The sequence below is a fragment of the Devosia sp. Leaf64 genome (assembly GCF_001421945.1).
Classification (GTDB): domain Bacteria; phylum Pseudomonadota; class Alphaproteobacteria; order Rhizobiales; family Devosiaceae; genus Devosia.
In genome coordinates this window covers 222747-273840 of record NZ_LMLO01000019.1, presented here as the reverse complement: position 1 = coordinate 273840, position 51094 = coordinate 222747, and the positions used below count along the sequence as shown (strand labels likewise).

52 protein-coding genes and 1 tRNA gene (1 of these 53 running past the window's edge) are annotated in these 51094 nt (G+C 61.3%); 29 read left to right on the top strand and 24 right to left on the bottom strand.

Features of this window, described 5'->3' with window-relative positions; all coding sequences use genetic code 11:
- Positions 1–9: 9 nt before the first annotated feature.
- Positions 10–1701 (bottom strand): hypothetical protein, encoded by a 1692-nt coding sequence (locus ASE94_RS12550; protein WP_062630666.1) that lies wholly within the window; start codon positions 1699–1701, stop codon positions 10–12.
- A 244-nt stretch (positions 1702–1945) separates the two neighbouring features.
- Here ASE94_RS12550 and ASE94_RS12545 point away from each other — a divergent pair, with 244 nt between their 5' ends.
- The gene (locus ASE94_RS12545) at positions 1946–3310 is read left to right on the top strand and encodes an exopolysaccharide biosynthesis polyprenyl glycosylphosphotransferase (RefSeq protein ID WP_162236090.1); all 1365 of its coding nucleotides are present in this window, start codon (positions 1946–1948) and stop codon (positions 3308–3310) included.
- Positions 3311–3469: 159 nt separating this feature from the next.
- Entirely contained in the window at positions 3470–5230 is a 1761-nt protein-coding gene (locus ASE94_RS12540; protein WP_156352130.1) for a hypothetical protein, read from the top strand.
- 3 nt (positions 5231–5233) lie between these two features.
- On the opposite strand, the gene mnhG is transcribed toward ASE94_RS12540, so the two are convergent.
- From mnhG to ASE94_RS21280, 7 genes are all read right to left on the bottom strand, one after another.
- Positions 5234–5608 (bottom strand): monovalent cation/H(+) antiporter subunit G, encoded by a 375-nt coding sequence (gene mnhG / locus ASE94_RS12535; protein WP_062630663.1) that lies wholly within the window; start codon positions 5606–5608, stop codon positions 5234–5236.
- Positions 5605–5886 carry a K+/H+ antiporter subunit F gene (locus ASE94_RS12530; RefSeq protein ID WP_061908283.1) on the bottom strand — a complete coding sequence of 94 codons (282 nt, stop codon included), beginning with the start codon at positions 5884–5886 and terminating at the stop codon, positions 5605–5607. Before ASE94_RS12530 ends, mnhG begins: the two co-directional genes overlap by 4 nt.
- Complete coding sequence (locus ASE94_RS12525; protein ID WP_062630662.1) at positions 5883–6368, bottom strand: Na+/H+ antiporter subunit E; 486 nt, start codon at positions 6366–6368, stop codon at positions 5883–5885. The genes ASE94_RS12530 and ASE94_RS12525 overlap by 4 nt, the downstream gene beginning before the upstream one ends.
- Entirely contained in the window at positions 6365–7963 is a 1599-nt protein-coding gene (locus tag ASE94_RS12520; RefSeq protein WP_244484033.1) for a monovalent cation/H+ antiporter subunit D, read from the bottom strand. Before ASE94_RS12520 ends, ASE94_RS12525 begins: the two co-directional genes overlap by 4 nt.
- Positions 7964–7965: 2 nt before the next feature.
- The gene (locus ASE94_RS12515; protein WP_061908285.1) at positions 7966–8301 is read right to left on the bottom strand and encodes a Na+/H+ antiporter subunit C; all 336 of its coding nucleotides are present in this window, start codon (positions 8299–8301) and stop codon (positions 7966–7968) included.
- Positions 8292–11195, bottom strand: coding sequence for a monovalent cation/H+ antiporter subunit A (locus ASE94_RS12510; protein ID WP_062630661.1), 2904 nt, complete (start codon positions 11193–11195; stop codon positions 8292–8294). The genes ASE94_RS12515 and ASE94_RS12510 overlap by 10 nt, the downstream gene beginning before the upstream one ends.
- Positions 11196–11461: 266 nt before the next feature.
- Positions 11462–11956, bottom strand: a complete 495-nt coding sequence (locus tag ASE94_RS21280; protein ID WP_210166237.1) for a hypothetical protein — start codon at positions 11954–11956, stop codon at positions 11462–11464.
- Positions 11957–12188: 232 nt separating this feature from the next.
- Between ASE94_RS21280 and ASE94_RS12500 the strand changes: the two genes are divergently transcribed.
- Positions 12189–14210, top strand: a complete 2022-nt coding sequence (locus ASE94_RS12500; RefSeq protein WP_062630660.1) for a methyl-accepting chemotaxis protein — start codon at positions 12189–12191, stop codon at positions 14208–14210.
- Positions 14210–14710 (top strand): chemotaxis protein CheW, encoded by a 501-nt coding sequence (locus tag ASE94_RS12495; RefSeq protein WP_061908288.1) that lies wholly within the window; start codon positions 14210–14212, stop codon positions 14708–14710. Before ASE94_RS12500 ends, ASE94_RS12495 begins: the two co-directional genes overlap by 1 nt.
- A gap of 79 nt (positions 14711–14789) precedes the next feature.
- Here the strand turns inward: ASE94_RS12495 and dmeF are convergent, their stop codons facing one another.
- The 3 genes from dmeF to ASE94_RS12480 form a co-directional block, all read right to left on the bottom strand.
- Positions 14790–15752, bottom strand: a complete 963-nt coding sequence (dmeF, locus tag ASE94_RS12490) for a CDF family Co(II)/Ni(II) efflux transporter DmeF (protein WP_062630659.1) — start codon at positions 15750–15752, stop codon at positions 14790–14792.
- Entirely contained in the window at positions 15749–16021 is a 273-nt protein-coding gene (locus ASE94_RS12485) for a metal/formaldehyde-sensitive transcriptional repressor (RefSeq protein ID WP_062630715.1), read from the bottom strand. The genes dmeF and ASE94_RS12485 overlap by 4 nt, the downstream gene beginning before the upstream one ends.
- Positions 16022–16241: 220 nt before the next feature.
- Positions 16242–17420 (bottom strand): MFS transporter, encoded by a 1179-nt coding sequence (locus tag ASE94_RS12480; protein ID WP_062630714.1) that lies wholly within the window; start codon positions 17418–17420, stop codon positions 16242–16244.
- A gap of 120 nt (positions 17421–17540) precedes the next feature.
- Here ASE94_RS12480 and ASE94_RS12475 point away from each other — a divergent pair, with 120 nt between their 5' ends.
- Positions 17541–17918: a helix-turn-helix transcriptional regulator gene (locus ASE94_RS12475; RefSeq protein ID WP_082461196.1), complete on the top strand. Its 378-nt coding sequence runs from the start codon at positions 17541–17543 to the stop codon at positions 17916–17918.
- A gap of 49 nt (positions 17919–17967) precedes the next feature.
- Here the strand turns inward: ASE94_RS12475 and ASE94_RS12470 are convergent.
- Positions 17968–18057: transfer RNA gene (locus ASE94_RS12470), tRNA-Ser, on the bottom strand.
- Between the two features lie 209 nt (positions 18058–18266).
- On the opposite strand from ASE94_RS12470, the gene ASE94_RS12465 reads away from it, so the two are divergent.
- From ASE94_RS12465 to ASE94_RS12380, 19 genes are all read left to right on the top strand, one after another.
- Positions 18267–19046 (top strand): MBL fold metallo-hydrolase, encoded by a 780-nt coding sequence (locus ASE94_RS12465; RefSeq protein WP_062630658.1) that lies wholly within the window; start codon positions 18267–18269, stop codon positions 19044–19046.
- 244 nt (positions 19047–19290) lie between these two features.
- Positions 19291–19827: a 50S ribosomal protein L21 gene (rplU, locus tag ASE94_RS12460; protein WP_062630657.1), complete on the top strand. Its 537-nt coding sequence runs from the start codon at positions 19291–19293 to the stop codon at positions 19825–19827.
- A gap of 14 nt (positions 19828–19841) precedes the next feature.
- Positions 19842–20108: a 50S ribosomal protein L27 gene (rpmA, locus tag ASE94_RS12455; RefSeq protein WP_061908351.1), complete on the top strand. Its 267-nt coding sequence runs from the start codon at positions 19842–19844 to the stop codon at positions 20106–20108.
- A 117-nt stretch (positions 20109–20225) separates the two neighbouring features.
- Entirely contained in the window at positions 20226–20369 is a 144-nt protein-coding gene (locus ASE94_RS21155) for a hypothetical protein (protein ID WP_162236089.1), read from the top strand.
- Positions 20366–20896, top strand: a complete 531-nt coding sequence (locus ASE94_RS12450; RefSeq protein WP_062630656.1) for a GNAT family N-acetyltransferase — start codon at positions 20366–20368, stop codon at positions 20894–20896. The genes ASE94_RS21155 and ASE94_RS12450 overlap by 4 nt, the downstream gene beginning before the upstream one ends.
- Positions 20893–21420, top strand: a complete 528-nt coding sequence (locus ASE94_RS12445; RefSeq protein ID WP_062630655.1) for a GNAT family N-acetyltransferase — start codon at positions 20893–20895, stop codon at positions 21418–21420. The genes ASE94_RS12450 and ASE94_RS12445 overlap by 4 nt, the downstream gene beginning before the upstream one ends.
- Positions 21411–21935: a GNAT family N-acetyltransferase gene (locus tag ASE94_RS12440; RefSeq protein ID WP_062630654.1), complete on the top strand. Its 525-nt coding sequence runs from the start codon at positions 21411–21413 to the stop codon at positions 21933–21935. The genes ASE94_RS12445 and ASE94_RS12440 overlap by 10 nt, the downstream gene beginning before the upstream one ends.
- The gene (locus ASE94_RS12435; RefSeq protein ID WP_062630653.1) at positions 21932–22471 is read left to right on the top strand and encodes a GNAT family N-acetyltransferase; all 540 of its coding nucleotides are present in this window, start codon (positions 21932–21934) and stop codon (positions 22469–22471) included. Before ASE94_RS12440 ends, ASE94_RS12435 begins: the two co-directional genes overlap by 4 nt.
- Positions 22468–23511 (top strand): GTPase ObgE, encoded by a 1044-nt coding sequence (obgE, locus tag ASE94_RS12430; RefSeq protein ID WP_062630652.1) that lies wholly within the window; start codon positions 22468–22470, stop codon positions 23509–23511. Before ASE94_RS12435 ends, obgE begins: the two co-directional genes overlap by 4 nt.
- A 305-nt stretch (positions 23512–23816) precedes the next feature.
- Positions 23817–24953, top strand: a complete 1137-nt coding sequence (gene proB / locus ASE94_RS12425) for a glutamate 5-kinase (RefSeq protein WP_062630651.1) — start codon at positions 23817–23819, stop codon at positions 24951–24953.
- Entirely contained in the window at positions 24950–26233 is a 1284-nt protein-coding gene (locus tag ASE94_RS12420) for a glutamate-5-semialdehyde dehydrogenase (protein WP_062630650.1), read from the top strand. The genes proB and ASE94_RS12420 overlap by 4 nt, the downstream gene beginning before the upstream one ends.
- A 4-nt stretch (positions 26234–26237) precedes the next feature.
- Positions 26238–26852, top strand: a complete 615-nt coding sequence (locus ASE94_RS12415; RefSeq protein WP_244484032.1) for a nicotinate-nucleotide adenylyltransferase — start codon at positions 26238–26240, stop codon at positions 26850–26852.
- Between the two features lie 232 nt (positions 26853–27084).
- Complete coding sequence (gene rsfS / locus ASE94_RS12410; protein WP_061908862.1) at positions 27085–27429, top strand: ribosome silencing factor; 345 nt, start codon at positions 27085–27087, stop codon at positions 27427–27429.
- Between the two features lie 27 nt (positions 27430–27456).
- Positions 27457–27939 (top strand): 23S rRNA (pseudouridine(1915)-N(3))-methyltransferase RlmH, encoded by a 483-nt coding sequence (gene rlmH, locus ASE94_RS12405; protein ID WP_062630648.1) that lies wholly within the window; start codon positions 27457–27459, stop codon positions 27937–27939.
- Between the two features lie 160 nt (positions 27940–28099).
- Entirely contained in the window at positions 28100–29545 is a 1446-nt protein-coding gene (locus tag ASE94_RS12400) for a peptidoglycan DD-metalloendopeptidase family protein (protein ID WP_062630647.1), read from the top strand.
- Positions 29546–29551: 6 nt separating this feature from the next.
- Entirely contained in the window at positions 29552–30952 is a 1401-nt protein-coding gene (locus ASE94_RS12395) for a S41 family peptidase (RefSeq protein ID WP_062630646.1), read from the top strand.
- Positions 30953–31065: 113 nt separating this feature from the next.
- On the top strand, positions 31066–32175 hold the full coding sequence (locus ASE94_RS12390; RefSeq protein ID WP_210166236.1) for a divergent polysaccharide deacetylase family protein: 1110 nt from the start codon (positions 31066–31068) through the stop codon (positions 32173–32175).
- Positions 32176–32223: 48 nt separating this feature from the next.
- Entirely contained in the window at positions 32224–32760 is a 537-nt protein-coding gene (locus tag ASE94_RS12385; protein ID WP_200913639.1) for an RNA pyrophosphohydrolase, read from the top strand.
- A gap of 3 nt (positions 32761–32763) precedes the next feature.
- Complete coding sequence (locus tag ASE94_RS12380; RefSeq protein WP_062630643.1) at positions 32764–33450, top strand: aspartate/glutamate racemase family protein; 687 nt, start codon at positions 32764–32766, stop codon at positions 33448–33450.
- A 50-nt stretch (positions 33451–33500) separates the two neighbouring features.
- Here ASE94_RS12380 and ASE94_RS12375 read toward each other — a convergent pair whose 3' ends face one another.
- From ASE94_RS12375 to ASE94_RS12350, 6 genes are all read right to left on the bottom strand, one after another.
- Positions 33501–33923 carry a F0F1 ATP synthase subunit epsilon gene (locus tag ASE94_RS12375; protein WP_061908365.1) on the bottom strand — a complete coding sequence of 141 codons (423 nt, stop codon included), beginning with the start codon at positions 33921–33923 and terminating at the stop codon, positions 33501–33503.
- Between the two features lie 84 nt (positions 33924–34007).
- Positions 34008–35447, bottom strand: a complete 1440-nt coding sequence (gene atpD, locus ASE94_RS12370; protein WP_061908366.1) for a F0F1 ATP synthase subunit beta — start codon at positions 35445–35447, stop codon at positions 34008–34010.
- 21 nt (positions 35448–35468) lie between these two features.
- Entirely contained in the window at positions 35469–36359 is an 891-nt protein-coding gene (locus ASE94_RS12365) for a F0F1 ATP synthase subunit gamma (RefSeq protein WP_062630642.1), read from the bottom strand.
- Positions 36360–36381: 22 nt separating this feature from the next.
- Positions 36382–37917 (bottom strand): F0F1 ATP synthase subunit alpha, encoded by a 1536-nt coding sequence (gene atpA, locus ASE94_RS12360; protein ID WP_061908368.1) that lies wholly within the window; start codon positions 37915–37917, stop codon positions 36382–36384.
- Entirely contained in the window at positions 37917–38504 is a 588-nt protein-coding gene (locus ASE94_RS12355) for a F0F1 ATP synthase subunit delta (RefSeq protein WP_061908369.1), read from the bottom strand. The genes atpA and ASE94_RS12355 overlap by 1 nt, the downstream gene beginning before the upstream one ends.
- Before the next feature lie 209 nt (positions 38505–38713).
- Positions 38714–40882, bottom strand: a complete 2169-nt coding sequence (locus tag ASE94_RS12350; protein WP_062630641.1) for a primosomal protein N' — start codon at positions 40880–40882, stop codon at positions 38714–38716.
- Positions 40883–41011: 129 nt separating this feature from the next.
- Here ASE94_RS12350 and ASE94_RS12345 point away from each other — a divergent pair, with 129 nt between their 5' ends.
- From ASE94_RS12345 to ASE94_RS12335, 3 genes are all read left to right on the top strand, one after another.
- Complete coding sequence (locus ASE94_RS12345; protein ID WP_062630640.1) at positions 41012–41941, top strand: tyrosine recombinase XerC; 930 nt, start codon at positions 41012–41014, stop codon at positions 41939–41941.
- 222 nt (positions 41942–42163) lie between these two features.
- Positions 42164–43135, top strand: coding sequence for a DMT family transporter (locus tag ASE94_RS12340; protein WP_156352129.1), 972 nt, complete (start codon positions 42164–42166; stop codon positions 43133–43135).
- A gap of 79 nt (positions 43136–43214) precedes the next feature.
- Positions 43215–44744, top strand: coding sequence for a hypothetical protein (locus tag ASE94_RS12335; RefSeq protein WP_062630638.1), 1530 nt, complete (start codon positions 43215–43217; stop codon positions 44742–44744).
- A gap of 259 nt (positions 44745–45003) precedes the next feature.
- On the opposite strand, the gene ASE94_RS12330 is transcribed toward ASE94_RS12335, so the two are convergent.
- The 6 genes from ASE94_RS12330 to sdhC all read right to left on the bottom strand — a co-directional run bounded on the left by ASE94_RS12330 (position 45004) and on the right by sdhC (position 48927).
- Positions 45004–45786: a succinate dehydrogenase iron-sulfur subunit gene (locus ASE94_RS12330; RefSeq protein WP_062630637.1), complete on the bottom strand. Its 783-nt coding sequence runs from the start codon at positions 45784–45786 to the stop codon at positions 45004–45006.
- Between the two features lie 88 nt (positions 45787–45874).
- Entirely contained in the window at positions 45875–46165 is a 291-nt protein-coding gene (locus ASE94_RS12325; RefSeq protein ID WP_062630636.1) for a hypothetical protein, read from the bottom strand.
- Positions 46158–46319, bottom strand: a complete 162-nt coding sequence (locus ASE94_RS20995) for a hypothetical protein (protein WP_156352128.1) — start codon at positions 46317–46319, stop codon at positions 46158–46160. Before ASE94_RS20995 ends, ASE94_RS12325 begins: the two co-directional genes overlap by 8 nt.
- Positions 46320–46330: 11 nt before the next feature.
- A complete protein-coding gene (gene sdhA / locus ASE94_RS12320; protein WP_062630713.1) occupies positions 46331–48142 on the bottom strand; it encodes a succinate dehydrogenase flavoprotein subunit in 1812 nt (603 codons plus the stop codon).
- Positions 48143–48147: 5 nt separating this feature from the next.
- Complete coding sequence (gene sdhD / locus ASE94_RS12315) at positions 48148–48537, bottom strand: succinate dehydrogenase, hydrophobic membrane anchor protein (RefSeq protein ID WP_062630635.1); 390 nt, start codon at positions 48535–48537, stop codon at positions 48148–48150.
- 3 nt (positions 48538–48540) lie between these two features.
- A complete protein-coding gene (gene sdhC / locus ASE94_RS12310) occupies positions 48541–48927 on the bottom strand; it encodes a succinate dehydrogenase, cytochrome b556 subunit (RefSeq protein WP_062630634.1) in 387 nt (128 codons plus the stop codon).
- A gap of 264 nt (positions 48928–49191) precedes the next feature.
- Here sdhC and ASE94_RS12305 point away from each other — a divergent pair, with 264 nt between their 5' ends.
- A complete protein-coding gene (locus ASE94_RS12305) occupies positions 49192–50382 on the top strand; it encodes an MFS transporter (RefSeq protein ID WP_200913638.1) in 1191 nt (396 codons plus the stop codon).
- 59 nt (positions 50383–50441) lie between these two features.
- Positions 50442–51094: the 5' portion of an iron-siderophore ABC transporter substrate-binding protein gene (locus tag ASE94_RS12300; protein WP_062630712.1), read on the top strand. The gene runs 265 nt beyond the window's last position; only the first 653 of its 918 coding nucleotides appear in the window; the start codon lies at positions 50442–50444; the stop codon falls past the right edge of the window.

Below are 51094 nucleotides of genomic sequence, written 5' to 3'. Positions count from 1 at the left end.
CCCCCCCCCCTAAGACGGCAAAATCCCCGGCCGCACCAACAAATCCCAGCACGCATCGATCGGCACGACCACCCGATCCGTCAGCGCCGCCTTGTAGATCGTCTCGATATCGGTCCGCGCCGGCATGCTCGGGCATTTGGCCCGCAACACACCATCCGTCGCCTCGATCGCCGCCTTGGTCTCTTCGGACATCTCTGGAATGGTCCGCATCGGATCGGCCCCGATCTGAATATGCTTGGTCGGCACGCGATTGAGAATCCACGGCATCGGGCTCGTAAAATCGAGCGCCATCAGCGAGTCGAGATGCACATTGTTCTCTTTTTCGAAGGCCAGCACGGCCTCGGCCCCGCGCGCCACCGTCAGCACCCAGAACAGCTGGAAGTCGAGCTCGGAAAAGTACTGCCAGCTCGGCAGATGACCCTTGGCCGCCAGCGCCGCATAGGGCTCGGGATATTCGATGTAATGATCGACGAGGAGCTTCGCCATATCGACGATTTCCGGCCGCGAAGCCACCCGTTCCATATTGCGCACGATCGGCAGGTCGAGGCTTTCATAGGTCGGCATCACGACGACCGAGCGGATGGTTTTATAAAGCACGACCGAAACCGAGGGCACGCAGGCAAAGGCGGCCAGCGCCAGGAACAATTGCCGGCTCCGCTGCGGCGCGCCCATCAACCGCCCCCAGATCACGAGCAGCACAGGCCAGACGAAGATATATTCCTGGCTGCCGGTATTTTGCGTTTCGTAAAAGGTACCTGCAACGATCGCGACTGCCAGCCACCAAAAACTGCGGTCGAAGAATTTGACATGCTGTTCGCTCCCCGACAGCAGCGACCAGCCGAGCGTGACCGCAATGATCCCGAGAGGGAGTACGACATCGAGCTTGCTAGAGCCTGCCCCGAGGAAGCGGCCGAGAATGCCGCCTTCATTGATCCCGATCAGTTCGGCAATGCTGCCGAGATAGGCGGAAACGAAACCGGTGGTGATCTCTATGGCAATGAGCGGCACGGCAAAGATGACGGCTGCAAGCAGCACATCGGTCCATTTGAGCCGTCCGGCAAGGATGGCCACGAGCCCGATCATGCCCCCCGCGATAAAGGCGGTGATCTTGACCAGAAACAGCGCGAGCATGGCCAGCGCGCAAAACCAGGCAAGCTTGCGGCCCTGCTTGAGAAACAGCAACCCTGAGGTCAGCACATAGAGCAGTTCGATGCCGTGCCGGTTATAGATGCCGAAGCCATCAAGGCCCGGAAAGGCGTGGTAGAATTTCACATTGGCCGGGCAGATCGTGAAGATCAGGAACGGGATCAGCAGCGCAAAGGCCAGTGACACGTTGCGCTTTGCCACATCGGCAACCACCAGCGCCATCAGCGGCGCCGTCACGGCCAGCAGGCACCATTGCGCCAATAACAGCAATTGCGCATTGGGAAAGAGCGACAGGCCCCACTTGAAGAGATAATAGGCCAGCGGACCCACCGGGGCGATGAAGTCAACCGAAGGGATCTGCCCATTGGCGATCCGCTGCGCCGCGTCGATATAGAGATAGGTGTCCCAATACATCGGCCCTATCGCGATGGTCAGCGGCAGGCTTAGCAGCACCACGAGTATAATCAGCGCCAGCCCTAACCACACCAGCGGCTGACGCACTATCCCAATCAGCCCGCCTGTCCGCGCACGCTGTCCCATATCGATCGATGACATTGCTTTGCCCCTTTGTCCCCGGCAGGCAAAATACGGGTCCGGCGCTTAGCAAACCTTAATTTGCCCGGCAAAAGTGATGCCGTCGTCAAATACTGACAATTTTAACTCAAGTCTAAGTCTACGCTGCATTTCTATCTTAGGGAATGCTAGGCAAATTCAACAGCCACAGGCCTGTCGACGAGTAATCCCGGGTATGACCATCTTGCTCCAAGAACGTGAAGCAAGGCGCCGTCGGCGCTTTCGCTTGCCCAGTCGCGATGTGACGGCGGCCTTTCTCGGGCTTGGCGAAGGCCTCGTCGCAGGCTTTTTGAGCCTCGTTCTCATTCTCGACCACACAATGCCCGTGGCGCTCAGCATGGCTGCGGCCGCCGCCATCGTCTATGGCCTCCTCGCCGTCCGTGCCGCGCGCAAATTCCTCGCCTATGCGGATCTCCGCCAACCCTATGCCTTCCACGCGCTTTTCAGCTGGATCGCGGCATCAGCCATTGCCGGGCTCGTTGGCGGCGCCGTTGCGGATTGGGATTTTAGCCCCGGCCTCCTGTTCTGGGCCTGGTTCGCCCTCGCCGCCGCGCTGATCCTCACCCTGCGTATCGTGCTCTATCGCCGCCTTGCCCATATGATGTCGCTGGGCCAATTGCAGGTCGAACGCTTCGGCATCATTGGCGACGCGACCTCGGTCGAGCATCTTCGCGCCGATCCCCGCGTCTGGCAGCAGGGTGGTCAGGTCGTCACGAGCTTCGTGCTCCCCGAAGGTCTCGGCGGCGCTTTGCCACCGGCCAAGACCATTGCCGATTTTGCCCGCGACTGCGTCGACAAGAACTGCCAGCACGTCCTCCTCATCGGCGATCTCGACGATCTCGACGGGATCGGCAATCTTCTCGCCCCCTGCCGCCCCTTTGCGCTCAACTTTTTGCTCTATCCCAAGGCAAGTCTTGCGAGCCACAAGATCAGCCTCATCGACATCGTGCCATTGGGCTCGGGCAACTCGCTCCGCCTCCTCAGCGCCCCGATGAACGAGACCGGCCGCTTCCTCAAGCGCGCTTTCGATATCGTCGCCTCCGGCGCCGGCCTCATCCTGCTTTCGCCGATCCTTCTCGTGGTCGCCGCCGCCGTGCGCCTCACCAGCCCCGGCCCCGCGCTCTTCCTACAGGAGCGTCGTGGCTTCAACGGCCGCAATTTCCGCATCTATAAATTCCGCTCCATGCGCGTCATGGAAAGCGGCCACGCCATGCGGCAGGCCCAAAAGGACGATCCCCGCGTCACCAAAGTTGGCGCCTTCATCCGCCGCACCAGCATCGATGAACTCCCACAGCTCATCAATGTTCTCAAAGGCAATATGAGCCTTGTCGGTCCCCGCCCCCACGCCATCTCCCATGACGACGAACTCTCGGGCAAATTCGAACTCTATGCCCAGCGACAGCGCATCAAGCCCGGCATCACCGGCTGGGCCCAGGTCAACGGTTTCCGCGGCGATACGTCCACCCAAGACAAGATCGAAGCCCGCACCCTTCACGATCTCTACTACGCCGAAAACTGGTCACTGCTCCTCGATATCTGGATCGTGTTCTTGACCGTTTTCTCATCGCGCACCCGCCAGAACGCGCACTAATACCCAATTGGGCTTAAGCAGCGCTCGCCGTTAACGGAATGCTAACAAAACCACTGCTTAACGCCCGACTGATAAGCGCTTTTTCCAATCCCATTCTGCAATCCCGGTTTGGGGAATATTAACCACGTTGGGTCATGCTCGGATCGAATGGAATCCGCGATGACCCACACAGATCTATCCCCCCTGCCCGAGCATGCTGACGACCGGCGGTTCATCGCCAGCCTCGCCCCGCGCCTCCCGCGCATGGCGGCGGTCACGGCAGTCGTCGTCTTCGGCACTTTTGCCGCTATCCAGTTCATTCCGCAGACCTTTGAGGCCCGGCTCGCCGTCGGCCTGCCTGCCGGATCGAGCATGGACGAGGCCGCGAGCCAATTGCTCGACCAGCAGCACCTCGCCGAAGTCGTCTCCCGTCTATCCCCGGATATCATCGCCGAAATGCGCCGCAATGGCGGCGGCATCACCGATACGACCACGCTCCTCCGCCAGCGACTTATCCTCACCCCCGACGCCAAGACCGCTGCCCTCAAACTCGCCGCCCTCGCCGGCACCCCGGCTCGCGCCCGCGCCATCGTCGAAGCGACGGCAGCCAGCTATATGGCCAAAGCCGAACTGCCGCCGGCCCTTGCGCCCGAGCCCAAAATTGCCGAGGCTGCAGAGGCAGTTAAGCCCGCTCCCGGCGCGGAGAACACCGTCGAAACCCTGCAGCAGCGCCTCAGCCTAGCCTGGGAGGACCGGGTCAAACTCGAGAGCCGCGCCCGCCGCATCGAGGGCCTGATTGCCGAAGGCAATTACACCATGCTGGCGATGGACGCGGAAAATCTCCCCGGTCTCGGCCGTCAACTCGACGATCTCGCCCAGCTCGAAACAGAGCGCGACAAGCTCGCGATCACCTACCTCCCCAATCATCCGACCATGCGGACCTTGGCCGAGGAAATCGATAGCCTCAATTCCGAAATTTCCAAGGGCGTGCAACAGCTTGCCGCCCTCGTCACCGCCGACCGCGACGCCGCCCGGCGCCTTGAAGACGGCCTCCGCGATCAACTCGCCGCCGCCGCCAATGTCCCGGCGATCGATACCAGCGTCACCACCGGCTCCATCACCGGTCCAACGGAGCCGCAGGTCACCGCCCTGCCGCGCCCGGTCCGCACCGATCTTGCTCTCGGTCTCGCCGGCGGCCTCGCCTTCTTTGGCCAGATCGGTCTTTTCGCCCTCTTCCGCCCACGTCCGCTGGTCGAAGAGCAGTTCGAAGATCTTGAATTCATTGAGCCTCTCGCCGAAGACGCCCCAACCGAGGACCTCGTCGAGGAAGCCGAAGAGGCTGAGCCGGTTGAACAAATCCCACCCGCGGCCCCCCTGCATAATTGGCTGACCGCCGTTCCGGTCGCCGCAATTCCCGTCTCCGCCAATTGGCTCGGCGAGGCGGAAGCCGAAAAACCATCTCAGCCCGAACCCATCCGCCCCGCCGCCAAAGCTGCCCCCCAGCGCCAGGAGCAGCCCATCGATGGCGCCGAGGTCATCGCGCTCACCGGTCGCGCCGGCGAGGCAAGCATTGCTGCACGCCGGCTGTTGTCCAAACTCGATGACGAAGGCAAGCGCGTCTGCGTCGTCGATGCATCAAGCCGCCGCCGCGGCCGCGTCCCCGGCATTTCCGATCTCTCGCTCGGTCTCGCCTCGTTTGCCGATATCGTCCATGGCAGCGGCGCCGATGAAGCCGCGCTCGTGCCCTGGGGCCGTCAGCACGACCTCGACGCCCGTGCCCGCCCGGTCCGCATCCTGATCCAGGCCCTGGCCGAACTCTACGACGTGGTAATCATCACCCTCGACGCCGACGACACCAAGGTCGCCAGTGCTCTGGCCGCAATGGCCGATACCAGCCTTGATGCAGAAGCCGTTCTGCCCAAGCGCCGCCGGGCCGCGTAAAAATCAGACCACGGGGCCGGGACTGTCCGGCTCTTGCTTTGCCGGCCGGCGCGGCACGCCGTCATTGCCCTCGACGCGATCGCGGAACAGGGTTGCGCGCGCCAGGAGCATCAGCGTCACCGGCGTCGTCAGCGTCACGAAGAGAAAAATCACCAGCTCATGCAGCACCAGCCGCTCGCGCGTGATGGTGAAATAGATCGCCGAAGCCAAGAGGATCAGCCCCCCGCCCATGCTCGTCCCCATGGTCGGGCTATGGATGCGGAGGTAAAAGCTCTTGAGCCGTACCAACCCAAAACAACCGGCCATGGTCAGAAGCGCGCCAAGCACCACCATGGTGGACACTAGGATCGAGAGCCAGAGCGGCAGGTCGTCGATCATTCGATCACCTCGCCGCGCATCAGGAATTTGGCCAGCGCCACCGTGCCGACAAAGCCCAAGAGGCCGATCAGCATGGCGAGCTCAAAATAGATCTGCGAATTGTTGCGGATCCCAAGGGTGATGAGCAGCAGCAGCGCTACGACATAAAGCGCATCGAGCGCCAGGATCCGGTCCTGCGCGCGCGGCCCGATGACCATGCGATAAACCGTGGCCAACATGCCGATGCCGAGCAGCACCTGCGCAACGAAAAGGCTCCAGCCTAAAATGGTGACGCTCATGGGAAAATCTCCAGGAGTAGAACCTCGTAGCGTTGCTTCACCATCTTCACCCATTCGTCGGCATCGACGAGATCGAAGACATGGATCAGGACCGTGCTGCGCGCGCGGTCATATTCGAGCCAGGCGCTGCCCGGCGTCGCGGTCAGCAACACGGCGAGAATGGCGAGCCCCGTCTCGTTCTTGAGTTCGAGCTGCATCTCGATGAAACCCGCCTTGGGCGCAGGCCGCGGATGAAACAGCACCATCATGACCGCCAGGTTGGAGCGGATGATGTCGAGCCCAGCGACGGCGAGAAGCTGAATGAATTTGTGCGCCTTGCCGATCTCAACGCGTTCGGGCAGCACGGCGCTGGCGGCAAGCGACACGCCGATGGCGATAAAGCTGCCAAGGAGCAAATGCCCCAATCCCGCCGATTGCTGCAGGATCAACCAGAGCGCGAGGATGATCGCGGCCAGCAAGGGCTGTGGCAGGAGGCGCTTCATGACGCGGCTCCTGCGGGTAAGACCGTCTCGATATAGCCCAGCGGGGCATGGATAAACGCTGCCGTCTCGGCAAAGTAGGTCATGGCAGGCCCCGCTGCGACCGCCATCAGGACGCAGAGCGCGAGAAGCGCCACGATCGGCCCGATCTCGAGTATTCCCAGGCGCATCGTGTTGTCTTCGGGCAAGGAGGTCCAGAAGATGTTGATGCCGTTTCGAACCATCGAGATCAGCACGAAAAGCCCGGAAACGATGAAGGCGCCAGTGAGCCACCAGGTCGCCGCCGTCGGCCCGTTTACCGCGTTCAGCGCTGCCGAGATCATCGCGAATTTAGCGATAAAGCCCGAAAGCGGCGGCAGCCCCGCCATGACCAGAGCCGCAACCGCAAAGCACCAGGACAGAATGGTTGCCGCCGCCGGAATGGTGCGGCTGACCTCCTGGTCTTCGTCGATCGCTTCTTCCTCATCACCATAGAGTTCGAGCGACACGGCCAAAACCTGCGCTTCGGCCGGCAAGACCTGGTCGATGACATCCTTGAGCAGAAACAGCGCCCCCGCGGCAAAGGTCGCGACGACGAGATAGTAGAGAGCGCCGGTCGTCACCCCCGGCGAATTATAGGCCACTGCCAGCAGCAGTGTGCCCGCCGAAACGAGGATCAGATAGCTCGCGAGCCGGTCGAGTGCCTTGCACGACAGCGCCCCGATACTGCCATAGGCAACGGTCGCGATGCCGATGACGAAGAGCACGTTTTGCCCAAAGGCGACTTCGGCGCCCGAGCCATTGGCAAAGACCAGCGTCCAGAGCCTGAGGATGGCGTAAAAGCCTACCTTGGTCATCACCGCAAAGAGCGCGGCAACCGGCGGCGCGGCGGCCGAATAAGTGTTCGGCAGCCAGAAGTGCAGCGGCCAGGCGCCGGCCTTGATGAGGAACGCAACACCCAGAACGCCCGCGCCCGCCTCGAACAGGCCCCGATCCTCGGGACGGATTAGCGGTACGGCGCGCGCAATATCGGCCATGTTGAGCGTGCCGGTCGTGCCATAGATCAGCGCCACGCCGATGAGGAAAAGGAACGAGGCGACGAGATTGATGACGATGTAATGCATCGCCGCGCGCACGCGATTGCGGCCGCCACCATGGAGCGCAAGCCCATAGGAAGCGGCGAGCAGCAGCTCGAAAAAGACGAAAAGATTAAAGAGGTCGCCGGTGAGGAAGGCGCCGTTAAGCCCCATCACCAGCGCATGAAAGAGCGGGAAGAAATTGGGCCCGCGGCTATGCCAGCGTGCTGAAGCATAGGCGAGCGCGGCAAGCGAGAGGATGGATGTCGTCAGCACCATCATGGCCGCCAGCCGATCGGCGACGAGCACGATGCCGAAAGGAACAGGCCAATTGCCGAGCGGATAGACCGCGGCTGCCGACGTGCCCGATTGCGTCAGCACCACCAGCAGCAGCGCCGACACGATCACCAACAGGAAGCCGAAACCGAGATTGAGCCCGATCATCCGCCTATTGCTGCGGTGGTCGCCCATGAAGAGATTGGCGATAGCCGCCGCCATGGGAATGAGGATGGGCAGGATGGCGATATGGTTCATGCCGGTCATGCTCAGTCCCCTCGTCCATCGACATGGTCGGACCCGGAAAGCCCGCGCGAAGCGAGCAGCACGACGAGGAACAAAGCCGTCATGGCAAAGCCGATGACGATGGCGGTCAGCACCAGCGCTTGCGGTACCGGGTCGGTATAGTCGGCGATATTGGCGTCAGCTCCGGACAGAATAGGCGCGGCATCCGTCCGCAACCGGCCCATGGCGAGGATGAAGAGATTGACCGCGTAGGAGACGAGCGAGAGCCCGATGATCACCTGGAACGTGCGCGGGCGCAGGATCAGGTAGACGCCGGAAGCCGAGAGAACGCCGATGGCGATGGCGAGGGTCAGTTCCATTTGTCGAGCCCCACACGCTGCTTGGGCTTGCTTGAGCCTGCGGCCTTCGGCCGGCGGATGGACTGGTGCGCAAGGGCGATGAGCATGAGCACAGCCGCGCCGACGACGAGCGCAAAGACGCCGAGATCAAAGAGCAGCGCCGTCGCCATCGGCACTTTGCCGATCAGCGGCAGATCGGCATAGGCAAAGGCCGAAGTGAGGAACGGATGCCCGAGCACCATGGCTCCAAGCCCTGTCAGGAGTGCGAGCAACAGGCCCCAGCCGATCCAGAGCACCGGCAGGATGCGCAGCCGTTCTTCGACCCACCGCGTACCCCCCGCCATATATTGGAGGATGAAGGCCAGCGACATGATGATGCCGGCAATGAAGCCACCACCGGGCAGATCATGGCCGCGAAGGAACATGAAAAGCGCGATGACGATCACGACGGGGAACATCCAGTTCATGATCAGCGAGGGGATGCGCAGGAAATCGTCGGCCACGTGCTGGCTTGCCCCGGGCGCATAATCATCGAGCATGCGCTGCTGTTCTGGCCGCTCGGCACTGTCCGAGGCCGGGCGGAAACGACGGAGAAGACCAAAGACGGTCAACGCCACGACGCCCAGCACGGTGATTTCGCCCATGGTGTCAAAGCCGCGGAAATCGACCAGCATGACATTAACGACATTGGTGCCGCCGCCTTCCTTATAGGCATTGGCGAGGAAGAAGTCCGAAATGCCCTCGGGCGCAGCGCGGGTCATGATGGCGTAACTCGCCAGCGCCGTGCCAAGCCCGACAAGGGCGGCAAGGCCAACGTCGCGATAGCGGCGGAATCGCGCGGCGATCGGCGTCGCCTCGGCAAAGGGACTGCGCTTGGGGAGCCAACGGAGGCCGAGAAGGATCAGGACAGTCGTTGCGATTTCAGCGAGAAGCTGTGTCAGCGCCAGGTCCGGCGCCGAGAACCAGGCAAAGGTCAAACAGGTCGCGAGCCCCGCCCCACCCATCAGGATCATGGACGCCAGCCGGTGGAATTTCGCCTGCTGCGCGGCAGCGAGCGCACTGATGCCACCGACCAGCCAGACTAGACCGAGCACCGGATCGAAATTGCTCGGCAGCGGCAGATTGCCAAGGCGGGTCCAGCCTGCGCCGACACCTGCCGCGAGCGCCAGAAAGACCACGGTGAAAATCTGCGGCTGCAAACGCTGCGTGCCAAAAGCGCCGACCACATGGCGCGCCCAGCGATTGGTGGCCGTCACCAGCAACCGCTCGAACACGCGCTGTCCGCGCAGGCCACGGGTCAGCGGCACGCCATCGATATTCCGGAGCCTCCGGTAATAGGGCACGTAGATGACGACCCCACCGACAAGAGCAATGATGCTCATGATCAGCGGCAGGTTGAACCCGTGCCAGACCGAAAGGCTATAATAGGGCGTTTCCCCGCCCAGAACGGAATGCACCGCCGCAGCCAGAAACGGTCCGATGGTGATGCCAGGAATAATCCCGACGGCAAGGCAGAGAAGGACCAGAATTTCGATCGGACGGCGCATCAGCGCCGGAGGTTCATGCGGCACGACATCGAGCTCTGTCGGCGGCGGCCCGAAGAACACGCCATGCACGAACTTGATCGAATAAGCGACGCTGAGCATGCCGGCGAGCGTCGCGCCGATCGGCAACGAGAGGTTGACGAAGATATTGGGGTCGAACTCGGCCGTCTCGGTGAAGAACATTTCCTTGGAGAGGAAACCGTTCAGAAGCGGCACACCGGCCATCGCGCCACTTGCGATGATCGCCAGCGTCGCAGTGAACGGCATATATTTGCGAAGGCCACTAAGCTTGGTCACATCACGGGTGCCGGTCTCGTGGTCGATGATGCCCACGGCCATGAACAGCGAAGCCTTGAAAGTCGCGTGATTGGCAATGTGGAAGATGGCCGCAACAGCGGCCAGCGGCGTACCCATGCCGAGGAGCGTCGTGATCAGCCCCAGATGGGAAATGGTCGAATAGGCGAGGAGCCCCTTTAGGTCGCGCTGGAACAGCGCGGTATAGGCCCCGAAGAGCAGCGTCGCGAGCCCCGTATAGGTGACGATCCAGAACCAGAGCTGGTGATCATGCATCACTGGCCAGAAGCGCGTGAGGATAAAGACGCCCGCCTTCACCATCGTGGCCGAATGGAGATAGGCCGAAACCGGCGTCGGCGCCGTCATGGCGTTTGGCAGCCAGAACTGGAACGGAAACTGCGCGCTCTTGGTGAAGGCTCCAAGGAGGAACAGCACCAGCAGCACCGGATAAAGCGGGCTCTCGACGATCATCGAGCCCGAGGCCAGCACATCGTCGAGATCGTAGCTGCCGACGATATGCCCGATCAGCATCATGGCGACGAAAAGCGCGAGCCCGCCCGTGCCGGTGATGATCAGGGCCATGCGCGCGCCATCACGCGCTTCGCCGCGGTGATACCAGTAGCCGATAAGGAGGAACGAGACGAGGCTCGTCAGCTCCCAGAAGATCGCGAGCTGGATGATGTTGCCGGAGAGAACCAGCCCCAACATCGCCCCCATAAAGGCCAGCAGCAGCGAGTAAAACCGCGCGATCGGATCCTTGGGCGACATATAATAGCGCGCATAAAGCACGACCATCAGCCCGATGCCGGTGATCAGCACCGTAAAGAGCCAGGCGAGGCCATCCATGCGCAGGGTGATGTCGAGCCCGAACTGTGGAATCCACTCGGTGCGCGTGACCAGCGCCTGCCCATCCGCCACTTGCGGAAAGAGCAGAAGAGTAAGGATCGTGAGAATGGCGGCAACCGCTGCGGTGATCCAGACGGCGCCCCTGTTTCGTCTGCCCGGAAGGGCAAGAACGAGCACACTTGCCAGAAATGGCAGAATGCAAAGCAAGGGAAGGGCGAAGTCAGTGGGGATGGCAAGCAGGGGTGTCAGTCCTTTGGCTTCGAATCTCTACTCAAGGTATAGGGATGCATATCCGGCGTGAGAAGCTTAAATTGGGGTGAACTTGCGCGCCACTGTCTGGCGCAGTCGTTTCACGGCTCAGAACTGCCCCGGCCAGGACTATACTATCCCACTATAAGCCATGGAATTCAGGGGTTACGCGCTTGATTCAATGCCTGAAAGCGATGCTCGGGGGGACGACGATTTGTCGCCATCCCAAAAGCCCTCGGGGATAACCCTTAGCGGTTCTCGATCGAGACCAAATCCTGAGCGGCTAGGCTCGTGACGCTCTGGGCGCCAACCGTCATCACTCCAACAAGACCAAACAAGGTCACGACGGCAGCAACGACACCGGTGCGCACGCGCATGATCTGGCCATGCAGCAAGGGCAGCGTCGAAAGGACGAGAACGAGGATGACCGTCGGCGCGATCAATTGCTCTGCCTCGGCCCACCCGCTCAGTCCCAGGTCCCAAAGCGCCCAGGCAAGCGTCATCAGATAAGTGACGAGATAAGACCAGAAGGCAAGGGTATCGCGCTTGAAGAGTAGAGAGCCGGTGATGATCAGCCCAACGCCCGCAGGCAGATAATACCACGAGAGCCCCGAAACGAAGAGCCAGGCGCCACTCGCCGCTACCGGCAGGCCGATGAGAACGAGAACGACGCCCAGCGCCATCGGCCACCAGCCGCAGCGCTTTTTTCTCGACGCGTCCACGCGTTGATGCGTTCCCATCATTCGGTCTCCATACTTAACGAGAGCCGAACGTCTCAATGCCGCCACAGTTCCGCCACGCTTGGAATTTTTGCGCGAGCGCGATTAACTATCCCCCCATTAGCTCAGGTTACAGATGTCAAAACTGACCCAATAACCCGCCCTTGCCCCCGCTACAGCATGGTTAACGCATTTAGCCTAAATTAATGGGGCCGCAGTAAAAGGAAGTACTCTACCTTCCCCTTGGAACTGCGACGTGCGTCTGTCCGATATAAAAATCCGCAATAAAGTCTTCATGGTCGCAGGCGTTCCCGTTCTACTCGGTGTGGCCCTTGGCGGCATCTCGCTTTGGGGCCTGTCGCGCATGGAGCAGGCCGCCTGGTGGGTCGATCACACGACGCACGTCATCCACGACGCCGATGCCATCGTATCCTCCGCCGTCGACATGGAAACCGGCATGCGCGGCTTTGCCATTTCAGGCGAAGACGCTTTCCTCGAACCCTACACCGCTGGCAAGGCCAAGTTCGCCGACCTCGTCGACAAACTGCAGCAGACGGTCGCCGACAACCCCGCCCAGGTTCAGCGTCTGACCGAAGCGGAAGCCGTGATGACCGACTGGCAGACCAAGGTCGCGGAAACCCAGATCGCCATGCGCCGCACGGTCGGCACCACCGCAACCATGGACGATGTCGTGACCTTCGACGCCAATGCCGGCGGCAAGGCCTTTTTCGACAAGTTCCGCGGCATCATGCAGACCTTTATCGACGCTGAATCGAGCCTGATGGACACGCGTCAGGCCGATAATGACGCCACCGTCGACGCCACATTCTGGTCGGTCCTCGCCGGCATGATCGCGGCCGTCGTCCTCGGCATCGCCGGCGCAATCGGCATCGGGAGCAATATTTCGAGCCCGGTCTCGCGCCTGACCAAAGCCATGCGCGAGATTGCCGGCGGCAATTTCGCAACCGAAGTCGAAGGCGCCAAGCGTCGCGACGAAATCGGCGCCATGGCCGAGGCAACGCTGGTCTTCCGCGACAATGGTCTCAAGATCGCCGAGATGACCAAGGAAGAAGCCCGTCGCCTCGTGACCGACAAGCAAGACCGCGCCAAGATGATGGCCGAGCTTCAAAATGCATTCGGCACCGTGGTCGATGCCGCCGTTGCCGGCGATTTTTCCAATCGCGTCACGGCCGAATTCCCCGACAAGGAACTCAACACTCTCGCAGCCAGCGTCAACCAGCTCGTCCAGACCGTCGATAGCGGCCTTGCTGAGACCAGCTCCGTTCTCGGCAAGATCGCCGAAGCCCAACTGACGAGCCGCGTCCGCGGCAATTATCAGGGCGCATTCGGCCGCCTCAAGGACGATACCAATGCTGTCGCCGATAAACTGACCGACATCGTCGGCCAGCTCCGCAACACCTCCGGCGCCCTGCGCCAGGCAACCGGCGAAATCCTCTCGGGCGCCAATGATCTTGCCGAACGCACAAGCAAGCAGGCCGCTGCCGTCGAGGAAACCAGCGCCGCCATGGAACAGCTCGCCTCGACCGTCGTCGAAAACGCCAAGCGCGCCGAAGCTGCCAGCCATCGCGCCGGCAGCGTCTCGACCATGGCCGAGGAAGCCGGCACCGTCATGCGCGCCTCCAACGACGCCATGCAGCGCATCAGCTCCTCGTCGTCGCGCATTTCCAACATCATTGGTCTCATCGACGACATCGCCTTCCAGACCAATCTGCTTGCGCTCAACGCTTCGGTCGAAGCCGCGCGCGCGGGCGATGCCGGCAAGGGCTTTGCGGTGGTCGCCGTCGAAGTGCGCCGCCTCGCCCAATCGGCTGCCAATGCCTCGTCCGAGGTCAAAACGCTGATCGAACAATCCGCCGGCGAAGTCTCGGGCGGCGAGCGCCTCGTTGCCGAAGCGACGGAAAAGCTCAGCCAGATGCTGATCGGCGTCAAGGAAAGCGCCACGCTGATCTCGGACATTTCCCACGCCAGCCGCGAGCAGTCCTCTTCCATTTCGGAAGTCAGCACCGCAATCCGCCAGATGGACGAGATGACCCAGCACAATGCGGCTCTCGTCGAAGAAACCAATGCCGCGATCGAACAGACCGAGCGCCAGGCCGGCGAACTCGACATGATCGTCGATGTCTTCGAACTCGGCGATCCGAAATCCACGACGTCGCGTTCGGCCGAACCGCGTCAACAACCCTCGGCGCGCCGCGCGGCCAAAACTTTCCTGAGCCAAGGCAATGCAGCCGTCTCGCAAGATTGGAGTGAATTCTGATGTCGAGCTTTACCGAAGTCGGCGAACCAACCGGCGCTGAACTCCAACCTGTCAAAAGCCTTGCGAACCAGTTCGTGACCTTCACCTCGGGCGAGCGCAGCTTCGGCATCGACATCATGAGCGTGCGCGAAATTCGCGGCTGGTCTCCGGTCACCGAACTGCCCTCCCAGCCCTTTTCGGCCATCGGCGTTCTCGATATTCGTGGCAAGATCGTGCAGGTCTACGATCTCCAGCGCATCCTTGGCGGCCATAGCGGCGGCAATGAAGCGACCAATCGCGTGGTGCTCGTCGTTTCGCTCGCCAATCAGGATGTGGGCCTGCTCGTCGATGCTGTCTCCGACATCGTCTTCGCCCAGCCCGACGACATCCGCCCCCTCCCCGGCAAGGATCGGAGCACCGAAGACGGCTTCGTCTCCTTCATGGTCAAGATCCAGGATCGCCTGATCAGCATCCTCAACCTGCCGGCGCTCTTTCCCGCCGAAATGGAAAGCTACCACTGACCAGCAGGTTCAAAGTCCGATCCCATGCACCCCCGTCCTCTCCAAGGGCGGGGTTTTTGCATTTTACGGCGCTGCTCGTTCAGACCGCCGCGACCTCGATCGTCACATGCGACAGGTCGTGAATACCGGCCAGCCGTGCCTTGTAGACACTGATCGGCTGTGGGTTCGTCGAAACGAGCGAGACGATGGCACCATGATGGCCCGGCCCAAGCTGCCAGATATGGAGGTCCGTGATCGTGTCTCCATCCACTGCGAGGATCGCGCGGATTTCGTCAGGCAGGTCTTCGCCGCTCGGGATATAGTCGAGCAGCACCCCGCCGGCGTCGCGCATCAAGCCCCATGACCAGCGGGCAATGACCAGGCCGCCGACCACACCCATTGCAGGGTCCATCCAGTTCCAGCCGTAGAGACTGCCGAGCACCAGCGCCGCAATTGCGAGAACCGATGTCAGCGCATCGGCCAAGACATGCAGATACGCCGCACGCAGGTTGTGGTCTGCGGCGGGCGCGTGATGGTCATGGGTATGCCCGTGATCATGATGGTGATCGTGGTGATGCCCGTGCCCATGATGATGGTGCGAATGGTCATCGCGAAGCAACCAGGCGCAGACCAGGTTCACGCCGAGGCCAATAACGGCGACCGAGATGGCCTGCGGGAAATTGATCGCCACCGGGTTATAAAACCGCAGCACGCTTTCCCAGCCGATCAAGAGGGCGACAAGCGCCAACACCACAGCGCTGGCAAAGCCGGCAAGGTCGCCGAGCTTGCCCGTGCCAAACGTGAACCGCGGATTGCGCGCGTTCTTGCGGGCAAACAGATAAGCGAGCGCTGCGATCAACATCGCGGCGGCATGGGTGGACATGTGCCAACCATCCGCCACCAAGGCCATCGAGCCATAGATCGAACCAGCCGTGATTTCGACCACCATCATGGTCGCCGTGATGGCAATCACCAGCCACGTCCGGCGCTCATTGCGCTCATGGTTGTCGCCGAGGAAGAAGTGTTCGTGCGGGCTATCGAGGCGCGTAGCGGCTTCGCTCATTTCAGATAAGTCCCGAGAATCTGGATCAATTCGTCGCCACCCTGCCGGCGTTCCGCCTCGGAAGTAGGCTCAAGCACATGATGACGGATATGATCCTCCATCAGCTCTGCCGTCAGGCCGTTCATCGCCCCCCGCACCGAGGCGACGAGTTGCAGCACATCGGCGCAACCCAGCTCCGCCTCGAGCGCCCGCTCGATCGCTTCCATCTGCCCCTTAAGACGCCGAACCCGAGCAAGAAGCTTGGTCTTGTTTTCAATAGTGTGCGACATAGCATAGGGGGGTATGCTATATTTCGTCTTGGCGCAAGAGATCTCGACCTTGGCGCGCATGCGTTGAATTGGGAGTTTGCGGCGAACAGCCCCCCTCTGACGGCGGCTGGAGTCAGGCGTTTGGACAACGCGGCCGATCGTCAGTAAGTCATACGTGTTCACGAGCGATGATGACCGAGGCTTTCGCCTCGATCATCCAAGCCGTCCGTCTATCGTGAGACTAGCCAAATCGGCTGAATGCCGGGCGAGGGCGCATCTGCGCCCGCAAAGCGAACAGTGCCAGCGCCACAGCGGGAAATAGGGCGCCAACCCAACCCAGATCATTGACCGTACCGAACTGCAGCACCAATCCACCAATCAACGACCCTGCAGCAATGCCCAGATAAAGCGCCGACGCATTGAGCGAGAGCACGAGTGGCGCACTGGCTGGCGACAGGCTGAGCAGGTGGCTCGACTGCGGCGGGAAAAACCCCCAGCCTGCAACGCCCCACAGGAACACGACGCCAAAGAACACCGGTCCCGCAACCGTGGTTGGGAGTAAGGGCACTTCGGAAATGGCGAGTTGCAGCACCACCATCAGGATGACGGTGCCCAAGATGGTCCGGTTTGGCCCAAGGCGATCTGCCAACTGCCCGCCGATAAAATTGCCGATCGCCGCGCCGATGCCGAATGTCAGCAAGACTGCAGGCACCAGACTCTTCGGCAGTCCCACGCTCTGGGTCGTGATCGAGGCGAGGTAGATGATGATAACGAAGGCCCCGGTCATGGTCAGCCAGGTGGTCAGAAGAGCCGGGGGCACACCGGGCAAGGCAATCGCGGCAACCCGCTGCCGCAGCGACAGCGGCGCACCACGAAGGCCCGCGGGCAGCATAACCCATAGGGCGAGGGCCGCCACGATCCCAAAGCCCGCCACCATGAAATACGCACCGCGCCACCCGAGCGCGCCGCCAACAAAAGCGCCGAGCGGCGCGCCGAAAGCCACGGCCATGGTCGTACCCCCCACGATGACTGAAATGGCACGCGCGCGATGATCGGGCGATACGATGGCGACCCCGGTCGCTTGCGCTGTGGCGCTGTAAAGCCCGGCCGAGAAGGCCATGAGGACCCGCGCCGCCATCAGGTCAAAGTAGCCGTGCGAGAGCGCGGCACCCAAGGCGGACGCAGAAAAGACCAGCGCGGCCACCGTTAGCGTGCGGCGCCGATCGACTGTCCCTGTCAGCGCCGCGAGCACCGGCGCGCCAAACGCATTGGCGAGCGCAAAGACCAGCACCAGATAGCCTGCCTGCGTTAGGGACACGCCGGTTGACTCGGCGATCTGCGGCAAGAGGCTGGCGATGCCAAAACTTTCTGCGCCGATGGCGAAGGTGCCGACGGCAAGCCAGATCAAACGGATATCCATGATGAAACCCATAGTTCAAAATTCATTGAACCTTTGGACCTCAGTCACCAAACCTGTCAAGAAAAAGTTCAAAAGTTCTTGAACATTGAAAACGGTTCGAGGATGGGCTACGTGTCTGGCATGACCTTCCTTCCGCACCCCGACACCGAACAGATTACCTTGGCCAATGTGCTGACCGCCCTGGGTGACGAGACGCGGCTCGCCATCATTGGCCATCTCGCGCGCAACGAAGAAAATGCCATGACCTGCGGGCAGTTTCTCGATCTCGGCTCCAAGACATCACTCAGCTACCACCTTGCTAAGCTGCGCGAAGCCGGCGTGGTCCATGTCCGCCCCGAAGGCACCAAGCGCTTCGTGACCCTGCGCCGCATAGATCTCGACGCGCGCTTCCCGGGCTTTCTCGACTCGATCATCGCCACGACGCGCCACCTGCCCTTCGCCTGCCGCGATGGCAACGTCCTGACGAACGCACAGCTATCCGAGGCCGGCGCATCATAAGCGTAGAGCCGACTTCAGGGTCGCAATTGCAAAAGTGAGGGAAGAAAACTGGCGGAGAGAGAGGGATTCGAACCCCCGATGGAGTTGCCCCCATGCCGCATTTCGAGTGCGGTGCATTCAACCGCTCTGCCATCTCTCCGCGAGATCGAAAAGGGAGCGTTTAAACTCCCGGCCGGTCGATACGGGGCGGCTTATGGCATAGGCCGCGCCGGGCTGCAACACCCCTTGTTGAGTGCACGCACAGAAACGCGCGGGTGCTTGCCGATAACAATCTCGTGCTGCCCGATCTTATCGCGCGCTATCACGTTGAGGTTCCGTCAAATAGTGTCACATTCGAGAGAGAACCCGATGTTCACGCGCCGCTCTGTGGTTGCCGGTCTCGCCAGCTTGCCAATGGCCGGACTTGCCGCCAATCTCCTGGCCCCCACCTTTGCCTCAGCCCAGGATCAAACCATGCCTGAAACCATCGCCACCAGCGAAGGCGACCTCGTCATTCACCCAGTCGAACATGCGAGCCTCGTCCTCGAATGGGGTGGCAAGGTCATCTATGTCGATCCCGTTGGCGGCGCGGCTCTTTATGAAGCCATGCCAAAGCCAACCGCCATCCTCATCACCCATGGTCATGGCGACCATTTTGACGTGCCGACGCTCGAAGCCATCGCCGGCTCCGTGCCGCTTCTCACCAATCAGGACGTTTTCGACAAGCTGCCCGAAGCCCTCAAGGCCAATGCCAAATCCATCGCCAATGGCGAAGATGGCGAACTCGATGGCATCAAACTCAAGGCCATCGCCGCGCACAACACCACTGCCGACCGCATGAACTACCACCCCGTCGGCGTCGGCAATGGCTATGTGCTGACCCTCGGCGACAAGCAGATCTACATCGCCGGCGACACCGAGCCGACCGAGGAGATGCTGGCCCTGACCGACATCGACGTCGCCTTCCTCCCGATGAACCTGCCCTATACCATGACCCCCGACCAGGCCGTCGAGGCAATCAACACCTTCAAGCCGGGCATCGTCTATCCCTACCACTATGGCGAGAGCGATCTCTCCCCGCTTGAAACCGGCGTCGGCGACCACACCGAAGTGCGCCTCCGCAACTGGTATCCCAACGGGCAAGGCTGACCTTTCAGGCGCCGTTCAATCCCATACGGCGCTTGACTCTTCCGGCCTTTTTCACGATAAGCCCCCGATCCCACGCGCACCGGTCCCACCTGTGCGCTGGTTTTGTTTGAAAACGCTGCTCGAGGCTGCCGGCCAAAATCTTGGCCTACACCCGTAAAAACCGCGAAAAAGCTGGCATGAAAGCCGCGGTGCCGCAGGGCGCGACAGAAAAGGGACCGGGCGTGAAAAACGTTCGGTTGTGCATATGACTTTTGCAGTCATCAAGACGGGCGGCAAGCAGTACAAGGTTGCTGCCAATGACGTCATCAAGATCGAAAAGCTCGACGCCGAAGCCGGCGACATCGTCACCTTTGACGAAGTCCTCATGGTTGGCGATGTGATTGGTGCTCCGCTGGTGGAAGGCGCACTCGTTGCTGCCGAGCTGGTCGAGACCAAGAAGCAGAAGACCGTCATCATCTTCAAGAAGCGCCGTCGCCACAATTCGCGTCGCCGCAACGGTCACCGCCAGCTGCTGACCACCGTGCGCATCACGGAAATCCTGACCGGCGGCGCCAAGCCGACGATCCAGGCTGCTGCCAAGGCCGACACCACCGACTCCGTGACCGAAAAGGCCCCGGCCAAGAAGTCGGCTCCCAAGGCTGATGCCACGGACGCAACCGAAGCCAAGGCCGCTCCGAAGAAGGCTGCGCCCAAGAAGGCCGCTGCCGCTGAAGGCGAAACGGCTGACAAGCCGAAGAAGGCCCCGGCCAAGAAGGCCGCTCCCAAGGCCGATCAGGAATAAGAGGAAGCTAGACCATGGCACATAAGAAAGCAGGCGGTTCATCCCGCAACGGTCGTGATACCGCTGGCCGTCGTCTCGGCGTGAAGAAGTTCGGTGGCGAAGCTGTCATCGCCGGCAACATCATCATCCGTCAACGCGGCACCAAGTGGGCTGTCGGCACCGGTGTTGGCCTCGGTAAGGATCACACGATCTTTGCTCTGGTCGATGGCACCGTGGCGTTCCGCACCCGCGCGAACAATAAAGTACACGTGTCTGTCCTCCCGGCAGAGGCCGCCGAATAATCCGGCAGGCCTGACCAACCCGCCGGTGACCAGTTCCCCGGCAGCGTTTGGCGACACACCAGAACAGCGAAGGGGGACCGGCCAACCGGTTCCCCTTTTCGTTTCTGGAGAAATCTCATGACCATTGCTGCCCGCCGCCTCGCCGCCACCGCCCGCCCAGCCGCCGCTGCAGCAATGGCCCCCACCCAAAATGCCGTGATCTCGACCAAATGGTCGGTCAGCCTCGTCGGTCTATCGTGCCTCAGGGACATATCCAGATGATCGCGCTCAAGCACCGTTTGCCTGAACGGCTATCGACCGAGCGTCTGGTTCTCGTCACGCCCGACCTCACCCATGTCCCGCGCATTGCCGCACTCGCCAATAATGAGCGGGTCCATCGCGTCATGTCGCGCCTGCCCTTCCCGTATAGCGAAGACGACGCGCTTTTCTTCATCAACGAGGTCGTCCCCGACCCGCAGGAAAAGTGCTTCGCCATCACCCTTGATGGCGAGTTCATCGGCGTCGTCGGCCTGCGTATGGAACCGGACACCGCCCCGGAGCTCGGCTATTGGCTGGGCGAAGCCTATTGGAACAAGGGCTATGCCACCGAAGCCGCCCGCGCGGTGATCGCGGCGGCCAAGGAGGCCGGAGCCACGAGCCTCAAATCCCGCGCCCTCATGAGCAATGCACCCTCGCGAAACGTCCTCAAGAAGCTTGGCTTTATCGAGATCGGCGAAGGCACCGACCAGCAGGGCACGCTCATGGGCCAGTCCATCATGTTCATGCGGCTGGAGCTCGATCGGGAATGACCGAACTCCTCACTGATCGCTTGATCCTCCGCGCGCCGCGGCCCGAAGATGCGCCCTGCTATGCCTTGGGCGTCAGCGAATTTGCCGTTGCCCGCTGGCTGACCCCGGTGCCCTGGCCCTATACGCTCACCATGGCCCAGGATTTTCTCCGGACAGCGCCAGCACCCACGCCCGAAAAATCATTCTTCATCATCGAACACAAAACCAAGGGCCTCATCGGCTGTGTCACGCTCGTTGATGAATTGGGCTTCTGGATTTCGCGCCCCCATTGGCATCGCGGCTATGGGTGCGAGGCCGCGACCGCGCTCATCGATTGGCACTTTGCCGAGACGAAGAACGAGGCGATCGCCTCGAGCGCCCACCGCAACAATGTCGCGTCCCTGCGCCTCAAGACCAAGCTCGGCTTTGTCGTCACCGGCAAGGAGATGCGGTTTTCCCAGGCGCTGCAGCACAATGTCGAACATGTAACGACCGCATTGAGCCGGCAAACCTGGGCGGCCAAAAGGATCGACTTATGCGCCTGAGAGATGCCCTGCCCGGAGAAATCGCCACGAAACGCTTGCGCCTGCGCCAGCCCGTCCTGACCGATCTCGATGCCCTTGTCGAGGGCGTGAATAACTGGAAGGTGGTCGAGCCCACCGCCAGCCTGCCTTTCCCCTATCTGCCCGAGCACGGCATCGGCTTCATCGAACGTTTTGCCAAAAACCCCGAGCAACGGCCCTATGCCATTGCTCGCGCAGATGATGATCGGCTGATCGGCATTGTCGGCCTCAAGTTTAGCGATGGCAATCCGCCCGAGCTGGGCTATTGGGTCGCCGAATCCCATTGGGGCCAGGGATTTGCGCCCGAAGCGGTTGGCGGTCTTCTTGCCGCCGCGCGGCAAACGGGCATCGAAGCCATTCGCGCCCGGGTGTTGGTCTCCAACCCCGCTTCGCAACGCGTCCTCGAAAAATCGGGCTTTACCGTCATCGAACATACCGAAAGCGTCGTCGAGCGTCATCGCGGCAAACCGCTCCTTGTGCTGGAGTGGCGCGGATGATGTTGCCCATCATCGAGACCGACCGGCTGATCCTCCGCGCGCCGCGCGCTCAGGATGCAGAGCCGATCGCCCATTACCTCAATGATTTCGACGTCGCGGGCAATCTCGCGCGCGTGCCGCATCCCTATTATCTCTCCGATGCCCAGGCCTGGCTCCGCACGCGCCATGTTGACGTCGACGTCGCCGATGCCAATTTTAGCATCGACGTGAAGGGTCAGGGCTATGCCGGCCATATCGGCTTTCATTCCGGTGCGCTTGGCCCGGTGATCGGCTATTGGCTCGGCAAGCCCTTTTGGGGTCGTGGCATCATGACCGAAGCGGTGATCTCGGCGCTCGATTGGTTCTTCGCCACGAGCCGCGCACCGATCGTTTATTCCGGCGTTTTTCATTTCAACCAGGCTTCGCTGGCCATCCAGCACAAGCTCGGCTTTACCGAAACAGGACGAAGCGCCCTCCTCTGCCTTGCGCGCGAGGCCGAGGTGGAGCATATCGACACACAATTGACGCTTGGCGTCTGGAAGGCACGACGCACATGAAATTTCTCGATCAGGCCAAGATCTATATCAAGTCCGGTGATGGCGGCGGCGGCTCCGTCAGCTTTCACCGCGAGAAGTTCATCGAATTCGGCGGCCCCGATGGCGGCAATGGCGGCCGCGGCGGCGATGTCGTCGCCGTCTGCTCGGAAGGCCTCAATACGCTGATCGACTTCCGCTACGCCCAGCACTTCCGTGCCCCGACCGGTACCCATGGCATGGGCAAGAACCGCGCTGGCGCCAATGGCGAAGACATCGTCTTGCGCGTGCCCAAGGGCACCCAGATTTTCGAGGAAGACCAGGAAACCCTAATCGCCGATTTCACCGAGATCGGCCAGCGCGTCGTGCTGCTTAAAGGCGGCAATGGCGGCTTCGGCAACGCTTACTTCAAGACCTCGTCCAATCAGGCGCCCCGCCACGCCAATCCCGGCCAGTTGGGCACCGAAAAGGGCATCTGGCTGCGCCTCAAACTGATCGCCGATGCCGGTCTCGTCGGCCAGCCCAATGCCGGCAAGTCGACCTTCCTTGCATCGGTCTCGGCCGCCAAGCCCAAGATTGCCGATTACCCCTTTACGACCCTTCACCCCAATCTCGGCGTGGTTCGCGTCGGCGAGCGTGAATTCGTCCTCGCCGACATTCCCGGCCTCATCGAAGGCGCCAGCGAAGGCATCGGCATCGGCGACCGCTTCCTCGGCCATATCGAGCGCTGCGGCGTGCTCATCCATCTGATCGACGGCACCAATGACGACGTCGCCCACGTCTATAAAGCCGTGCGCTATGAACTCGCCGCCTATGCTGACGTCCTGGCCGACAAGCCCGAAATCGTCGTCCTCAACAAGATCGACGCCCTGACGCCCGAAGAGCTCAAGGACAAGGTCAAGGCGCTCAAAAAAGCCAGCAAGGCCGAAGTTCACACCATCTCCGGCGCCACCGGCGAAGGCGTCGAAAAAGTACTGTTCGCCGTCCTTTCCATCATCGACGAAAGCCGCGCCGAAGAAGTCGAGGCCCTCGCGCCCAAGACGGAAGAAAAGTGGAACCCCTGATGGGCAAAGCCGCAGCATTTGGACTGGATATCCGCACGAGCGGCCAGCCCCTCCTCTCTTATTCCTCTCCCACTTGGGGAGAGGTGGCCCGGCCCTTGGCCGGGTCGGTGAGGGGTCTTCCTCTTGCTCGGTGTCTGCAACAAGCCCCCTCACCCGTCTCGCCCTGCGGGCGATCCACCCTCTCCCCAAGTGGGAGAGGAATAGACAGTATGCGCCGCACCATTCTTCTCCCTCTCGGGGAGAAGGTGGCGCGAAGCTCACCGAATTCGCATTTGGGAAATCGGTTGGGATGAGCGGACCCTGACATGACCAACGCCCTCGCCCCCTATCGCCGCATTACCATCAAGATCGGCTCCGCTCTCCTTGTCGATAAATCGGGCAAGCTGCGCAAAGCCTGGCTCGACGACCTCGCCGAAGACATCGCCGCTCTCAAATCCGAGGGCCGCGATATCGTCGTCGTCTCCTCGGGCGCCATCGCCCTTGGCCGCGGGCTCCTTGGCCTCTCCGCCCTCTCCCTCACGCTCGAACAATCCCAGGCCGCTGCCAGCGCCGGGCAAATCGCGCTGTCCCAGGCCTGGGCCGAGGCCCTCGAGCGCCATTCCATCGTCACCGGCCAGATCCTCATCACCCCAAACATCACCGAAGAGCGCCGCTATTATCTCAATGCGCGCACCACGGTAACGACCCTTCTCGGCCTCGGCGCCATCCCGATTTTCAACGAGAACGACAGCGTCGCCACCGCCGAAATCCGCTATGGCGACAATGATCGCCTCTCGGCCCGCGTCGCGACCATGATCGAAGCCGATTGCCTCGTGCTCCTCTCCGACATCGACGGTCTCTACACCGCCCCGCCGGCCAAAGACCCGAACGCGCAGCATATTCCCGTTGTCGAAGCCATCACGCCCGCTATCGAAGCCATGGCAGGGGGTGCTGCAAGCCATCTCTCGCGCGGCGGCATGACCACCAAGGTCGAAGCCGGCAAGATCGCGACCCTCGCCGGCACCGCCATGATCATCGCCAAGGGCACCGAAACCCATCCGCTAAAAATCCTGACGGAAGGCGGCCGCCATACGCTCTTCCACCCAGCCCGCTCGCGCGCGCAGGCGCGAAAGCGCTGGATCATGGGCACGCTGACCGTCGCCGGTAGTTTGCAGGTCGATGCGGGCGCTGCGGGTGCCCTCAAAAATGGCCGCTCGCTGCTGCCGATCGGTGTCACCAAGATTAACGGCACATTTGATCGTGGCGATGCCCTTGCCATTCTCGATCCCGATGGCCGCGAAATCGCCCGCGGCCTTGCTGGGCTCGATAGCGAGGATGCGCGGCTCGTCATGGGCAAGCGCAGCGATGCGATGGTCGAACTGCTCGGCAGCGGCAATCGCGCAACAATGATCCATCGCGACGACATGGTACTCACGGCCGCCGTCGAGGAGATGAACCAATGATCTCAGCCGAAATCCTTTCGAGCGACCTCCCCGCCCTGATGCTCGATCTCGGGCGCAAGGCGCGTGCTGCCGCCTCAAAGCTTGCGACCGCCAGTGCCGAGCGCAAGCATGCAGCCCTGATCGGTGCCGCCCAGGCGGTCAATGACCACCAGGCCGAAATCCTCGCCGCCAATGCGCTCGACATGGAAAATGCCCGTGCCAAAGGCATGACCCAAGCCTTCCAGGATCGCCTGCTTCTCACCGAAGCGCGCCTCAATGGTATCGTCGACGCGCTGCGCACCATTGCCGAACTGCCCGATCCCGTTGGCTCGATCATTGCCGAATGGGACCGGCCCAATGGCCTTCACATCGAGCGTGTCCGCACCCCGCTCGGCGTTATCGGCGTCATCTACGAAAGCCGCCCCAATGTTACGGCCGATGCCGGCGCGCTGTGCCTCAAGTCGGGCAATGCCGTCATCCTCCGTGGCGGCAGTGACAGCGCCAATTCTTCCCGCGCCCTCGTCGACTGCCTTCGCCTCGGCCTCAAGCAAGCCGGCCTTCCCGAAGACGGCATCCAGCTCGTCCCCACCACCGATCGCGCCGCCGTCGGCGAAATGCTGACGGGCCTCTCGGGCAATATCGACGTCATCGTGCCGCGCGGCGGCAAGTCGCTCGTTGCCCGCGTCCAGTCCGAAGCGCGTGTCCCGGTCTTTGCCCATCTCGAAGGGCTCGTCCACGTCTATATCGATCGATCAGCCGATCTCGAAAAGGCCGTCTCGATTACGCTCAATTCCAAGATGCGCCGCACCGGCATTTGCGGCGCCGCCGAGACCCTCCTCGTCCACAAGGACGTGGTCTCGACCCACCTCAAGCCCGTCCTTGACGCCCTTGCAACCAAAGGGTGCCAAATTCGCGGTGATGCGACGCTCAACGCTACCGGAATGGTAACGGTTTTGGCCACCGAGGAAGATTGGCGCACCGAATACGAAGACGCCGTCATTTCAGTGAAGGTCGTCGACAGCATCGAAGACGCCATCGCCCATATCGAACATTATTCCAGCCATCACACCGAAGCGATCATCGCTGAAGACCCTGTCACCGTTGAGAAATTCTTCAACGAGATCGATAGTGCCATCCTCATGCACAACGCCTCGACCCAGTTCGCCGATGGCGGGGAATTCGGTTTCGGCGGCGAAATCGGCATCGCCACCGGCAAGATGCACGCCCGCGGCCCCGTCGGCGTCGAACAGCTCACATCCTTCAAATATCGCGTCCGCGGCACCGGCCAAGTCAGACCATAAACCCTTGAGTAATCAGTCCTTTACGCGCGTCCCGCCCTCCGCGGCCGGCATGCGCATCGGCCTCTTCGGCGGCAGCTTCAATCCCATCCATGCCGGCCATGTGCTGGTCATGGAAGAAACCCTCCGCCGCCTCGAACTCGACACTTTATGGGTGCTTGTCACGCCCGGTAACCCGCTGAAAAATCACGACGATCTAGCGCCCCTTACCCAGCGCGTAGAAGCCGCCCGCGCCGCTATTGCCAATCCGCGCATTCGCGTCACCGGCTTCGAAGCCCAGAAAAACTTCCGCTACACCTGGCAAACCGTCCGGTTTCTGGCCCAATCCCTGCCCGACCGGCACTTCGTCTGGATCATGGGCGCCGATAGTCTCGCCAGCTTTCATCACTGGGAACGCTGGCAGGACATCGCGGCAACAATCCCCATCGCCGTCTATGCCCGCCCCGGCTCCTCGCGCCGCGCCCTGGCCTCGCGCGTTGCCCTGGCCCTATCCCGGTCCCAGATCGATCAGGAAGACGCACCTATTCTTGCGGGCCTCCCGGCCCCCGCCTGGGTCTACTTGCACGGGCGGCAATCATCACTGTCTTCGAGCGCCATCCGCGCGGCCGGCAAGCATAAATAACAAGAATCAACCGTGACCTTGCGAAAAACCCTGCGAAAGGGCATATTCAACGCAATGATCGTGTCTTCGGAACAGGAACTAACGGCTTGCCGTTTGCCAGGACGCCGCAATATTCCGATCAACAACCAAGGATGCTGAACCAACGCATGACCCATGCTCGCGCATGGGCGGAAGGCCGTTTCTGATGGCCGCGCTGCCCACCGATACCGTTTCGACCCCTGCTGTTCCGACCATGTCTTCGGAAAAGTCCCCCGTCGAACTCATTCTCAATATTCTCGATGATGCCAAGGCAGAAGAGACCGTGGCGGTGGATATCACCGGCAAGTCCTCGCTCGCTGACCACATGATCGTGACCTCCGGCCGCTCGCAGCGCCACGTTGGCGCCGTCGCCGACCAGATCATCCGCGCCCTGCGCGAAAATGGTTTCGGCAAGCCACGGGTCGAGGGTCTGCCGCATTGCGATTGGGTCCTGGTCGATACGGGCGACGTCATTGTCCACATCTTCCGCCCCGAAGTGCGCGAATTCTACAACATCGAGAAGATGTGGCAGGCTGATTTCGCGGCTGACGCGCACTAAGCCGCTCGGCGTCTTCGAGGGCAATTCATGCGTATCGCCATAGCCGCCGTGGGCCGGATGAAGTCCGGCCCCGAACGCGAACTCGTATCCCGATATCTCGATCGAGCAGTGGCGAGCGGGAAACCGCTGGCACTGACGGAATTTGATGTTTCAGAGCTCAACGAGTCTCGCGCTGGGTCTGCCGCGTCCCGCAAAAGCGAAGAGGCAAAGGGCCTCCGCGCCGCGCTGCCCGATGGTATTCTCGTCACGCTGGACGAACGCGGAAAATCCATAGGCTCCGAAGCTTTTGCCAATCTCCTCGCGCGTTGGCGCGATGAAGGACGCCCCGCCGTATCCTTCGTTATCGGCGGTGCCGATGGCATCGATCCCGACTTCGTCCGATCAGCGGAAATGTCACTGAGCTTTTCGCCCATGGTCTGGCCGCATCAACTGGTGCGCATCATGTTGGCCGAGCAGCTTTACCGCGCGACGACAATTCTCTCTGGCCATCCTTATCACCGTGGCGACTGAAATCGCTGTGACTGCCTTAGTTTAAGCTCAACCTCAGGCTAGCTCGGCCCAAGACAGCCGGACCAAACATGGTTAAGCGAAGTTAACCTATGGTTTTCTTCCCGCTTGCTAATCTGCGCGTCAGTGATTCGGGGCCAGCGGCCTCAGCGACGGAGAAGACATGCCGGTAAGGCCGGAGATTTTGGTCAAGGCAGTGGTCGGCGGCATCTTGCTGACCGCGGGTCTAGCCATTCCGCTTCTCGCGCAAACGGCTGTTCCCGCGCCGTCGACGACCCAGCCAGCAACGCCTCCTACAGCCACAACGCCGGTGCCTGCGACCACGGACGCCGTACCGGAAACGACGCCGGCTCCCACTTCCGAAGCGCCCGCCGCCACTCCGTCGGCAGCCGATCCAGCCGCACCTGCAGAACCGGACACGGCTACATCCAGCGCCGCCGATCTTGCCGAAGTCGAAGCGACCCTGCAGCTCAGCCGTGAGCGCATCGACGAGCTCAAGGCCGAAATCGCCGAAATGGAAGGCGATCGCACTAAGCAGAATGCCGCCCTGATTGCGGCGGGCCAAAGGGTAAAACTCGCCGAAATCGAAGTGACCGATGTCGAAGATCGGCTCTCCAATCTGATCGTCGAAGAGCTCGAAGTGCGTGGCCGGCTCGATGGCGCTGATGCCGAGATCGCCAATGTGCTTGCCGCGCTCGAGCGCATCTCGCTCAATCCGCCGCCTGCTCTCGTGGTTGATCCGAGCGACGCCCTGGGGTCTGCCCGCGGCGCCATGCTGATCGCCGCCATCGTACCGCAATTGCGCGAAAGAGCTGAGACCGTCTCAGCCGACCTCAAACAGTTGATGACCATCAAGGAACAGGCGCTGGCCGAAGAGCAAACGCTCAAGGCCAATTATGCCGTGCTTGAAGAAGAGCAATTGCGCATTGCGACACTCATCGCTGCGCGCAAACAAGGCATCCAACAGGTCGGCGCCCAGCTCGATACCGAAGAAGCCGCAGCACTCGAACTCGCCGAGCGCGCCAGCACCCTACGAGAACTGATCGACGCACTCTCGGCCCGCGCCAATCAGGCGACAACCCCGACGACCACCACCTCGCCCGATATGCCGCAGCTTTCGCCTGAAGCTATTCAGGTCGCTTTTGCCAATGCAGCGCGCACCGAACCCGCTGTGCCTTTTCCCATGGCGCGCGGCTACCTGACCCAGCCGGCAAATGGCGTCACCGTGGTGCAATTCGGCGCCGGCGACGGGTTCGGGGGCATTGCCCAAGGACAATCCGTCGTCACCCGAGCCGAAGCGCAGGTAGTCTCTCCGGCCGATGGCTGGGTGCTCTATAAGGGCCCTTACCTCAATTATGGCCAGATCATCATTCTCAATACCGGCCAGGGCTATACGGCATTGCTAGCCGGGCTCGACAGCATCTCGGTCGATATCGGCCAATTTGTGCTGATGGGCGAACCTTTGGGCCAGATGGGATCACGCACAATTGGACGGACCGTGACCACCAATGCTGGCAACGCCCAGCCGACCCTCTATATTGAGCTGCGACAGAACAACCAACCCATCGACCCGGAAACTTGGTGGGCCCAGAGTGAACAGACGGGATAATATTCCATGCGCTTGACCACCCTTCGCGCTGCCCTGCTTGGCGCGGCATTGCTTGTGCCGACCGCCGGGCTGCTTGCACAGGATCAGACCCCTGCGCCCGCCGCGCCGGAAACGCCGGTGGAGCAACCCAATCCCAGTGGCGAACAGCCTGCGCCGGCGCCTGAGGATCTCAAGAAGGAACCGCGCGACCCGCTGGAAGTCTATTCCGACCTCAATCTCTTCGGCGAGATTTTCGACCGTATCCGCGCCGAATATGTCGATCCCCCGGATGAGCAGGAACTGATCCGCGCCGCCATCCAGGGCATGCTCACCTCGCTCGATCCGCACTCCGGCTATTTGCCGCCGGCTGATTACGATGAGATGCGCGAAGACACATCGGGCGAATTCGGCGGCCTCGGCATCGAAGTGACGATGGAAGAAGGGGCCATCAAGGTCATCTCTCCGATCGATGACACACCTGCCGCAAAGGCTGGTATTCTCGCCAATGACTTCATTGTCGAGCTCGACGGCACCTCGATCCAGGGCCTGTCGCTCGATGAGGCAGTTGCCAAGATGCGCGGGCCGATCGGCACGGATATCACCGTGACCGTGGTGCGCGAAGGCGTGACCGATCCGCTAAAGTTCACCCTGACCCGTGCTACGATCGCCATGCGCGCCGTGCGCTGGAGCATGGATGGCGATGTTGCCGTGCTGCGTCTCTCGCGCTTTTCGGCCCAGGCCTATATCGGCATCGAAAACGCCATCAAGGACATCTATGCCGAACGCGACGGCAAGGCGCCAAAGGGCATCATTCTCGATCTGCGCAACAATCCCGGCGGTCTCGTTGATCAGGCCGTCTATGTCGCCGACGCCTTCCTCAAGCAGGGTGCCGTTGTTCTGACGCGCGGCCGGACGGAAGCCGAAAGCGCCCGTTACGACGCTCAGCCCGATCCGCTCGATGGGCAGCTCGCCGATGTGCCTCTGGTCGTCCTGATCAATGGCGGCTCGGCTTCGGCTTCGGAAATTGTCGCCGGCGCTCTTCAGGACCATAAGCGCGCGACGCTTGTTGGCACCCGTTCGTTCGGCAAGGGCTCAGTCCAATCGATCATCTCGCTCGGCCCCGATGGCGCGATGCGGCTGACGACTGCTCGGTACTACACGCCTGACAACCGCTCGATCCAGGCGCTCGGGATCACACCCGATATCGAGATCCATCAGGTCGTGCCCGAGGAACTCCAGGGCCGCGATGAGATCGTTGGTGAAGCCGGGCTTGCCGGCCACATCAAGATCGAAGGCCAGGAAGAAAGCACGGTCGGCTCGTCCGTCTACGTGCCGCCTGAAGCGGCCGACGATGCTCAGCTTCAATACGCGATCAAGCTGATCAATGGCGGAGAGACCAACGCTGCCTATCCGCCGAAGGCGGAGTAGTGGTCGCTCCATGCTAAAGTGAAAGCGCGACGGCGTGATTCGCCGTCGCGCTTTTTCGTTGTGACACTGACCTATAGGGCCGGCTGCCGATGGCCAATGATCTGAGCACCCCCTTGAAAGGCCGCAAGCAACGCGCGCAGGAGGCCAAGGCACGTCCGCGGCTGCCCATCGGCCGCGCTCTATTTGGGCTGATCGCGCTGATCGGCATTGGTGTTGCAGCGCGCCTTATCCTTGTTGACGACCCTATGGGCGGGCGTCCGAGCCAGGAAGTCGGCATTGTCGATAACAAGGCGGCAAATCCTGTCGCCGAGACGGCGGCTACAGGCCCTGTCACTATCACGGCCGATCCCCAGCAATACGCGGCCAACGGCTCCGAGGGTGCAACGCCTCTGGCTGCCGGATCGCCGGCCTCTACCGGCGCAACGCCTGATGCATCCGGAATTGTGCCTGATCTTTCCGAGGAAACGGCCAACGGCCCGATCCCGCGCATGTCCGGCACGGGCGAAACTCCCTATGCCGCTTATCGGCACCCCTTCGATGCCGCCAGCGTCGGCAATGGTCCCCGCGTCGCACTGATTGTGACGGGGCTTGGCATCAACGAGCAGGGCTCGCTCGACGCGATTGGCCAATTGCCCGATTTCGTGACGTTGGCCTTTGCGCCATACGGCAAGGGCTTGGCCAATACCGTGGCCGCCGCGCGCAATGGTGGCCATGAAGTCATGCTCGAAGTCCCTCTCGAGCCCTTCGATTTTCCCCAAAACGACCCGGGCCCCCATACGCTCCTAACCGGCGAGGCGCCCCGCGAAAATCTCGACAAGCTTTTCTGGCTCATGGCCCGCTTTGGTGGCTATTTCGGCGTCATCAACAATATGGGCGCGCGCTTCACCGCTTCGGCCGGCGATTTCGGCCCCATCATGGAAGAGCTCGGCGCGCGCGGCATCGGCTATATCGACGATGGCTCTTCCAATCGGTCCGTGTCGGAGCAATTGGCCCATGCCAATAAAGTGCCCTTTGCCCGGGCCAACCTCTTGATCGATGCCAACCCTGCCCGCACATCTATCCTGTCAGCGCTCGCCAGCCTTGAGACGGAAGCGTTGGAAAATGGAAGTGCGATCGGTATTGTGAGTGCCTTGCCCATTTCCATTCAGGCCATCTCCGAATGGTCTGCGAGCCTTGACGGCAAGGGTATTGCGCTGGTGCCTGCCAGCGCGCTGATGCAATAAAGCGCCGCTCGCCTGTCCGGCACGGTGCCCAAAACAGACTGCGAAACCATGTCCCAATTGCCTGACCGTGAAGCCATGCCCTATCGCGACTGCGTCGGCGTCGCCGTGTTCAACGCAATGGGCAATGTCTTTGTGGGGCATCGCAAATCCGAAGGCGATCCCGATCAGTCGGCTGCCAAAGGCTTTGCTTGGCAGATGCCCCAGGGCGGCATCGATCAGGGCGAGGATCCGCTGCGCGCCGCTTTGCGCGAGCTCCAGGAAGAGACAAACATCACGTCCGTCAGCCTAATCGCCGAAGCGCCGGAGTGGATCTACTATGATCTGCCCGATGATCTGCTCGGGATAGGTTTCAAAGGGAAGTATCGCGGCCAGAGACAGCGCTGGTTCGCCTTTGCTTTTACCGGCGAGGACAGCGAAATCGATGTCGAGGCGCCCGGTGGTGGTAAGTTCAAGCCTGAGTTCAACGCCTGGCGCTGGGAGCGGCTAAGCAAGACACCATCGCTCATCGTGCCGTTCAAACGGGACGCCTATGAGAAGGTCGTTGAAGCCTTTTCAGATATTCCGCAACGCTTTACCCACGTCTGAACCATGAAAACCATCGGCCTTATCGGCGGCATGAGCTGGGAATCGACCGCCCACTATTATCGCGTCTTGAACCAGGAAACGGCGCGCCTCCGGGGCGGCCTCCATTCAGCGCCGGTCCTGATCGACTCCGTCGATTTTGCGCCCATTGCCGAGATGCAGTCTGCGGGCAAATGGGACGGCGCAGGCGATGCGCTCAACCTGTCGGCCAAGCGCCTCGTTGGTGCAGGCTCAGAAATCCTGGGCCTGGCGACCAACACCATGCACGTGGTGGCTGACCGTCTGCTCGATGGGATCGAAGCCACGTTCGTTCATATCGCTGATCCCACAGCCGATGCTCTCCTTGCGGACGGCTACACTAAGGTTGGTCTCCTTGGCACGCGCTTCACCATGGAGATGAGCTTTTACCGCGATCGCCTGAGCGCCCGCGGTCTTGAATCGCTCATTCCCGAAGTGGATCGGACTAATCTCAACGGCATCATCTATGACGAGCTCTGCCGCGGCATTGTGCGCGAAGAGTCACGCCGTATCTATGTCGATGCGATTTCAAGGCTTGCCGCACGTGGGGCAGAAGCGGTCATTCTGGGCTGCACCGAAATCGGCATGCTGATCGATGATGCGGTCAGCCCCCTGCCCGTCTTTGACACGACGGACCTTCACGCTAAGGCTCTGGTGGCCGCGGCGCTGCAATAACAAAAAGGCCGCCCGTGAGGCGGCCTTCGTCATTCCAAGTCAGACAATGCTTAGTGGATATGCGTGTCGTTGAGCTGCTCGGCTTCAAGCGCGAGGTTCAACAGGCCACTGACAAACTGCTGGGCATAGGACTTGTCATCGGGCGTTTCGGCCCGGGTGAGTTCGCCCTGCGCTGCCGCGATCTGGGTCTGGAGGTCTGCGCGGTCAAATTCCGAGAACGGCACAGATTCTTCAGCCAGAATGGTAAGACCTGCAGGTGACACGTCGGCGAAGCCGCCGCGCACGAAAAAAATCTCGCTCTTGCCATCGCTGTTGACGGTGATGAAACCGGCGCGCAGCGTCGTCATGAAGGGCGCATGGTCAGCCATGACCGTGAAATAGCCTTCGGTACCCGGAACGGTGACCGAATTGACGGTCTGCGAAACGAGGAGACGCTCGGGCGAAACGATCTCGATCTTGAGGCCTTCAGCCATATTTTTGGTCCCTTAGCGGAGAAAACCCGAAAGACCGGGCTTAGCGCTGGGTCCGTCGCGGACGACGGACCCAAGTGGCAAAGATTAGGCAGCCTGGGCAGCCAGCTTCTGGGCCTTCTTGACGGCATCTTCGATGGTGCCAACCATGTAGAAGGCAGCTTCGGGCAGGTGGTCGTAGTCACCCTTAACGAGGCCCTGGAAGCCCTTGATGGTATCGGCGAGCTGGACGAAGACGCCGGGCGAACCGGTGAAGACTTCGGCCACGTCGAAGGGCTGGGACATGAAGCGCTCGATCTTGCGGGCGCGGGCCACGGTCAGCTTGTCTTCTTCGGAAAGCTCGTCCATGCCGAGGATGGCGATGATGTCCTGCAGAGCCTTGTACTTCTGAAGGATCGCCTGCACGTCACGGGCAACCTGGTAGTGGTCCTGGCCGACAACGTTCGCGTCGAGAATACGCGAGTTCGATGCCAGCGGATCAACGGCCGGGTAGATGCCCTTTTCCGAGATAGCGCGGTTGAGAACGGTCACGGCGTCGAAGTGGGCGAACGAGGTTGCCGGCGCAGGGTCGGTCAAGTCGTCGGCGGGAACGTACACGGCCTGCACAGAGGTGATCGAACCCTTGTTCGTCGTCGTGATACGTTCCTGCATCGCGCCCATGTCGGTTGCCAGCGTTGGCTGGTAACCCACGGCGGAAGGAATGCGCCCGAGAAGTGCCGACATTTCAGCACCGGCCTGGGTGAAGCGGAAGATGTTGTCCACGAAGAACAGCACGTCCTGGCCCTGGTCGCGGAAGTTTTCAGCGATCGTGAGACCGGTCAGAGCAACGCGAGCACGCGCGCCCGGGGGCTCATTCATCTGGCCGAAGACGAGGGCGCACTTGGAGCCGGCGGCCGAGCCACCGTTCTCATGCGGATCCTTGTTCACGCCCGATTCGATCATTTCGTAGTATAGATCGTTGCCTTCGCGGGTGCGTTCACCGACGCCTGCAAACACAGAGTAACCACCGTGCGCCTTGGCGACGTTGTTGATCAGTTCCTGGATCAGAACGGTCTTGCCAACGCCGGCGCCGCCCATGAGGCCGATCTTGCCGCCGCGTGCATAGGGAGCGATGAGGTCGACGACCTTGATCCCGGTGACGAGAACCTGCGATTCCGGGTTCTGCTCGGCGAATGCCGGAGCATCCTGGTGGATTTCGCGCTTTTCAGTGCTCGTGATCGGGCCAGCTTCGTCGATCGGCTCGCCGATGACGTTCATGATGCGGCCGAGCGTTTCTTCGCCGACAGGCACGGAAATTGCGCTGCCGAGATCGATCACTTCGGCGCCGCGAACCAGACCTTCGGTCGTGTCCATGGCGATCGTGCGCACGGCGTTTTCGCCGAGGTGCTGGGCAACTTCCAGAACCAGGCGTTGGCCATTGTTGTTGGTTTCAAGCGCGTTCAGGATGGCGGGCAGGTGATCGTCGAACACCACGTCAACGACGGCGCCAATGACCTGCGAAACGCGACCGGCCTTCTGTTCTGCCATTTGTTCGTCCTCGCTGATGGGTTAGAGCGCTTCCGCGCCCGAAATGATTTCGATGAGTTCTTTGGTGATCTGGGCCTGACGCTGGCGGTTGTAGCTCAGCTGCAGCTTGCCGATCATTTCGCCCGCGTTCCGCGTTGCATTGTCCATTGCGGACATCTGCGCACCGTAGAACGAAGCACTGTTTTCAAGCATGGCGCGGAACACCTGCACGCTCACATTGCGCGGCAGCAGGTCTTCGACGATGGCTTCTTCGTTGGGCTCGTATTCGTAGATCACAGCCGAGTTGTTGACCAAGGCGCCTTCGCCTTCGGCACGCTCGATTTTTGCCGGGATGATCTGCACGGCAGTCGGCACTTGGCTGATCACCGAGTTGAACTTGGCAAAGAAGAGCGTCGCCACGTCAAATTCGCCGGCGGCGAACATGGCTTGCACTTTTTGGCTGATCTCGTTCGCCTGCGCAAAGCCGATATTCTTGACTTCGCGATAGCTTACGGTCTCGACGATCTTGTCGGCAAACTGGCGCTTGAGGATATCGTGACCCTTGCGGCCAACCGTCAGGAACTTGACGGTCTTGCCCTGCGCCAGAAGCTTGTTGGCATGATCGCGCGCAAGACGGGCAATAGAGGAGTTGAACCCACCTGCCAGACCGCGCTCGCCCGTTGCCACGACCAGCAGGTGAACCTGATCCCGGCCGTTACCGGCGAGGAGAACAGGCGCATCCGTCTGACCATCATAGACTGCAGCAAGGCTCGCCAACACCGCACCCATGCGCTCGGCATAGGGACGTGCAGCTTCGGCAGCATCCTGGGCGCGACGGAGCTTAGCCGCCGCGACCATCTGCATGGCCTTGGTGATCTTCTGCGTCGACTTGACCGAGTCGATCCGGTTCTTAAGATCCTTTAGCGACGGCATTGCCTGTCGTCTCCTTCAGAGCTCAGGCCGCGTAGGTCTTCTTGATATCGTCAAGAGCCGACTTCAGCTTGGCACGGGTGTCGTCGCTCAACTGCTTTTCAGCAGCAATGGTCTTCAAGAGATCAGCGTGCTTGGACCGCAGGTTCGAGAGCACGTGCTTTTCGAAATCCTGGACCTTGTTGACCGGAACGGTATCGAGATAGCCCTGGCCACCGGCAAAGATCACCGCAACCTGTTCTTCCGTCTTGAGCGGCGAGAACTGTGGCTGCTTGAGCAGTTCCGTCAGACGCGCACCACGGTTCAGCAGGCGCTGGGTCGAGGCGTCGAGATCGGAACCGAACTGCGCGAAGGCAGCCATTTCACGATACTGCGACAGTTCGCCCTTGAGCGACCCGGCAACCTGCTTCATCGCCTTGATCTGAGCCGAGCCGCCAACGCGCGACACGGAGAGACCAACGTTCACGGCAGGACGGATGCCCTGGAAGAACAGGTTGGTTTCAAGGAAGATCTGACCGTCGGTGATCGAGATCACGTTGGTCGGGATATAGGCCGACACGTCGTTTGCCTGGGTTTCGATAACCGGCAGAGCGGTCAGCGAACCAAGACCGTGATCTTCGTTCATCTTGGCAGCGCGTTCGAGCAGACGGCTGTGGAGATAGAAAACGTCGCCCGGATAGGCTTCGCGGCCCGGCGGACGGCGCAGCAGCAGCGACATCTGACGGTAGGCAACGGCCTGCTTGGTCAAATCGTCATAGGCGATAACGGCATGCTTGCCATTGTCGCGGAACCACTCACCGATGGCGCAGCCGGTAAAGGGCGCGATGTACTGAAGCGGAGCCGGATCGGAAGCGGTTGCGGCGATAACGATCGAATAGGGCAGAGCGCCCGATTCTTCGAGCTGACGCACAAACTGGGCAACGGTCGAACGCTTCTGGCCAACGGCGACATAGATGCAGAACAGCTTGTCGGTGTCCGAAGCATTGGCATCGTGTGCCGGCTTCTGGTTGAGGAAGGTATCGAGAATAATTGCGGTCTTGCCGGTCTGCCGGTCTCCGATGACGAGCTCGCGCTGGCCACGACCAATCGGAATCAGCGCGTCGATGGCCTTGAGGCCGGTCGACATCGGCTCGTGAACCGACTTGCGCGGCAGAATGCCAGGAGCCTTGACGTCGACGCGACGGCGTTCGGTGTGCTCGATCGGGCCCTTGCCGTCGATCGGATTGCCGAGACCATCGACCACGCGGCCGAGAAGGCCAGGACCGACCGGGGTGTCCACGATCGAGCCGGTGCGCTTGACGACATCGCCTTCCTTGATGGAACGGTCGTTGCCGAAGATCACGACGCCGACATTGTCGTTTTCAAGGTTGAGGGCCATGCCCTTGATGCCGCCGGGGAACTCGACGAGTTCACCAGCCTGAACCTTATCGAGGCCGTAGACGCGGGCAATGCCGTCACCGACGGACAGCACCTGACCGACTTCCGAAACCTGGGCTTCCTGGCCGAAATTCTTGATCTGGTCCTTGAGGATCGCAGAAATTTCCGCGGCTTTGATGTCCATTATCCGACCTCTTTCATGGCGATTTTCATCGCAGCGAGCTTTGTCTTGATTGATGAATCGATCATCTGGCTGCCGACCTTCACCTGAAGGCCACCGATCAGCGAGGGATCGACGAATTGGTTGAGCGTGACGGTCTTACCCAGCTTGGCCTTGAGCGTTTCGCTCAACGCATTGGCCTGTTCGGCCGTCAGGGGCGTTGCCGAGGTCACTTCGGCAGTCGTTTCGCCGCGTGCTGCAGCGGCCAGTTCGCGGAAGCCAACGATGATGGCATCGAGCGCGAACAGACGGCCGTTCTTGGCAACAAGGCGCAGAAAATTGGCGACGAGCGGATTGACCTGGGCCTTGCCCAGGATCGCATCAAGGGCCGACGCCTTGACGTCGCCCGAGATCACCGGGGACCGCAGGTAGCGCGAAAAATCGTCGCTTTCGCCAATCAGGCGGGAAATATCAGAAAGGCCGGTTTCGACCGATGCCAGTTGATTCTCGCTCTGGGCGAGATCGAACAGCGCCGACGCATATGGCCGCGCAATCTGGGAAAGCAGTGAATTCTGCGCTGCCAATGTCGCTTCACCCTCTTGTGTTGCCATCCTCGGGTATCGAGCCGGGATGACCTATTACGCTTCGGACGTGTCCGGGAACGGGGCTTTGGCCGGACTGATCCTAGCCACTCCCCTACAAGTCGGGCTCGCTCTAACACAAGCCAAGCGGCCCGTGCAAGGCTGGGTTACGTGATTCACCGGCGGTGAAAATGTCGCACTTATCCCAAGCGATAGAAGTCGAGCCATTTGAGGCTCGTTTACATGAAGCTCATCGGGTCGATATCGATCTGAATCTTGAGGTCGCCCTTGGGTTTTTCGGCACTCGAGAGCCAGAAGCGGACATAGCCGGAAAGATCAAAGTCCCGGGCAGACTGGGCGAGAAGCCGTACCCGATAGCGGCCACGGATCATCGAGACGGGCGCATCGGCCGGTCCCAAGAGTTTTACGCCGTCGGCCATTGGCGCAGCGGACAGCAGCGTTCGTGAAAAATTAATCGCATGATCGTGTACGCTGGCAGAGACAATAAGCGCGGCGAGACGGCCGAAGGGCGGCATGCCCCCGGCTTTACGGGCCAAGATCTCCTGGGCGTAAAAGGCTTCGCGGTCGCCCGAGACCATGGCTTTCATCACTGGGTGATCAGGATGATAGGTCTGCAAGAATGCCTTGCCGTGGCGGCTGGCGCGGCCGGCCCGGCCAGCGACCTGGGTCAGGATCTGAAAGGTGCGCTCGGCGGCGCGCGGGTCGCCGTGCGCTAGCCCGAGATCGGCATCGAGGACGCCGACGACAGAGAGCTTCTCAAAATGGTGCCCTTTCGAGACGAGCTGGGTGCCGATGATGAGATCATATTCGCCGCGCTCGACTTCGGCGAAACGCTCGCGAAGCTGGGCGTGGCTGCCCATATCGGTCGAAAGAAGCACGCGGCGCGCGTCGGGGAAGCGAATGGCGGCTTCTTCGGCGACGCGCTCGATGCCGGGACCAACGGGAACGAGGCTGTCCACTTCTCCGCATTCGCCGCAGTGTTTTGGCGTGCGGGTTTCGTGGCCGCAATGGTGGCACATGAGGACGCCGCGGAACCGATGTTCGACCATCCAGGCGGAGCAATCGGGGCATTTATATTGGTGGCCGCAGGCATTGCAGAGGGTGAGAGGGGCATAGCCGCGGCGGTTGAGAAACAGCAGCGCCTGCTCGCCGCGATCAAGCGCCGCAAATACTTCGCGGGCTAAGGAAGGCGCGATCCAACTTCCCTTTTCCGGGCCGTCTGTCCGCATATCGAGCGCTGTGATGTCCGGCATCGCCGCTTCGGCAAAGCGGCTTTCGAGGCGCACATGGGCATAGCGGCCAGTATTGGCATTGTTGCGCGATTCGACTGAGGGCGTCGCTGATGAGAGCACCACCCGCGCCTCGGAAAACTGGGCGCGGACGATCGCCATGTCGCGGGCGTGATAGGTAAAGCCTTCGGATTGTTTATAGGCGCCATCGTGCTCTTCATCGAGGACGAGGAGGCCTAATTCGCGGAAGGGCAGGAAGAGCGCCGAGCGGGCGCCGACGACGGCACGGACGGTGCCATCGAGCACGCCACGCCAAACCTTGGCGCGTTGCACGGGGGTCATGTCTGAATGCCATTCGGCGGGCTTGGTGCCGAAGCGCCGGGTGAAGCGGTCGATAAACGTATTGGTGAGGGCGATTTCCGGCAGCAAAATCAAGGCTTGGCGACCGGCGCGGAGCGTATCGGCCACCGCTTCAAAGAAGACTTCGGTCTTGCCGCCGCCGGTGACGCCATCGAGAAGTGCGACGCCAAAGCGCTTGGGGTCGAGGCCGAGGATCCGGTCTAAAGCGGCCTGTTGCTCGGGGTTGAGGGCGGAAGGCGCGGCATCTGGATCGGGCGGAAAAACCACGGGCGGCGCCGGAATTTCCAGCTTTTCCAACGCTCCGGCGCGTTCGAGGCCATCGAGAACGGAGGTCGACACACCACTGGCGCCGACCAATGCCGCCTTGGGCCAAGGCATGTCGTCGGTGAGCGTATCGAGCACGCGAAGGCGCGCGGGCGTCAACTTTTCAGGCTCCATGCCAGTGCGGCGATAGGCGACGACAGGTTTGGGCGCATCGAGCGCTTCGGGTGAGCGCAATACGCCGCGCAAAACCTGCCCGGGCGCGGCCAACGTATAGCGCGCGACCCATTCGACGAGCCGCAAAAGCTCTTCCGACAGCGGCGGCACGTCGAATGAAAAATCTATATTTCTCATTCGGTTATGGCCGATTTCGTCATTCGGCTTGCCCCAAACGACGCCGAGCGTCAGGCGGGGACCGAGAGGCACGCCGACAACCGTACCGCGCGTTACGCTCATATTGGCGGGCACGCGATAGGAATAGGGGCCCTCTACGGCCACCCCCACCATCACTGCAACGATGTCACCGGGCCCATACATGGTTGTGCGCGTTCCGTTCTCTTTTCCCTTAGATAGGAAGGGCGAGCGATTCGGCTAGAGCACCGGGATCACGAGACGCGTGAGGCGACACTTTACACTCTGTTTGCGCGCGGAGGATAAGTTCAAGTCATGACCGATAGCGCCTTTGCCACCGATGCCTTCATCCAAGCCCAGATCGCCGCCTGGATGCGCGAACTCGGCTCCGTCAAACGGCTCGCCCCCAAGACCCTAGAAGCCTATGGCCGCGATGTCGGGCAGTTCATGAGTTTTTTGTCTGGGCATATGGGCGGCACTATCACCTTGCAATCGCTCAAGGAATTAAGAGCTGCCGATATCCGTTCCTTCATGGCGCAGCGCCGGGAGGAGAGCCTTGGCTCGCGGTCTCTTGCGCGGGTGCTGTCGTCGCTCAAGAACTTTTTTGGCTTTCTCGAACGGGAAAATATTCTGGCGACGGAGGCGTTCAACGCCATCCGGACCCCAAAAATTCCAAAGTCCTTGCCCAAGGCGCTGACAGTGGTTGAAGCCAAGCAAACCATTACCCGCGTTGACGAAATGGAAGAGGAGCCCTGGATCGCGGCGCGCGACATGGCGGTGATTTCGCTCTGCTACGGTGCGGGACTACGTATCGCCGAGGCGCTGGCGCTGACCAAGGGCGATCTCGAGGCCGAAGTGCTGCGCGTGACGGGCAAGGGCGGCAAGATCCGCATGGTGCCTTTGATCGCTCCGGTGCGGCAGTCAATCGAGACCTATTTGACGCTAAGTCCTTATAAACTCTGGGATGATGACCCGCTGTTCCGTGGCAAGAAAGGTGGGGTTTTGTCACCCAGAATCATCCAGTTGCGCATGCAGCAACTGCGCTCGGCGCTCGGCCTGCCGCCTTCGGCGACCCCACATGCGCTGCGCCATTCCTTTGCGACGCACCTCCTTGGAAAAGGCGGGGATTTGCGGGCGATCCAGGAGCTTTTGGGCCATGCCAGCCTCTCGACGACACAGATTTATACCGCCGTCGACACGGAGCGCTTGATGGAAAGCTATGCCAAGGCACACCCGCGCGGCTAGCGCGGCAGGCCGCTATCGGCTGTGGTTTGGGTAACATCACGTTATCTTTGACAACCGCCAAGGGCAGGCATATGGGACAAACATGACGTCACATCAGCCGATCTTTTTCGCGAACCTTCTTATTCTTGGCTCCATCTGGGCCAGGACCGAAGGCTGACGTTCAGCATTTGGTTTCAACCGGCCCGCCCCGAGCGGTGATCCGGTGGATACGAGGGGCGGCACTTGAGAAAGCCCCTTCGGATGACGAGCATCCCATCTTCCAGCGACGCGCCCCAACCGGGGATAGATCTGTTCGGCTATGGCCTCGCCTTTGCCGGCGCAGCGCTATTTTCGACCAAGGGCGTCTTCATCAAGCTCGCCTTTGCGCAGGGCGCATCGGTCGAGACCACCTTGGCGCTGCGGATGTTGACGGCCCTCCCCGTCTATCTCGTTATTCTTATGGTGCTGCTCAGGCGCAATCCGCAGCTCAAGAGTTTGCTGAGGCCAGGACGGACGGCGGGCGCTATGGGCGTTGGCGTGCTCGGCTATTATCTCTCGAGCTATCTCGATTTTGCCGGGCTTGCCTTCGTCTCCGCGCAGTATGAGCGGCTGGTGCTTTTCACCTATCCGTTTTTCGTGCTGCTTTTCGGCGTCTGGTTCTTTGGCGACCGGATGAACTGGAAGCTCGTGCCGGCGATGCTCGTGAGCTATGGCGGCCTCCTGGTGATCTTTGCCTGGAACCTTACCGTGCAGCCCGATGGGCTTTTTATCGGCACCATGCTGGTCTTGGGTTCAGCGCTGACCTTTGCCTTTTACCAACACCTTGCCAAGCGGCAGATGCTGGTGCTGGGCACGGGGCTCTTTACCTGCATCGGCATGTCGACGGCGGCTGTGCTTGCCATCACCCAGAGCGCCGTGGTCGACGGAATTGGCAATTATTTCAGCATCACCCCGACTCTTTGGGCTCTGGGCCTGACGCTCGGGATTTTCGGCACCGTCTTGCCCTCGTTCCTCCTCAATGGCGGCATTGCGCGGATCGGGGCGCGGGCGACATCGTCCACCGCATCCTTCGGTCCAATCGTGACTATTGTTCTCGCTGTCTTTGTGCTCGGGGAACCCTTTACCTGGGTGCATGCGGTCGGGACGGCACTGGTGCTTTTGGGCTCATGGCTCTTCGCGCGGACCGATAGAAAGAGCCGCGCATCAAGCAATTAGCGCATTTGTACTTCTGGCCGCCGTAAAGAGGCTATAATCTGTTCTCACAACCGTGATGCAAAATTGGAAGGGACAACCGATGCGCACTTTTCTTCACGTCACGGCAGGAACCTTGCTTGGCCTGATGCTGACCACGGGACTGACTGTGCCGAGCCTGGCACAGCCAACCGCGAAACCAGCAGCGGCCGATATCGACTTTGGCAATGATTCCTCCGATTGGGCGAAAGACGGAGAGTGCGACGATCCGCGCTTTACCGGCGACGGCATGGCCGACCAACTGGTCGATGAAGACATCCTCAAGGATGCGACCGACTGCAAGGCCGCGTTCGATGCGGGCAAGATCACCATCAAGGACGACACGGCGACCGCGCCACCGACAGTGGTGGACATCAATCCACCCGTCGCGCCGAAGGCCAGCGACATCGACTTTGGCGATGATTCCTCTGAATGGGCCAAGGACGGTGAATGCGACGATCCCCGCTTTACCGGCACCGGCTCGGCTCAGGAGCTGGTCGATGCCGATCTGCGCAAGGACGCGACGGACTGTAAGGCAGCTTTTGAAGCCGGCACGGTCACTCTGGTCGAAGGGGGCGAAATCCCACCCGCTGTGAATGTTGCCGATATCGATTTTGGCGATGATTCCTCGGAATGGGCCAAAGACGGCGAATGCGACGATCCGCGCTTTACTGGCACGGGTTCGGCTCAGGAGCTCGTTGACGCCGACATCAAGAAAGACGCCACCGACTGCAAGGCGGCTTTTGTCGCCGGCACTGTGACCCTTAAGGACACCGGCACCAACCCGGCTGACATCGCTATCGCGACCCCGATCAACGCGATCAACTTTGGCGACGATTCCTCAGAATGGGCCAAGGATGGCGAGTGCGACGATCCACGCTTCACCGGCACCGGTTCGGCGGAAGAACTGGTCGATGCCGACCTGATGAAGGACGCCACCGATTGCCGCGCTGCCTACGAGGCCGGCACCGTGACGCTCAAGGACACGAGTGGCGCTGCCGCAACGACGCCGGTCGGCGAGATCGACTTTGGCGACGATTCCTCGGAGTGGGCCAAGGACGGCGAATGCGACGATCCGCGCTTCATCGGCACGGGCGTTGCGAGCACCACGCTCTCCGAAGACATCAAGAAGGACGCAACCGACTGCAAGGCGGCCGTCGAGGCGGGCACGGCGACCTTCCAGGGCGAACAGGCCGCTGCCGCCTTTGACTTTGGTTCAGATTTTTCCAAATGGGCCAATGACGGCGAATGCGACGATCTGCGCTTTGAAGGTCCGGGCACCAACAAGAAACTGCTCACTGAAGACCTGATGGGCGACGCCACCGACTGCAAGGCGCTGCTCGACGAAGGTCGCGTCTCGATCCGCCAGGTTTACACGCCCGAATATGCCGCCGGCGCGCCTTATGACAGCTCGGACATCGACTTTGGCGACAACTCCTCCTCCTACGCCAATGACGGCGAATGCGACGATCCGCGCTTCCAGGGCCCCGGCGCCGCAGCGACCCTGCTCGACAGCGACCGCATGTCCGACGCCGACGATTGCAAGGCGGCATTCGAGGCTGGAACTGTGGTTCTGATCGACGGCGAAAGCTGAGGTTTTTTGGGATGTGAATATGAGATGGCGGGGCTTTGGCTCCGCCGTTTTTGTTTGTGGGACGCATGCTCCGGCTAGGTTGAAGGCCCCCTCACCCGCCGGCTGCGCCGTCGACCTCTCCCCCAGAGGGAGAGGTGGGCGTGCGTCGAAGGTCGCGGAGCGACACCTCTCCTTTTGGGCCCAGGGGGCCTCACGCACAATCAAAAACAAAAAAGGCCCGCGGCGGTGCCGCGAGCCTAAAAATCCAAAAAACCCAAAACTACGCGGCTTTGCGTTCGACCATCATCTTTTTGATCTGCGCGATGGCCTTGGCGGGGTTGAGACCCTTGGGGCAGACTTTGGTGCAGTTCATGATGGTGTGGCAGCGATAGAGCTTGAAGGGGTCTTCGAGGTTGTCGAGGCGCTCACTGGTGGTTTCGTCGCGCGAATCGATCAGCCAGCGATAGGCCTGGAGAAGTGCGGCGGGGCCGAGGTATTTTTCGCCATTCCACCAATAGCTCGGGCACGAGGTCGAGCAGCAGGCGCAAAGGATGCACTCATAGAGCCCGTCGAGCTTGGAGCGGTCTTCGACTGACTGGGTCCATTCTTTTTGCGGGGTGGGCGAGGTGGTTTTCAACCACGGTTCGATGGCGCGGTGCTGAGCGTAGAAGGTCGTCAGATCGGGGACGAGGTCCTTGACGACCGGCATATGCGGCAGCGGGTAGATCTTTACCGGGCCCGAGGAGTCGTCCATGCCCTTGGTACAGGCGAGGGTATTGAGCCCGTTGATGTTCATCGAGCACGAACCGCAAATGCCTTCGCGGCAGGAGCGGCGCAGCGTCAGGGTCGGGTCGACCTTGTTTTTCACGTAGAGCAGCGCATCGAGGATCATCGGGCCACAATCGTTGAGATCAACGAAATAGGTATCGATGCGCGGGTTCTCGTTCTTGTCGGGATCGTAGCGATAGATGTGGAACTCGCGGAGGCGCGTGGCGCCTTCGGGCTTGGGCCAGGTTTTACCCTTTTGCGGCTGATCGGCCTTGCGCAAAGTCAGTTCGGCCATTCTTTTGTTCCTTCAGAGGCGGACGCGTGGGTCGTCCGAAAGGCGTTCAGTTCAGTGTCGTGAGAGCTTTGAGCTAAAGCCCCAATCATCAGTAGTTCGGCTTACAAACCTGGTTCGATTTGGCGACATAGGTGTTGTAGGCGTCGTAATCCGCGGCTTTGGGCGAGCCGCCCTTCATCGAGGCAATGACGACGGCCATGAAGCGCTCGTCGATCAGGGTCATCGCCGCATCAGCCTTGCAGCCGCAGAGCGTCGCGTCCTGGGCGATGCCCATGCAGACTTTATAAAACTCATCCTTTTGCGCGGCGGTCGGCGCGGCGGCAAAGCTCGGCGCGGCGCTGGCGAGAAGCAAAGGAAGGGCAAGGAGCAGTTTATGCATGGGTCTGATCCCGGGAGGCGGGGTTGGTCCGTGGTGCCGGCGCGGCTTTGGCATCGGCAGGCTTTTGCGCCGCGGACTTGCCATCGCGATGGGCGAAGGCGGCGGCCCAGATGTCCTGCTCTTTTTCGTCAAAACCTGCGCAATTGCGGCACATGGTTTGGGTCCTTAGTAAACGCGCGCCTTGGGGGCGATCTTCTTGAGATCGATTCCACCCTGATCGTAAGGGGTCAGGGGCTCGGTGATCACCGGGCGATAGGTCAACGCTACAGCGCCCGTGGCGATATCGACCGTGGCCAGCGTATGCTTGCGCCATTCGACGTCGTCGCGATTGGGAAAATCCTCGTGGGCGTGAGCGCCGCGCGATTCGTGGCGGGCTTCAGCCGAGACGACCGTCGCCATGGCGCAGGCCATGAGGTTTTCAAGCTCGAGCGTTTCGACGAGATCGGAATTCCAGATCAGCGAACGATCGGTGACCTTGACGTCGGGCAGGCGCGAATAGATCTCGCTCATGGCTTTGACGCCATTCTTGAGCGAGGCGTCGGTGCGGAAGACGGCCGCATCGAGCTGCATGGTGCGCTGCATCTCATCGCGCAACTTGGCCGTCGGCTGGCTGCCATTGGCGTTGCGGAGGCGATCGAAGCGGGCGAGGATTTTTGCGTCCTCGGCGGCATTGATGCCGGGGATGGGCGCGGCCTTATCCATCACCTTGCCGGCGCGGATGGCGGCGGCGCGGCCAAAAACCACGAGATCGGTGAGGGAATTCGAGCCCAGGCGATTGGCGCCATGCACCGAGGCGCAGGCGGCTTCGCCCACAGCCATCAGGCCCGGCACGATGCGGCCTGGATCGTCAGCCGTAGGGTTGAGGACTTCGCCGTGATAGTTCGCGGGGATGCCGCCCATATTGTAGTGGACGGTCGGCAGGACCGGGATCGGCTCACGGGTGAGGTCGACGCCGGCAAAAATCTTGGCGGATTCGGTTATGCCCGGCAGACGCTCGTGCAGCACTTTTGGATCAAGATGATCGAGGTGCAGATAGATGTGGTCCTTGTTGGGACCGACGCCGCGGCCTTCGCGGATTTCGAGCGTCATGCAGCGCGAAACGACGTCGCGCGAAGCGAGGTCCTTGGCGTTGGGGGCATAGCGCTCCATGAAGCGCTCACCCTCGGAATTGGTGAGATAACCACCCTCGCCGCGGGCGCCCTCGGTGATGAGAACGCCGGCACCGTAAATGCCGGTGGGGTGGAACTGCACGAATTCCATATCCTGCAATGGCAGGCCGGCGCGGGCCACCATGCCATTGCCGTCACCGGTGCAGGTATGGGCCGAAGTCGCGGAGAAGTAGGAGCGGCCATAGCCGCCAGTTGCCAGCACCACCATCTTGGCGCGGAACCGGTGCAGCGTGCCGTCGTCGAGCTTCCAGGCGATGACGCCCTGGCACTCGCCGTTTTCGCCCATGATCAGATCGAGCGCAAAGTACTCGATGAAGAACTGCGCGTCGTTCTTGACCGACTGGCCATAGAGCGTGTGCAAAATTGCGTGGCCGGTACGGTCGGCGGCGGCGCAGGTGCGCTGCACCGGGGGACCATCGCCGAATTCGGTCATGTGGCCGCCGAAGGGACGCTGGTAGATGCGGCCATCCTGCGTGCGGCTGAAGGGCACGCCGTAGTGCTCAAGTTCGTAGATCGCGGCGGGGGCTTCGCGGGCCAGATATTCCATGGCGTCGTTGTCGCCGAGCCAGTCCGAACCCTTGACGGTATCGTACATGTGCCACTGCCAGGAATCGGGCCCCATGTTCTGGAGCGAAGCGGCGATGCCGCCCTGGGCTGCGACAGTGTGCGAGCGGGTGGGGAAAACCTTGGTGATGCAGGCGGTGTTAAAGCCCTGTTCGGCCATGCCGAGGGTTGCGCGGAGACCAGCGCCGCCAGCGCCAACCACCACCACGTCGAATTCGTGGTCGATCAGTTCGTAAGTGGCCATCGTGATCAACCCCAGAAGACGAGTTTGGCAATGGCGCCGATGGCGGCCACCGCAACGAGAAGACAAAAGAGCGTATTGAGCAGCATGGCGAGGCTGAACATGCGGCCATGGACATAGTCTTCAAGCGTGTCGCGCATGCCATTGCGCATATGGACGGCAACGATCGCGATCAGTACCGCGAAGGGCAGACCGATCAGCGGATTGCCGATGACGCCGACCATATCCGCACGATCCTGCCCGCCAAGACGCACGATGATGAACAGCAGAAAGCCCAAAAAAACGATGTTGATGAGGCCGGTGATGCGCTGCGTCATGAAATGACGCGTGGCGGCCTTGGCATCGCCATAGTGGGTCTTGGGATTGGCGACCATGTCGCGGGTAACGGTTTCACGCATGTGTCAGGCTGCCCACACAAAGACGGTCCAGATAAGAAGGGTGATGACCACCGAGGCGACGAGCGTGGCCCAGGCCATGGTCTCGCGCTGGCCCGGCTCCATCATCGCGGCAAAGTCCCAGACCCAATGGCGGAGGCCACCGCACATGTGGTGGACGAGGCTCCAGGTAAAGCCAAAGAGCACGATCTGCCCGAACCAAGAGGCAAAGACCACGTTGACGAGATCCAGCGCATCCTGATCCAGCGCCGCTGCGACAAGCCAGATCGCGACCAGCGTCATGCCGGCATAATTGGCGATGCCGGTGGCGCGATGAAGGATCGACATGGCCATGGTGATGGTCCAGCGATAAATCTGCAGATGCGGCGAAGTGGGGCGGGCTCTGACCGACATGGGATATCCGGGGCCTGGGGGACTCAATGTGGTCCAGTTTGGAATAGTTCGAGATTACTAGCCGCCATTCCTTACCAAATCAAAGCTCTTTCCGGCCTTCCATCTCCGCCTTTTGGCGAATACCGCACTTTGTTCGCAGAGCGAACGTCATGTTCGCGGGACGCGCGGGTTTTTGAGCTTTTGGGATTTAGGCGTGGGCCGACTGGGGTGATTGCCACTCGCGGCCTGATGCGCCAAGGAGGCGCGAACCATTGAGTCGTGCCCGTGCCGCTGTTGCTTCTCGTCAATCAATTCATCTTCATGCTCGGCTTTTACATGGTCGTGCCGTTCCTCGCCGTATTCATGCGCGAGGACCTGGCGCTGCAAAGCGCGGCGATCGGGCTGGTGCTGGGGATGCGCACCTTTGCCCAGCAGGGACTGTTTGTCGTCGGCGGGGCGTTTGCCGACAAACTGGGGCCGCGAAAGCTGATCCTTCTCGGTTGTGCCACGCGGATTGTCGGGTTCGGCATTTTAGCGTTCAGTTTTGATTTCACGACTGTGCTGATCGGCGCCTGTTTGACGGGCTTTGCGGGAGCGCTGTTTTCGCCGGCTATCTCGTCGCTCGTGGCTAAGGTCGGTGACGACAAAGAGGGGCGGGCGCGGTTTTTTGCCAAGCTCGCCGTCTGGGGGGAACTGGGCGCAGTCGCAGGACCATTTGTCGGGGCGCTGCTGCTCGGGATTGGCTTCAAGGCCATGGCCCTTGGTGGCGCTTGTGTCTTTGCCGTTGCCTATCTCATCCTGCACATGCGCTTGCCGCGTGAGGTGCAGGCGCCGCGGCGGGCGGAGGATGGCCCCTGGTGGCACGTGTTCCGCGATCGGCTCTTTGTGCTCTTCACCCTGGCCCATAGCGGATTTTTGTTGAGCTACAATCAGCTCTACTTTGCGCTCCCCGTCGAAATCACCCGATCGGGCGGCAGCGAAACCGAGATGGCACCGCTCTTCATGCTCGCTTCGCTGATGATCGTGACGCTGCAATTGCCGGTAACGCGTATCGCCCAGCGCCTGCCCTTGAGTTTGAGTCTCTCCGCGGGTTTTATCTTAATGGCGCTGGCCTTTGGCACCGTCGCTTCCTTTGCAAGTCACGCCCCCATGGGAGGGCTGCTGAAACTGGCGCCGGCAACGTTGATGGTGATCTTGCTGATCCTGGGGCAGATGATCGTCAAACCGATTGCCATGGATATCGTGGCGCGGATGGCGGGGACGCGGCCGACTGGCGTTTATTATGGCGCGTTGGCATCGGCGGGCGGCCTGACGGTACTTTTGGGAAATGTGCTGATCGGGCCGTTGCTCGATGGTGCGCTAAAACCTGGCAGTTCAGCGCCGCTGCCCTGGCTGATCCTTGGCTTGGTGCCAGCCATTTGTGCGCTTGCCATTATTCCGATCGCCCAGGCCGTCAGCCGGCGCGCCCGGGCTTGACAGGTCGGGAGCAATAGGTTCTGAGAAACATGACAGTAGATGTCATGAATGGATGGGCCATGGTTTCTCGCCGCCTTGTCACGCTGTTGAGCGTGCCTCTTCTTCTCGCGCTCGCAATGCCGGCCTTGGCGCGCGACATCACGCATGCCATGGGCGTTACCGATGTGCCCGAAAAGCCGCTGCGCATCGTGGCGCTGACCAATGAGGCGACCGAGGATCTTCTCGCGCTCGGTATCGTGCCGGTGGGTGCCGTGCGCTCGGCCAATGCCGATCCCTGGTTCGACCATGTCTCGGAAATGCTCAAGGGTGTCACGGTCGTTGGCGAGGAACTGGCGCCCAACCTCGAGGTCATTCTCTCGCTCGAGCCCGATCTGATCCTGGGCAACAAGAAGCGTCACGAAGATATCTACGAGCAGCTTTCGGCCATTGCGCCAACGGTGTTCGTCGAGAACATCACCGGCCAGTGGCGGCAGAACCTGGCCTTTTACGCGGACGCTGTGAACCAGACGGAAAAGGGCGCAGAGGTCCTCAAATATTATGAAGATCGCGTGGCGCGCATCAAGGCGTCGCTTGGTGATCAGGTGAATGAAAAGGTCGGGCTGGTGCGCTTCATCGCGGGCCAGAACTACGCCTATAACAATGACAGTTTTTCGGGCTCTATCCTGCGAGACATCGGCTTCGGCCGCCCCGCGGCGCAGGACAAGGCCGGCTT

Coding starts and splice junctions, on each gene's coding strand:
- ASE94_RS12550 (WP_062630666.1), bottom strand. CDS start 1,701: ATGTCATCGATCGATATGGGACAGCGTGCGCGGACAGGCGGGCTGATT.
- ASE94_RS12540 (WP_156352130.1), top strand. CDS start 3,470: ATGACCCACACAGATCTATCCCCCCTGCCCGAGCATGCTGACGACCGG.
- mnhG (WP_062630663.1), bottom strand. CDS start 5,608: ATGATCGACGACCTGCCGCTCTGGCTCTCGATCCTAGTGTCCACCATG.
- ASE94_RS12530 (WP_061908283.1), bottom strand. CDS start 5,886: ATGAGCGTCACCATTTTAGGCTGGAGCCTTTTCGTTGCGCAGGTGCTG.
- ASE94_RS12525 (WP_062630662.1), bottom strand. CDS start 6,368: ATGAAGCGCCTCCTGCCACAGCCCTTGCTGGCCGCGATCATCCTCGCG.
- ASE94_RS12520 (WP_244484033.1), bottom strand. CDS start 7,963: ATGACCGGCATGAACCATATCGCCATCCTGCCCATCCTCATTCCCATG.
- ASE94_RS12515 (WP_061908285.1), bottom strand. CDS start 8,301: ATGGAACTGACCCTCGCCATCGCCATCGGCGTTCTCTCGGCTTCCGGC.
- ASE94_RS21280 (WP_210166237.1), bottom strand. CDS start 11,956: ATGATGGGAACGCATCAACGCGTGGACGCGTCGAGAAAAAAGCGCTGC.
- ASE94_RS12495 (WP_061908288.1), top strand. CDS start 14,210: ATGTCGAGCTTTACCGAAGTCGGCGAACCAACCGGCGCTGAACTCCAA.
- dmeF (WP_062630659.1), bottom strand. CDS start 15,752: ATGAGCGAAGCCGCTACGCGCCTCGATAGCCCGCACGAACACTTCTTC.
- ASE94_RS12485 (WP_062630715.1), bottom strand. CDS start 16,021: ATGTCGCACACTATTGAAAACAAGACCAAGCTTCTTGCTCGGGTTCGG.
- ASE94_RS12480 (WP_062630714.1), bottom strand. CDS start 17,420: ATGGATATCCGTTTGATCTGGCTTGCCGTCGGCACCTTCGCCATCGGC.
- ASE94_RS12475 (WP_082461196.1), top strand. CDS start 17,541: ATGACCTTCCTTCCGCACCCCGACACCGAACAGATTACCTTGGCCAAT.
- ASE94_RS12465 (WP_062630658.1), top strand. CDS start 18,267: ATGTTCACGCGCCGCTCTGTGGTTGCCGGTCTCGCCAGCTTGCCAATG.
- rplU (WP_062630657.1), top strand. CDS start 19,291: ATGACTTTTGCAGTCATCAAGACGGGCGGCAAGCAGTACAAGGTTGCT.
- rpmA (WP_061908351.1), top strand. CDS start 19,842: ATGGCACATAAGAAAGCAGGCGGTTCATCCCGCAACGGTCGTGATACC.
- ASE94_RS21155 (WP_162236089.1), top strand. CDS start 20,226: ATGACCATTGCTGCCCGCCGCCTCGCCGCCACCGCCCGCCCAGCCGCC.
- ASE94_RS12450 (WP_062630656.1), top strand. CDS start 20,366: ATGATCGCGCTCAAGCACCGTTTGCCTGAACGGCTATCGACCGAGCGT.
- ASE94_RS12445 (WP_062630655.1), top strand. CDS start 20,893: ATGACCGAACTCCTCACTGATCGCTTGATCCTCCGCGCGCCGCGGCCC.
- ASE94_RS12440 (WP_062630654.1), top strand. CDS start 21,411: ATGCGCCTGAGAGATGCCCTGCCCGGAGAAATCGCCACGAAACGCTTG.
- ASE94_RS12435 (WP_062630653.1), top strand. CDS start 21,932: ATGATGTTGCCCATCATCGAGACCGACCGGCTGATCCTCCGCGCGCCG.
- obgE (WP_062630652.1), top strand. CDS start 22,468: ATGAAATTTCTCGATCAGGCCAAGATCTATATCAAGTCCGGTGATGGC.
- proB (WP_062630651.1), top strand. CDS start 23,817: ATGACCAACGCCCTCGCCCCCTATCGCCGCATTACCATCAAGATCGGC.
- ASE94_RS12420 (WP_062630650.1), top strand. CDS start 24,950: ATGATCTCAGCCGAAATCCTTTCGAGCGACCTCCCCGCCCTGATGCTC.
- rsfS (WP_061908862.1), top strand. CDS start 27,085: ATGTCTTCGGAAAAGTCCCCCGTCGAACTCATTCTCAATATTCTCGAT.
- rlmH (WP_062630648.1), top strand. CDS start 27,457: ATGCGTATCGCCATAGCCGCCGTGGGCCGGATGAAGTCCGGCCCCGAA.
- ASE94_RS12400 (WP_062630647.1), top strand. CDS start 28,100: ATGCCGGTAAGGCCGGAGATTTTGGTCAAGGCAGTGGTCGGCGGCATC.
- ASE94_RS12395 (WP_062630646.1), top strand. CDS start 29,552: ATGCGCTTGACCACCCTTCGCGCTGCCCTGCTTGGCGCGGCATTGCTT.
- ASE94_RS12385 (WP_200913639.1), top strand. CDS start 32,224: ATGTCCCAATTGCCTGACCGTGAAGCCATGCCCTATCGCGACTGCGTC.
- ASE94_RS12380 (WP_062630643.1), top strand. CDS start 32,764: ATGAAAACCATCGGCCTTATCGGCGGCATGAGCTGGGAATCGACCGCC.
- ASE94_RS12375 (WP_061908365.1), bottom strand. CDS start 33,923: ATGGCTGAAGGCCTCAAGATCGAGATCGTTTCGCCCGAGCGTCTCCTC.
- atpD (WP_061908366.1), bottom strand. CDS start 35,447: ATGGCAGAACAGAAGGCCGGTCGCGTTTCGCAGGTCATTGGCGCCGTC.
- ASE94_RS12365 (WP_062630642.1), bottom strand. CDS start 36,359: ATGCCGTCGCTAAAGGATCTTAAGAACCGGATCGACTCGGTCAAGTCG.
- atpA (WP_061908368.1), bottom strand. CDS start 37,917: ATGGACATCAAAGCCGCGGAAATTTCTGCGATCCTCAAGGACCAGATC.
- ASE94_RS12355 (WP_061908369.1), bottom strand. CDS start 38,504: ATGGCAACACAAGAGGGTGAAGCGACATTGGCAGCGCAGAATTCACTG.
- ASE94_RS12350 (WP_062630641.1), bottom strand. CDS start 40,882: ATGTATGGGCCCGGTGACATCGTTGCAGTGATGGTGGGGGTGGCCGTA.
- ASE94_RS12345 (WP_062630640.1), top strand. CDS start 41,012: ATGACCGATAGCGCCTTTGCCACCGATGCCTTCATCCAAGCCCAGATC.
- ASE94_RS12335 (WP_062630638.1), top strand. CDS start 43,215: ATGCGCACTTTTCTTCACGTCACGGCAGGAACCTTGCTTGGCCTGATG.
- ASE94_RS12330 (WP_062630637.1), bottom strand. CDS start 45,786: ATGGCCGAACTGACTTTGCGCAAGGCCGATCAGCCGCAAAAGGGTAAA.
- ASE94_RS12325 (WP_062630636.1), bottom strand. CDS start 46,165: ATGCATAAACTGCTCCTTGCCCTTCCTTTGCTTCTCGCCAGCGCCGCG.
- ASE94_RS20995 (WP_156352128.1), bottom strand. CDS start 46,319: ATGTGCCGCAATTGCGCAGGTTTTGACGAAAAAGAGCAGGACATCTGG.
- sdhA (WP_062630713.1), bottom strand. CDS start 48,142: ATGGCCACTTACGAACTGATCGACCACGAATTCGACGTGGTGGTGGTT.
- sdhD (WP_062630635.1), bottom strand. CDS start 48,537: ATGCGTGAAACCGTTACCCGCGACATGGTCGCCAATCCCAAGACCCAC.
- sdhC (WP_062630634.1), bottom strand. CDS start 48,927: ATGTCGGTCAGAGCCCGCCCCACTTCGCCGCATCTGCAGATTTATCGC.